Raw genomic sequence first — 56,731 nt, forward strand, 5'->3', positions numbered from 1 at the left:
GCCAACAACATCGCGTGGAGCTGCCGGCTTGAGGAAGCCGGCGTCCACGTCGTCTATGGACTCGTCGGCTGCAAGATCCACGCGAAGATGACGCTCGTGGTGCGCCGTGACGACGACGCCATCCGCCGCTATGTCCATCTCGGCACCGGCAATTACAACCCGACGACGGCGCGCTTCTACACGGATCTCGGGCTGCTGACGTGCCGGCCGGACTTCGGCGAGGACGCGACCAACCTGTTCAACCTGCTCACGGGCGTCTGCCAGTTCCAGGGGATGCGCAAGTTCATCGTCGCGCCGTTCAACCTGCGCGACCGGTTGGCCGGGCTGATTCGGCGCGAGGCGCAGCACGCCGCCCGGGGCCTGCCCGCCCGCATCATCGCCAAGATGAACGCGCTCGTGGATCCTGAGATCATCCGCGAGTTGTATCGCGCGTCGCAGACGGGCGTGAAGATGGACTTGATTGTCCGCGGCACCTGCTGCCTGCGCCCGGGCGTGAAGGGCGTGAGTGACAACATCACCGTGCGCAGCATCGTGGACCGGTTCCTTGAGCACAGCCGTGTGTTCTGGTTTGAGAACGCCTGCCAGCCCGAGGCGTTCATCGCCAGCGCGGACTGGATGCCGCGCAACCTGAACCGCCGCATCGAAGTGATGTTCCCGGTCGAGGATGGCAACCTGCGCGAGCGGGTGAAGAGCGTCCTGCTCGATACCGCGCTTGCGGACAACGTGAAGGCGCGCTTGCTGCAACCCGACGGCTCATGGCGGAAGCCGGCGCTGAAGCGCGGCACAGCGGCCCGGCGCAGCCAGGCGGCGTTTATCCAGATAGCGGTCGCGGAAGCTTCCAAGCCATCCGGTTCCCCGCGTGGGGCCCCGGCCCGGCTTCGCCCGCGCCCGCGCCCCGGGCCCCGGGCGGGCTGAATCGGGTGCCGCCGCGAAGGGAATATCACGCCTTGACTCCTCGTGGTGATCCCACCATATTTCGCGGCTCTTTTTGCCGGGAAGCCGGCGTTTCAGAACGAATGCTATGTCCAAGCCCAAGCGCTCGCCCACGTCGAAGTCCTCCCGCCGCAAGCCCGCCAGGCCCGCAAAGGAACCCCGTCGGAGCACCAAGCAAGCCGCGCCCAATGGTCACGCCGTGGCGCCCGCAGCGCCCGGCGCAAAGGCCGGGCCGGCCAAACGCGCCGCTGCCAGTGCCGCCGTCACCAATGGCGCCGCGTCGCTTGCCGTCGTCGAGACCATCAAGACGCAGTCCGGCCTCGACCTCACGGAGAAGGTCAAGGAACTCGTTCGCCTCGCACAAGAGCAGGGATATCTCACCTACAACGATCTCAACGACGCGCTTCCCGACACCCTCATCACGCCCGAAGATCTGGAGGAAGTCTTCATCCGCCTTCGCAACCTCGACATCGAGATTGTCGATCAGGCCGAGGTGGACCGGGTCAAGCAGCCCGAACCCGAGGAGGAACCCGAGGACAAGACCCGCCTCGACATCCTCGACGACCCGGTGCGGATGTATCTCAAGCAAATGGGGCAGGTGCAGCTCCTCACGCGCGAGCAGGAGGTCGAGATCTCCAAGCGCATCGAGGACGCCGAGAACGAGGTCAAGCGCATCATCTACGGCTTTGGTTTTTCAGGCAAGGAACACATCGCCCTCGCCGAGAAGCTCATCTCCGAGCCGCCCAAGGAGCGCTTCGACCGCGTGATTGTGGACAAGAAAATCGAGGGACGTGACGACCACCTCAAGGCGCTGCGCAAACTCGTCAAGGAAGTCCGTGTCACCGACACGCACATCGACGAGCTCTACGCCGGCTGGCATGCCGCTCCGAACAAGGCCAAGAAAGACAAGGCCCACACGGCCTTGCACAAGGCGGACGAGAAGCTGCAGCGTTCGTTCCCAAAGTTCTTCTACAAGCAGAAGGTCATCGAGGAGATGGCGCTCGTCGCGGACAACATCCACGACAAGGTCCAAGCCAGCCTGCGCACCATCCACGACATGGAGCACCACCGGAAGAGTGCGCACACGCAGGGCATCATCGACTCGGAGCGCAAGAAAATCGGCGCCCTGGAGGCGTTCGTGCGCATGACTTACGAGCGCTACCTCGAGCAATACCAGCAACTCCAGCACTTCGCCAAGAAGGCCCACCAGGCCAAGACCGAGATGGTCGAGGCCAACCTGCGCCTGGTCATCTCCATCGCCAAGAAATACACCAACCGCGGCCTGTCGTTCCTCGACCTCATCCAGGAGGGCAACATGGGCCTGATGAAGGCGGTCGAGAAGTTTGAGTATCGGCGCGGCTACAAGTTTTCCACCTACGCCACGTGGTGGATCCGCCAGGCCATCACGCGTTCCATCGCCGACCAGGCGCGCACCATCCGCATCCCGGTCCACATGATCGAGACGATCAACAAGCTCATGCGCGTGCAGAAGCAGCTCGTGCAAGACTTCGGCCGCGAGGCCACACCGGAGGAGATCGCCGACGAGATGCAGATGCCCGTGGATCGCGTCCGCGCCGTCCTCAAGATGGCGCAGCAGCCCATCTCGTTGCAAAGCCCCGTCGGCGACAGCGAGGACACCAACTTCGGCGACTTTATCGAGGACAAGTCGGCTGAAAACCCCTCTGAGATGACCAGCTACAGCCTGCTCAAGGACAAACTCGGCGACGTGCTCGGCACGCTCACCGAGCGCGAGCGCAAGGTGCTTGAGTTGCGCTTCGGCCTCGGCGATGGCTACAGCCGCACGCTCGAAGAGGTCGGCAAGCAATTCAAAGTCACGCGCGAGCGCATCCGCCAGATCGAGGCCAAGGCACTCCGCAAGATGCGGCACCCGACCCGCCTTCGCGAACTGCAGGGCTTCATTGACACAGAAGAAATGGCGCTGCGCCCCGCGCCCCTGTGAATCCGGGATCAGGCTTCCGGCTCCGCACACCCATTCGTCTCATCCGGCCCGCCGGGCCGCCTGAACTCGCTCGACCCGTTCCCGGCCTCGTGCAAGACTCCCTCCCCATGGCCACCAAGCCAAAGCCGCTCGTCGGCATCATCATGGGCAGCCAGTCCGACTGGGACACGATGCAGCACGCCGCCGCTCAACTCGACGCGTTTGGTGTGCCCTACGAGGCGCGGGTCGTCTCCGCGCACCGCACGCCGGATGCGATGTTCAGCTACGCCACCCGGGCCGCAGCGCGCGGGCTGGAAGTCATTATCGCCGGCGCAGGTGGCGCGGCGCATCTGCCCGGCATGACGGCGTCGAAGTCGTCCCTGCCCGTGCTGGGCGTGCCCGTCGAGTCCAAGGCGCTCAAAGGCCTCGACTCGCTTCTCTCCATCGCGCAGATGCCCGGGGGCGTGCCCGTCGGCACGCTTGCGATCGGCAAGGCCGGCGCGATCAATGCCGCGTTGCTCGCCACGGCGATCCTTGGCAACAAGCGCGCAAAGTTTCGGCGCGCCTACGCAGCCTTCCGCGCCAGGCAGACCGCCACCGTGCTCGCGAACGCCACGGTGAAGCGCGGCTGAACCCGCGCCGATCATGCCCGGCTACTCCGGCACGCCGCTGGTTCAGAAACTTGGCCTCAAGGAAGACTTCCGAATCCGGCTTGTCAACGCCCCCGACGACCTGCCCGCGGGACTCGGCCCGGTTCCCGCTGACATTGTGCGGGCAAGGGACGGACGCGCGCCGGTTGATGTGGTCCTGTTCTTTGCGCCGTCGCGGGTGGCGCTCGAAGAACCCTTCGGCAAGCTCGCGGCGCCACTGAAGCCCGCGGGCATGTTGTGGATCGGATGGCCCAAGAAAAGTTCCGGCGTCGTCACAGACATCACCGAGTCGCTCGTCCGCGAAACGGGGCTGATGGCCGGCCTGGTGGACGTGAAAGTCTGTGCCATCACAAACGTCTGGTCCGGCCTCCAGTGTGTCCGCCGCGTCAAGGACCGCTAACGCGCCCGGGCTCGCGCCTTCACCCACCAGCCCCGGCGGACAGTAGCACCCGGGCAACCGGCTGTCACGACAGTCCACCAAAGTTCGGTGGCGCCGCACCGCGCCGTCCTGATAGCATCCGCCCAACGACCCGATGAACGCCGAGACCCGATTCGACCTCGGCCTCAACTACGGCCAGCTCCTGGGCGGCGCGCTGTTGTGGACGCTTGGCGGGCTCGTCGTCGCCGTGCTCGCAGCCGTGCTCTGCCACTGGGCCGGGCACAAGCTTGGCTGGTTCCGCCTCAAGCGCGTCGATGAGCCGCGCAAAGTGCTCTGGTCCGTCGCCATCCTCGGCGCGCTGCTGTGCGCGGTCATTGGCGGCTGGACCGGCTTCAAGCTCGGCATCGTGCGTGCCGCGGTGTCCGCGGTGACCACTGCCGGGCCGAGACTGCTGCACGCGGGCATCGAAGAGGGATTGCGCGCTGCCGGGCTGACCAACGCCGCGGGCGTCGAGGTAAAGAAACTTCACGAACTGCTCGACCAAGCCGGGAAACTGGAACTCGTCCCGCCCAACCTCCCCGAGGCCGAAAAGTGGCGGCCTTACATCGAGACGTATCGCCCGCAGATCGAAAAGATTCGCCAAGAGCTCCTTGCTGGTGCGCGCGGAATCCTCGACCGCCACGTCAAGGGCGACACCTTCACCGTGCCCGACTTGGTGAATGCGCTGATGCCGATGCTCACGGGCGAGTTGGTGAAATGGACGCGCGGCTTCACGCAGTGGGAGATTTTCACGGGTTTCCTTTGGATTGCGGGAATTGAGGGATTCCTCGCGCTGATGTGTTTCATCGTGCGCTGTTTCAGCGCGAAGCCTGCACCGGGCGCTCCGTCCAATCCGCTGAAACCGGTCCCGCCCGAGGGGCCACCTCGCGTCCCGCCCGCGCTGCCCGCTGTGTGAAGAGCGGGGTCTGGATCAGCGGCGAGCACGCACCGCGCGCCCAACCGGCCGCGCAATCCGCCTTTCAATCAATGATGTGTGGCGCCGGCGAGCGCAGCGGCGATCGGATCGAGCAGCAGGTCCGGCGCGCAGCCGAGCAGCACCACGCCGGCTGCGATCAGGCCCAATGCGATCGTTGAGGCGGGCGGGACGGCGATCGGCGGCGCGTCTTCCGGGGCTTCCTCGACGAACGCCTGCTTGAGCACGAGCAGGTAGTAATAGAGCGACACCGCGCTCATCGCGATGGCGGCGATGACGAGCCAGAGCAAGCCGAGGTTTTTCGCCGCGCCCGCCGCGGCGACGAACACGTAAAACTTGCCGAAGAACCCCGCGAGCGGCGGGATGCCCGCGAGTGAAAGCAGGAAGATCATCATGCACACCGCGAGCATCGGCGAGCGGCGGCGCAGACCGGCGAAGTCCGCGAGGGTGGCGTCGCCGCCGCGCTCCATCACGCCCACCACGCCGAGCGCGCCGACCACCGTCAATCCGTAGGTCGCCACGTAGTAGAGCAGCGCGGAGACGCCGCGGTCGCCGTCGCCGAGGATGCCCAGCAGCGCGTAGCCCGCGTGCGCGACGGCGGACCACGCGAGCAGGCGCTTGACGCTCGTCTGCGCGATGGCGGCGAGGTTGCCAAGGATCATCGAGAGCAGCGCCACGGTGCAGAGCAATGGCGTCCAGCCCGCGGCCGCGTTGCGCCATGCGCCGCTGCCTTCCGCGCCCGCGAAGCCGGCCGTCAGGACCTTCGCCAGGAGCAGAAAGCTCGCGACCTTCGACCCGCCCGCGATGAGCGCGGCGGCGGGCGTGGGCGCGCCTTGATACGCGTCCGGCGCCCACAGGTGGAACGGCACCGCGGCGATCTTGAACCCGAAGCCCATGAGAGTGAGCACGAGCGCGACGGCGAGCATCGGGTCGAACGCGCGCGCGTGCATCGCCCGCGCGATTTGCACGAGGTCGATCGAACCCGTGAGCCCGTAGAGGAGGCTGAGGCCGAAGAGCATGAAGGCCGCAGCCATGCCGCCGAAGAGGAAATACTTGAGGGCGGCCTCGGCTGAGCGGGGGTTGCGTTTGTTGAAGGCGGCGAGCGTGTAGAGCGACAGGCTCGCGAGTTCGAGCGACACGAAGATCATCAGCAGGTTCTCCGTGCTCACCATGAACATCATCCCCACGGTCGCGAGCAGCACGAGCGCGACGAACTCGCCCGCGTGATCCGTGAAGTCCGCGTCCACCGCCAGCAGCAGGGTGAACGCCGCGAGCGCGAGCAGCACGAACTTGGTCACGCGCCCGAGCGGCTCGACCACAAGCATGCCTTCCGCAACGCGCCCGTGCGCGCCCGACTCGGCCATGAAGAACCCCGCCGCGAAGAAGCCGAGGAACGCGAAGAGGCCGGCGACGAGCATTCGGTTGCGGACCGGTTCTCCGCGCATGACGGTGAGGTCGATCGCCAGCACGGCCAGCGCGGCGAGCACCACGAGCGTCTCGGGCGCGGCGAGCTTGAGCAGGGCGAGGTAGTCCGCACTCATTGCAGGCCTCCCTTCCGCAACGCGTCGAAGAGCGGCGAGGCGAAGCTCGGCACGATCAAGTCGAGCAGCAGCCGGGGGTGCAGGCCGATGAGCACGGTCGTGCCCAGCAGCAGCGCGGCTCCAAGCCGCTCGGGGATGGTGATGGGTTCGAACGGGTGGCTGTGGCCGTCCTCTTGGTTGGGCGTGGTGCCCGCTTCATCCGAAAAGAACGCCCTTTGCAAGGCGCGCAGCGTGTAGGCGACACCGATCACGATGCCCACGCCCGATGCAACCGCGAAGCCCGGCAGCGACTGCCACGCGCCGATGAGCACTTGCAGTTCGGCGATGAATCCGCTGAATCCCGGCAGGCCCATGCTCGCCACCGCGGCGACGGCGAACGTGACCGCGGCAAATGGCAGCGCCTTGAGCAGGCCCATGCCTTCGAGCACGGTCAGTTCGCGCGTGTGCGTGCGGTCATAGACCATCCGGCCCACGACGCCGAACAGCAGCCCCGCGATGATGCCGTGCGAGAACATCTGCAGCACCGCGCCCGACAGGCCGATGGTGTTGAGCGTCACCAACCCGAGCAGCACGAAGCCCATGTGGCTCACGCTCGAGTAGCCGATGACGAATTTGAAATCCTTCTGTGTGAGCGCGACCATCGCCCCGCCCACGATGCCGATGACGGCGAGCAGCGCGAGTTCGTGCTGCCACGCCTTCAGGCCGAGCGGGAAAAGCGTCATCGCCACGCGCAGGCAGCCGTAGGCGCCAAGCTTCATCACCACGCCCGCCAGCAGCATCGAGGCGGCGGTCGGCGCGGCCACGTGGCCCGTGGGCGCCCACGTGTGAAATGGCCACAGGCCCGCGAGAATGGCGAACCCCACGAACACAAGCGGGAACGCCCACACTTGGAATGACTCGGGGAACGGAAACTTCGCCATCTCGACCAGGTCAAACGTCTTCGCGCCGGACACGATGAACGCCGCGACGAGCCCGACGAGCACCATCGCGCTGCCCACGAACGAGTAGAGCGCGAGCTTCATCGCGCCGTATTCCTTGCGCGTCGAGCCCCACACGGCGATGAGGAAGTATTTCGGGATGATCGCCAGCTCGTAGAACACAAACAGCGTGAACAGGTCGAAGCTCAGGAACACGCCATACACGCCGCCAATCAGCGCGAGGAAGAACGCGAAGAACTCCTTCGCGCGATGCTCAACGTTCCATGAGAAGAGGATGCCCGACACCGCCGCGAGGCCCGTGAGCAGCACGAGCACGAGGCTGATGCCATCGGCGGCGAGGTGATACCCGATGCCGAGCGACCTCACCCACGGGACCTTCGTGATGGTGACGATGCCCTCCGGCGCGCCGACCACTCCCGCGAGCGCGCACAAGAGCCCGCCAATCGCCGACATGAGCGCGACCGCCCGCGCCGCGCGCGCGTCACCCGCCGGCAGGAGCATCAGCACCAGCACGCCGAGGAAGGAGAGGTAGATGGTCCAGGCGAGAATCATCGGCGCTAGAACTTCAAGTGCTCCACCAGTCGCGTCACGGTCGCGCTCGTCAGCGCGGTGATGAATTGCGGGTAAACACCGAGCGCGAACATCAGCAGCACGGCGGGCACGACCACCAGGCGTTCCGCGGCCGTGAGGTCGGGAAGCGATTTCCAGCGCTCATTGAGCGGGCCATTGAAGACGCGCTGCAACACCGTCAGCAAGAAGATGGCGGTGACGAGCAGCCCGACCATCGAGACCGCGGCCGACCAGCCCGACAGCGCAAACGCACCTTTGAAAATGAGGAACTCGCCGACAAATCCGCTCAAGCCCGGCAATCCGAGCGACGCGAAGAGCGAGATGCCCATCAGCCCGCAAAAGACCGGCACCACCTGGCGCAACCCGCCGAAGTCGTCCAGCCCGCGCAGGCCGCCGCTGCGTTCCTCGAGGAACGCCACGAAGCAGAACAGCGCCGCCGCGGCAAGCCCGTGGCTGAACATTTGCAGCAGCACGCCGCTGAGCGCCGCGGCTTGTTCGACCGCCGCGCCGCCGGACTTCACCACCACGAAGCACCCGAGCAGGCAGTAGCCGAGGTGGTTGATGGACGAGTAGGCAAGCACGCGCTTGAGGTCGCGCTGCGCGAACGCCGCGAACGCGCTGAACACGATGGTCGCGACGGCGAGCCACAGCAGCGGCGTCAGCACGGAGCGCATTGGCTCGGGAAAAATCGGCAGCAGGATGCGCAGCAGGCCATACACGCCCATCTTCGACATCACGCCCGTGAGCAGCATCGTGACGCTCGACGGCGCCTCGGCATACGCCGCAGGCAGCCACGTGTGGAATGGCATCAACGGCACCTTCACCGCGAAGCCGAGCAGCGCGCCGACGAAGAGCAGCAGTGCGAGCTGTTGCCCGGTCAGCCCGCCCCACGCGAGCGTCTCGCCGAGGAGGGGGACGAGCTTGCCCGTGCGCGCGAGCGCGGCGAGTTCGAGGAAGTCGAACGTGCGCGCGGCCTGGAACAGCGCCAGGAACGCCAGCAGCAGCGCCACGCTGCCGACCATCGTGTAGATGAAGAACTGCGTCGCCGCCGCGCCTCGTTGCGGTCCGCCCCAGAGCTTCACGAGGAAAAACGCCGGCACCAGCGCCAGTTCGTAGAACAGGAACCAGTGGAAGAAGTTCATCGCCGTGAACGTGCCCATCAGGCCCGCCTCAAGGAGCAGCACGAGCGCGAAGAACAGCGGCACGCGCTCCTGGATGCCACGCGATGCGAGGATGGCCATCGGCGTGACGAGCGCGGTGAGCGCGACCATGAGCAGGCTCAAACCGTCCATGCCGAGCTTGTATTCGATGCCGAGCGTGGGAATCCACGTGTGCTTCTCGATGAACTGCAGTCCCGCCGCGGCGTTGTCGAAGGCGAACCACAGCGCGAGCGTGAGCGCGAGCGTGAGCAGCGAGACGGTGATCGCGAGGCCGCGGGCGAGCCGCTGTTGCGGGCGTTCAAGCCCGAGCAGCACCGCGCCGCCGAGCAAGGGCAGGAGCGTGAGAAGGGTGAGGATGGGAAGGCTCTTCATTTCCCCAACCCCCAAGTCACGAGCAGCACGAGTGCGGCGAGCGCGAGTCCGAGCACGCGAAGGTAGTTCTGCACCTTGCCGTCCTGCGTGCGCGACGCGGCATCCGAGCCGGCGCGCACGCCGCGGCAGCCTTCGTCGAAGCCGAAGTTGATCACGTATTCGTCGAAGAACCGCCCGATCCACGACACGCCAAGCGTGAGCAGCGAAACAAACATCACCACGCCGCCCCACACGAAGCGGTCGAACACATCACTCGCCGCCGACGCGAGCGCGTTCCAGCGGATGACCGTGGCCTCGTAAAGTTCATCCACGCGGAACTTGTCGCGAAGCAGCGCGAACAGGGCGGGCTGCTTCGTTTCGAGCGGGTCGGGGTCATCCGCGGACGCGGCGGGCTTGCGGCCGTAGATCATCCAGCCTGCGGTGATTCCAGCGAGCGCGACAAGGGTTGAGACGACCATCAGCGGCACCGCGCCAGAGGCCGGTGAGCCGTCGTGCCCCGCGCCGAGGTATTGCTGGAAGGCCGGCCACCACGGCGTGCCGACGAAGCCGAGCAACGCCGCAAACACGGCGAGAATCACGAGCGGCACGGTCATCACGGTGGGTGACTCGTGCGGTTCGCCGTGCGGGTGCGCGTGGTGCTTGCCGAAGAACACGTAAGTGACCTGCCGCGTCATGTAGAACGCCGTGAGCAGCGCGCCGAACAGGCCGAGATAGAAGGGGCCGGACGAAACCCAACCGTGAGCCGAGTGGAGGATCTCGTCCTTGCTCCAGAATCCCGCGAGCGGGAACACGCCCGCCAGCGCCATCATGCCGACGGCGTAGGTCGCGAACGTCACCGGCATGTATTTCTTCACGCCGCCCATGCGACGGATGTCCTGCTCCTCGTGGCAGCCGTGGATCACCGAGCCGGCGCCGAGGAAGAGCAGCGCCTTGAAGAACGCGTGCGTGATGAGATGGAACATCCCGGCCGCCACGCCGCCGACACCGAGGCCCATCATCATGAAGCCGAGTTGGGAAACGGTGGAGTAGGCGAGGATGCGCTTGATGTCCGTCTGCGCGACCGCGATGAGCGACGCGAAGACGGCCGTAAGCGCGCCGACCCAGGTGACGACTTGAAGCGCCGTCGTCCCGCCGACTGGCGCAAGCCCGGTGCTCATGAGTGGAAAGACGCGCGCCACGAGGAACACGCCCGCCGCCACCATCGTCGCCGCGTGGATGAGCGCGCTCACGGGCGTGGGGCCTTCCATCGCGTCCGGCAGCCAGACGTGCAACGGAAGCTGGCCGGACTTGCCGGCGGCGCCGCAGAAGATAAGCAGCGCGATGACGGTGCTCACGGCCATGCCACCCGCGAGGCTTGCGCCGACGAGTTTCGCCAGCGCGGACTGTTCCATGCACCCGAGGCCGTTGTCGTAGAAGAGCAGCGTGCCGGTTTCCTTGTAGAGCCACACGAGGCCGAGGAAGAAGCCGATGTCGCCGATGCGCGTGGTGATGAAGGCCTTCTTCGCCGCCGCCGCCGCGCTGGGCTTGTGGAACCAGAAGCCGATGAGCAGATACGACGCGAGGCCCACCAGCTCCCAGCAGATGAACAGCAGCAGCAGGCTGTTCGCGATGACCACGCCGAGCATCGCCGCGGCGAACAGCGAAAGGAACGTGAAGAAGCGCGTGAAGTTCTCGTCGCGCGCCATGTAGCCGACGCTGTAGATGAAGATGAGCAGGCCGACGAAGCTCACCATCACGAGCATCACCGCCGCGAGCGGGTCGAGAACGAAGCCGAGCCGCACGAGGTCGCCCGGGGAGTCGCCGAATTGAAACCACGCAAAGTTGCTTTCTTCGCGGAACACGCCCTCGCCCGTGTGCTGGAGCGTGGCCGCGAACGCAATGAGCGAGAGCGCGAGCGAGCCGGCCATCGAGCCGATGGCGAGCGCGGCCGAGAGCGTCCGTTGCGGACGCTTGCATAGCGCGCTCAATCCCGCCGCCACGAGCGGCAGCAGCGGGATAAGCCAGACGTAGTTGGGGATCCAGGTCATCTTGGTTTCGAAACCACGAAGGCACGAAGGACACAAAGCGGCGCTTCCGCGTTCGTGACCTTCGCGGCTTCGTGGTTCAAGTCGGTGTTCATCCCTTCATCGAGTCAATCTTCCCGAGGTCGGTCGTCTTGAAGTGCCGGTAAATCGCGAGGATGAGCGCGAGGCCGACGGCGGCTTCGGCGGCGGCGATGGCGATGCTGAAGATGGCGAACATCACGCCGGTGGCTGCCTCGGGGTTCGGGCTGAAGCGCCAGAAGGCGATGAAGTTCAGGTTCGCCGCGTTGAGCATCAGCTCAATGCCGATGAGCACGAGGATGGCGTTGCGCCGTGTGAGCGCGCCCGCAAGCCCGATGCTGAAGAGCAGGGCGGAGACGATGAGGTAGGCGGGAAGAGGAGTCATGGCGTTGAGCAGGGGGGCGGGGGTGAAAAGGGTCGGGGGAGATTTCTCGCATGCTCCCTTTCGCCCGCTCTCCGCTGCGTTGAGTCTTGTGCGCCCATCATCGGATTACTTCGTTGCCGCGCCACTGGCCTTCTCGTGCATCGCGATGATCACCGCGCCGATCAAGGCGGCGGTGAGCAGCAGGGCGATGACTTCGAGCGGCAGCACGTAGTCGTTCATGAGCTTCGCGCCGATGTGCTTCACGGCCACAGCTTGTCTCGCAACGGCGTCGGACTTGGGCGCCCACGATCGTTCCGAGGTCCACGACAGGAGGGCCGTCGAGAGCGTCACGAACACGACCACGGCGACCAGCGGCCCGAACAGCCACGCGCGCGAGGGCGCGCCTTGTGCCGCCGGGTCGTCGCCGCGCGTGAGCAGGATGGCGAACACAATGAGGATGGCCACCGCGCCGATGTAAACGAGGACCTGCGTGAAGCCGACGAACTCGGCGTCGAGCGTGAGGAACAGCCCGGCGAGGCCCGCGAGCGTGACGGCGAGGCAAAGCGCGCAGTGCACGAGGTTGCGCAGGCTCATCGCGGCGACGGCCGAGACGAGCGTGACGAGCGCGAGGATGAGGAAGGCGGGGGTCACGGGGAATGGCCGGTGGCCGATGGCTGATGGCCGATGGTCGGAGTGTTGATCATTCCGCGAAGGTGTATTTGCGCCTGATCAGGTGGCCGGATTCTGTCAGCGCGCGGCCGAGCATCACGTAGGGGATGGCGAGCATCGCGGCGCAGAGCAGCCAGCGGGCGGGGCCGGGCGTCATGAAGCGCCACGCGCCCGCGACAAGGATGTTCAGCAGCGCAAGCGGCAGCATGAACTTCCACGCCAGCCCCATGAGCTGGTCAGCCCGCAGCCTCGGCACGGTGCCGCGAATCCAGATGAACAACACGATGAGCGCGCCGAGCTTCGCGAAGAACCACGCCCACGACGGCACGAATTCCAGCCCCGCACAGGGCGCGTGCCAGCCGCCGAGAAACAGCGTGATGCCCAGCCCGCTCATCGCGAACAGGCCGAGGTATTCGCCGAGGAAGAAGAGCGCGAACTTGAACCCGCTGTATTCGGTGAAATAGCCCGCGATGAGCTCGGACTCCGCCTCGGGCATGTCGAACGGCGAGCGGTTCGCCTCCGCGGTCGCCGCCGTGAGGAAAAGCAGGAAGCCCGCGAAGCCCCAGGGTGTGAAGAGAAACCAGTTCGCCAGTCCCCACGACGTGAAGCCCGCCTGCGCCTCGACTATGCGCGTGGGCGTGAGCGAACCGGCGATCATCACGGCGGTGAGGGTCGAGAGCAGCAGCGGCACTTCATAGCTGACCATTTGCGCGATCGCCCGGATCGCTCCGAGCAGCGAGTATTTGTTGCGGCTCGACCAGCCCGCCATGAACACGCACAGCTCCGTGCTCGCGCCGACCGCGAAGAAGAACAGCAGCCCGCACTCGAGGTCCAGCGGCGCCATGTTGCGGCCGTAGGGAATCACGGCGAAGGCGAGCAGCGCGGGGATCATGATGACCACGGGCGCGAGGAAGTGAACGACGCGGTCGGCGGCGCGCGGGACGATGTCCTCCTTGGCGATCATCTTCATCCCGTCGGCGATGAACTGGCCGAAGCCGAACAGCCGGATGTCGGTGAACGGGATGCCCACGCGGTTCGGCCCGTAGCGGTTCTGGATGCGGCCGAGTCCCTTGCGCTCGATGACCGTCGTGAGGCCGAACAGCAGCGGGAACACCGCGAGAATGGCCGTGATGGAGACGAGGATGGAGACGAGCGCCTGCTGTTCCGCCGGGAACAGCGCGACAATCAGTTGCTTGATCGCGATGGGGAGGGATTCGAGGGAGTCCATCAGGCGGAATGCGGGGTGCAGAGTGCGGAAAGCCGCATCGCCAACGGAAGCGCGCGGCGACAACGGAAGTTCCCCATCGTAATCCTTCGGCGGCGGAGGGGGAGACTCGGATTGCGTGGGGGCAACGCACGCAGGGCAACCCGCGTGCTTCGGGGATGCGTTTCGACCGGACTGCTCATGGCTTGGCGGCCTCCTTTGTTGGAGCCGCGGCGGGCGTTGCGGGGGCAGCAGGCTGCGCCACGGTGGAACCAACGGGAGCTGTTGCCGATGCGGGCGCTGCGGCTTTCGCCGCGGCTGCAGCGGCGGCGGCTTTCGCCTTCGCCTCAGCGTCGGCCTTTGCCTTTGCGACTTCGGCGACGCGCTTGGCGTCGATCTCCGAGGCGTCCGTCGGATGCAGATGCTGGAAGTGCGAGTTGGGCTTGGCGAGCTTCTCCTTGTCCAGCAGCAGGCCGCCGAAGCGGTCGGTGGTCGAGAGCTCAAATTCCTGGTCCATCTTGATCGCCTCGAACGGGCAGACTTCGACGCAAATCTGGCAGCTCATGCACACGGAGATGTCGATGTCGAAGACTGCCGGGTAAAGCTGCGGCTTGCCGACATGGTCGGGTTTCTTGTCCTTCGACTTCTCGATGTAGATGCACTGCGGCGGGCATTCCTTCTCACAAATCTGGCACGCGACGCAGCGCAAACCCTTCTGCCAGTCGTCGCCGTCATAGACGAGGAACGGAAACTGCCGCGTGTTTTCCTTCGGCGTGTCGCGCTCCTCGGGATATTGCAACGTGGTAAGCCGCTCGTCGGACACGTAGCTGCCGGCGAAGTTCCTCGCCGTTTCGACCATGCCTTTGATGAGTCCGGTGCCGAGCATGGGTGTGGTCAGTTTTGACGCGGCGGCGCAAGGGCGCAAAGGTTCGGGGAACTCTGGGTCTCGTCGAAGAACGTGTGCCACCAGTTGCAACTGCCGGCGAGCGCGCTCACGAGACGGCCGCGCACGGCGGTCACACGCACGGGCGAGAGATGCACCGCGGGGTCGGGCGCCGGATGGAATTCGCACACGGTCACGTCGCCGAGCGTGCGCTGCCACGCGGGCTTGTGCGCGGCGAGAAGCTTGTCGAGCGGGTCGCCCTGCCGGAACGCGCCGGATTCGAACTCGCGCCACACGGGATGACACTCCTTCGCGAGCAGGCGGAGCGTTTCGGAGCGCGCCGAGGAGCGCAAGGCGGCAGTGACAGCCCAGAGGGCGCATGCGACCAACAGGGCGCTTGCGCCGGCGCGGGCGAGCTTTCGTGCGACGTTGGTGCGGGTGAAGTTCATTCGCGCGCGTGATGCTAGCGGTCCACTTCCCCGAGGACAATATCCACGCTGCCGAGAATGATCACCACGTCGGCGACGGTCTGGCCGAGGCACATGTCCTCGAGCACGGTGAGATTCACGAAGCTCGGCGGCCGCACGCGGTAGCGATACGGATTCGGCGAGCCGTCGCTGATGAGATAGAAGCCCAGCTCGCCCTTCGGCCCCTCGATGCGGCCGTAAGCCTCGCCCGCCTTCGGGCGGAAGCCGCGCAGCTTCGCCTTCGGGTCCACGATGGGGCCGGCGGGAATGTCCGCGAGCGCCCTGCGGAGAATCTTCAGTGACTCGCGCATTTCAAGCAGCCGGATCATGTAGCGGTCAAACACGTCGCCGTGCGCGCCGAGCGGCACTTTGAACTCGAAGCGGTCGTAAATGCCGTAACGGTCCACCTTGCGAATATCGTAGTTCACGCCGCTCGCGCGCAGCATCGGGCCCGTGATGCCGGCGCTCACGGCGAGTTCCTTCGGCAGCACGCCCACGCCCTGCGTGCGCGCGATGAGGATTTCATTCTCCGACAGCAGCGCCTCGAACTCGTCGAGGAATCCCGGATGCCCCTCGACGACGGCCTTCGCCTGCTCGATCCAGCCCGCGGGCAGGTCGCACCGGCAGCCGCCGAAGCGCATGTAGTTGCACATCATCCGCGCGCCGGTGAGCGACTCGATAAGGTCGAGCGCCTTTTCGCGCTCGCGGAATGCATACATCAGCGGCGTGCCGAGCGCGCCCATGTCCTGCAGGAGAAAGCCGATGAGGCAGGTGTGATTGACGAGGCGCGTGAGTTCGGCGGTGATGACCCGGATGTATTCCGCGCGCTCGGGCACGGCGAGGCCGGCGAGCTTTTCGACCGCGAGCGCGTAGGCCCAGTTGTTCGTGAGCGAGCAGAAGTAATCGAGCCGGTCCGTGTAGGGCATCGAGCCGAGGTAGCTCGTGTTCTCGGCTATCTTCTCGTGGTTGCGGTGGAGGTAGCCGAAGACAGGCTTGAGCTTCACCACGCGCTCGCCGTCGAGCACCACGTCCATGCGGAACACGCCGTGCGTGGACGGATGCTGCGGGCCCATCGAGACCTCGAGCAAATCGCCTTCGAGCGCCGAGCCGTCGGGCGCGGTCTTGGGGAGGACGGAGTAGGCCCTTGAAGGAGCCGGTTCAACCGTGGTGCTCATGGAAGTCGCCGGTCCGTGTGTGCGTCGCGTCGTTCAACGCGGCGGACTTTAGCGGTGTTCCATGCCCGCGCAAGGATTCGTGTGGCGAACTCACGCCGCGCAGCAGGCGGCGCCCGCTTCGAGGACTTCCGCGCAGCGGTTGCACAGACCCTCGGCTGCGCACCAATCCGGAAACTCTGTCGTGATGCGCGCGCGGGTTGCGGCGGACAACGTGTCGCCATCCGACCAAGCAAACGTCGGGAACCCGCACAGCGGACACAACGCACCGGGCAACGGCTGGCGCGATTGGGCGAGGCAACGCGGATCGGTCGCCGTGCGGGCGAGGTCTGCGTGGCTCGGCCGGGGCGAAGACCACAGCGTCTCGAACGCCGCGCGACGTGCCGGCTCGTCCCAAAAACCGAACGCGTGGTCGAACGCCGCCTCGTGCTGTGCGCGGGAAGTGGGCGTTGTGTGACCCGCGTTCGCGAGCCGGCCGTCTATCGTGACGTCCCACAGCAGCCGGTAGCGGTCGCGAGCGAGACGGAGTTGATTGGGATTCGGCACGCGCAAGTCCGGCAAGTAACCAAACGCCGGGTCGAGCATGTCATGCAGATGCGTGAACTCATGTCGTAGGAATACCGAAAGCGTGGCGGCGGCTGCGAGACGCGCCGGCTGCAGCGCAACGACGGCATTACGGCTCGCGGGTTTGACAAACAGTTCAGCGCCTTCGTCGTGGCGGCCTGCGGCCTTGCGGAACGCCAGCAGCCCGAGCGACTGTGAGATCAACGGAAACTCCGCGACGAGGTCGAGCAACCGCCGCTCGAACCCCCATTGCCGAAACCAGCCTGCGTTCAGCCGGAAGAACGCGTCTTCGCGCTCGTCGGGATTCGCGATTCCGTAGAGAGCCTCGCGTTCGCGGTGGAACCGCCGCGCGCCCGGCGCGGGCACTGCGCAGCGCGGGCCGCCCGCGTGGAGGAACACGACGGCTTCGAGCAGATCGGCATCGTATCGGAGGCGCATTGGATTCAAGTGGCCGCCAGCGCGCCGGGCGGCAGCGACTGAAGGCCGCAGTTCGCGCAGAGCCGCTCGGCCTCGTCGTCCACGGGGCGCAACCGCACATCTTCGCCGCCCGCGGGAACACCGAAGTTCACACACTCGAGCTCGATGAACATGACGAGGAACGTTCCGAGCGAACCAAGCGCGCCATCCCCGACCGCGCCTTGCAGCCGGCGGCCGAACGCCGGCGCCCAGCGGCCGAGATGTTCGCGCAGGAAATCACGCTGCGCCTCGCGGCAGACGCTGCGTTCTTCGTCGAGTTGGTGCTCGAGCGCCAGGGCTTCCTTCACCGCCAGCACGGACATGAACTCCAGTTCGATGGACACGTGATCTTGCCGTTCGCTGGCGTCGTCGCCGACTTCGAGTCCGAAGGCGCGATAGAACGCCGCGAGATCGGCCAGCCGATGCGGCTGGATGAGCGGGTCGGCGCGAAGCTCGCCGTATTCGATTTCGTTCAACGGGCAGCCGCCGCGCGCCGCGTGACCAAAGGCGGCAAGGTAGTCGTCGGTGAATGCTCCAAGTGAACCGGGCGTGAGCTGGCGGAAAAAGCCGAGGGCGGTGGCTTCGAGGGAAGGTGACTTAAAAGCCCGGATCGCCGACCCAAAGGCTGCGCGAGTCTCTGTCGCTCCGAGCCAACGCCAACCATCCTCAGTGGGATCAGCGAACGCGCAGGCGAGAAGGCGGTGGAGGAAGGAGCGAGCGAGCGCGAGGTCAATCGAGTCCTGCAGGAGCGATGTGGACGCTTGGGATTGAAGCAAGCGCTCTCCCTCACCCCTGCCCTCTCCCGCTGGGAGAGGGAGAATCGTCGGCAGCGGCTCGGCTGGTTCGGACGCGAATGCGTGCTCGATCCGCCGTGCCGCGAAGTTTTCGAAGACCGAGCGCCGCGCCGTGGTCGGCACTGGTTCGTCAAACTTCGGGTTTGGTGTTTCTTTCGTCATTCGGATTTCGTCATTCGAGATTCAGCGAGAGCCTCCCCACGTCCGCCCTCCGCAGGGCCACGGAGGACGGGGCGGCTTCGGACATTAGATCGAGTTCGCATGTTTTGCGTTGCGGACGTGGAAGGGCTCTTCCACGGTCGTCTCGATGATCTTCGTCCCGTCCTTCGCGTAGCCGATGATGGTGTCGTTGTAGAGCGCGAACTTCTTGCCGCGGATTTCGTTCTCGAAAACCTTCGTGCCTTCCTTGATCTCGTAGCGGAAGCAGATGCGCTGGTCCTTGCCGAAGAGCTGGAGCACGGCGAGCAATTCGCGGTCGGGATTCGCGTAGCGCTCGATCGCAGCGTCCACGCCGGGGCCGAACATCTGCTTGAGATACGGGCGCGGCACCCAGCGCGGTGGGATGTAGTAGCCGTTGGGCTCGGTGCCGAATTGCGGATAGAGCGGCAGCGCGACCTTTGCGACGTGAATGAGATAGTAGAGCGGATTGTAACGATCCTCCTTCCATGTGCCGTCCTTGTTGATCTGCACGAGGCCTTGCATCCGAATCTGCCCGATGCACGCGGACATGCAGCGCGTCTGCATCGGCAGGCCGCCGCCGGCCTGGTCGCGGCCTTCGACGCGCGGGAAGCACCCGATGCACTTCTCGCTCGTGCGCGTGGTCGGCCGGTAATAGGTCTTCTTGTAAGGGCACGCTTCCATGCACTTGCGGTAGCCGCGGCAGCGCTCCTGGTCCACGAGCACGATGCCGTCCTCGGGCCGTTTGTAGATGGCGTTGCGCGGGCACGCGGCGAGGCACGCCGGGTAGCTGCAGTGATTGCAAATGCGCGCGAGGTAGAAGAACCACGTCTTGTGCTGCGGCAGCGCCTCGCCGCCGGAGAAGTATCGGCCTTTCGAGCCCTTCTGCGAACCGGTGGGGTTGTCTTCGAAGCGGTTCGGCGCGGTCCACTCCTCGTCGGTGGGCAGGTAGCCAAGCACACGGTTCGCGCCCTCGGCGCCGATATGCGTCATACCCGCCTCGAAGACGGTCTTGCCCTTGAACTGTCCGTAAGGTGCGCGCACGTCCGTCGCCTCACCGGCCCAAGTCTGGCCGCCGGGATTGGATTGCTCGAGAAGGTCGAGTGTCTTGACATCCCAGCCGTGCGGATAACCGCCGTAGGGTTTCGTCTCGACATTGTTCCACCACATCGCTTCCTGGCCTTTCGAAAAGGTCCATGTGGACTTGCACGCCATCGTGCAGGTCTGGCAGCCGATGCAGCGGTTGAGGTTGAAGACGAACGCGAACTGCTGGTCGGGAAACGCGGCGTCGTAGGGGAATTCCATCTCGCGGCCGAGCTGCCAGTTGAAGACGTTGCTCATGTTCGTTACAGCGTTGAATCGTTACAGCGTGAGATCGGGTGCGGGATTGCCGAGTGGGTCGAGGGGAGCGGCAGGAACAGACCGTGAATCACACGGCCCGTCGCTGCCGCATGCGCAGGCACTCGCGATGGACTGTCGGAAGTGAATCGGCTCCCAACGTGCTTGGGGAGCGCACGCCTCTGGCGTGCTCGACGCGGCGTCCCGCCGCGTTGTCGGCGATTCGTCCGGTTCCTGCGAGTTCGCCGAGGTTGTCGGCGCGACGCCGACAACGGCACGCGAGACGCGTGCGCTCCCCGGCAGCGCAATCGGCGTCTTCCACTCCACCCACTTTCCCCACCGCGCGAAGGCGTCGCTGATCTGATCGCGCACGAACTGCTCGCCCTTGTTCTGAAGCACCATGTTCATGCCGAGGTAGGCCGGGTTCTGGAACAGCGCGAGGATTTGCTTGTGGTTCCAGCCCATGCGCAGGAACTCCTCGATGAAGCACTCGCATATCGCGCCCGAGGTGTCCTCGTCGGTGAGCAGCGCCACGCCGTTCAATTCCAGCGGGTCGTCAAAATCGAATTCGTCTTTGGGCATCTCTGGATTTGGTTGTTTGGACGCGGGTGAAACGCGCCATCCGTGGTTCACTCAAAACTCGCCCCGCCGCCGCCCGTCGCGAAGCCTCCGGCGAGATACTTGTTCATCTTGTCGTTCTCGCCACCTGGCGAAGTTCCTTCGGTTCCCGGTTTCCACGGGCCGCGCGCGTTGAGGCCGCCGTCCTCGGCTTTCGTCACGCGAACCAGACATTCCTTCGGCACCGTGTTCACCGCGTGGTTGTCCGCTTCGCCGCCGAAAATGAAGCTCATGTTCACCTTCGCCTTGTGGAAAAGCGTGTCGGTCTGGTGCATCGGCATGTGCCAGTTGCGGGTGATGCTTTGCTGCGAGCCGAAGCGGAAGTTCGAGATGTAGCCCTCGTCGGTGAGCGAAAGCCCGTCGGGCCTCGTCTGCTGCGCCTTCACGGTCTTCTCGGTCGCGATGAAGCTGCCATGCTTCATCATCACCACATGATACGGGTAGGCCGCGTTGAAGGTGAGGCGCAACATGCAGCGGCTCACCTTGTAGAACGGGTCGCTCGGCGTCGCGCCGAGATACGGGCGGTCGGCGGGATTGGCGTCCACATACACGTAGTCGCCGTCCTTGAGGCCGAGGTCGCGCGCCGCCTGCGGGTTCATGTGAAGCTGGTGCTCGCCGACGTTGGGCAGGCGCTTGTCGAGACGGTAAGGGTCGCCGAAGTTTGAGTTCCAGATGAGGTGCCAGTCCACGTTAGCCCACGACGAATGCACCGAGTGCCGAGACTTCGGCGTGAGGCAGTAAAACTGAAATCCCTTTTCCCACAGGAAATTTTTCGATTGCTGCGCCTGCGCCCACGGCAGCTTCACGTTGCGCACGGTGCGTTCGTCCCAATGTTCCGCATCGAGCGGGATGCCAAAGTCATTCGGGCGCACGAAGGGATTTGAGCTGATGATGACATTCGGCAGATACGGCGTTGCCTCCGGCCCTTCGCGGTGCACGATGAAGTTCTCGCCACATGCGAGCGCGGTCGGGTCGTCGGTGTAGGAGTTGAGACGGCCCGTCTCCGTGTAGAACGGGTAGCTGTCGTGCACCTGCTCGTAAAACGGCACCCGCGGGTAGCTGCGGAAGAGCATCAGCGCGCCGCCCGGCGGGCCGAACTTGCCGGCCATGATGTCGTCGAGGTGGTAGCCGGCGGTCGTCGTGCACGTGTCGAGCAGGCGCTGGATGTAAACGCGGCGCCGGCCTGTGTGCTCAAACTTGAAGTGATCGAAAAAGCGTTTGTCGCCCGTGACTTTCCCGAGCGCGGCGGCGATGCCCGCGAGAATCGCAAGGTCATCCTTCGAGTCGTAAAGCGGCTTGATGCCGCCTTTCCAGATTTGCAGGAAGGGATTCGAGCAGCTCGCCGTCATCTCCAAATCCTGGAACTCGACCCACGTGTTCGCGGGCAGGCCGAAGTCGGAATACTCCACGCTCGCCGTCATCTGAGTCTCGAGTGTGACGATGAGCTCGACGTTCGGGTTGACGTTCTTGATGACGCCGTAAGCCCACTTGGCGTTGTTGATGAGGTTGACGTTCGTCGTGAAGATCGCCTTCGTCGGCGACGGCATGTGCGTCTTGCCGGTGAACACTTTGCGGCCTTCCTTCGGCGTGTGGACGATGAGCGGGCGGTCGCCGTGGCTCCAATAAGCCGGCTCTTCATCCTTCGTGTAAGCGTGCGCGTGAACGTCGCGGCCGTGTGCCTTCGGGTCGAGGTTCTGCTTGAATGGGTCCTCGCCAATCCAGCCCTTGAAACCCGGCCCGGTGAGCTTCGAGCCTTGGAACAGCGCGGCCTTGTAGTTGCCCGCCCAGCCATGGCAGCCCGCGCCAGGCTTGCCGAGGTTGCCCGTGAGCATGATCGGCAGATACGCCGCGCGGTTTGCCTCGGTCGCATGGAACCAGTGGTTGATGCCTTCGCCCTGATGAATCGAGCACGGCTTGATGGTCGCGATGTCCTTCGCGAGTTGCTCGATCAACTCCTTCGGCGCGCTCGTGATTTCGCTGACCGTGTCGAGGTCGTAGTCCTTGAGGTGGATTTGATAAAGATTCCATGAAGTCGCGACCTCGACCTCGCTGCCGTCAGCGAGTTTCACGCGGCCTTTGAACTCGAGCTGCGGATCAATGCCCGTCTTTGCGAACGCTTCGCCGACCAGGTCGCGATGAACCGCCTTCGGCGAATGGGTCCTGGCATCCCACACCACGAAATCGCCGAGGTTCCTGTGCTGTTCGTCAGTGATGCCCTGGACCCTCTTGCTCGGACCGTCGGGCGATAGCGTGTTGGCGTAGTTCGGAAAAACTTCCGCCGCGCGCAAACGCTTGAGGTTGTCCGTGCGGATGAGCATCGGGAAATCGGTGAACCGCTTCACGAATGTCTCGTCATACCACTTGTTCTCCATCATCAGGCGCGTGACGCCGAGCCACAGCGCCGCGTCGGTGGCGGGGCGGACGGGAATCCAGTAGTCGGCCTTGGTCGAGGGCGCGCCGTATTCGGGCGCAATGACGACGATTTTCGCGCCGCGCTCCATGCACTCGATGAACCAGTGGGCGTCGGCCATTTTGTTTTCCACGAGGTTCTTGCCGTTCATGATGATGAGCTTCGAATTGCGGAGGTCGTTGAAGTCCGTCTCCGAATTCTGCAAGCCATGCACCCACGGATGGCCCGGCGCCTGGTCGCCGTGCCAGGTGTAGTTCGACCACGTGCGGCCGGCCTTCGCTTCCCCGGGCTTCACGCCGCGCACGTGGACATCGAGCAACGCGAGCGAGTTGCACAGGCGATACATCCCGTATTTGCCCATCACGCCCAGCAAGCCCATGCCGCCGCGCATCTTGATGGTGCGCGTGCCGGCGCCGCCCATGTCGTCAATCATCTCCTGCGGATAACCCTGCGCTTCGAGCAGCTTCGCGCCGGATTCGCCGGAGTAACGCTTCGCGACCGCGACCGTGCCGCGGGCGATGTAGTCGAACGCCTGCTCCCACGAGAGCCGGTCAAACTTGTCCGTGCCGCGGGAGTCGAACTTGTATTTCGTGCGCAGCTCCTTTGTCAGTTCAGGGAAACCGTCATCGGCCCAGCGCCGCCACCCGCGTCGAACGATGGGATGTTTCAGCCGGTAAGGTCCGTAGAGAATGCGGTGGAACGTGTAGCCCTTGGCGCAATGGCGGTTGCCCCAATTGGCCGAAGCCTTGTTGCCATAGAGGTCCGAGTAGGTGTGGATGTCATACTGCTCGCCGAGGCGGACGATGACGCCGTTGCGGACGTGCGCGGTGATGCGGCAGTTGTGCGTGTCGTTCGGCGCGCAGACCCACGAAAAGGCGCGGTCGTAGGCGTATTGATCGCGGTAGAGTTGCTCCCAGCCACGGTTCGGATAAGTCGAGAGCGGATTGCCGCCGACTTCCTGCGCTTGGAGAAACCGCAACGGCAGCATCTGCGCCGCCGCGATGCCCGCGCCCGCGAGGCCGCTGCGCTGGATGAAGTCGCGACGAGAAAGGAAACCGGTGCTCATGGTTCGAGGAGGAGTTGATACCAGTTGCTGATGACTTTGCGTCCATTGCGATCTCCCTGCTCACCATTCCACACCGCGAAGGACACGGGCACGGGCTGCTTCAGCCGGAGCTTCACATCCTCCGCGTCGGGTGAATTCAGTTCGCGCGTGAACAGGACGCTCCAATGCGCATCGCGCCAGATGCCTTTGCCCCGCACGTTCTGGCGCGCCAACGACTGCGACTTGAGCGTGCCGAAGCCGCGCGCGTTCGCGTCCTCGACCGGCGATGTGTGCGGAAGCGCGATGAGATTCTTCGCGGCTTCAGCCGTGTGGATGAGCGTGTTGGTTTGTGTGTAGAGGTCCACGTGCATCGAGGGATACTGCTCGCGAAGACCGTGCGGCCGGCCGTCGGCCTCCTGCTGCCAGCCCGCGCGCCAGAACCACAGATTCACCGGGTTGTCTTTGTCGCCCATGCCGAGGAACGGCGTCGTGCCGTTCATCGAAAACTGCAGCGCGATGCCGTCCTGGAAATCCTGCACACGCACCGGCGCTCCGTTGGCGATGTCGTCCCGCCACTGGCAAAGGATCGCGAGCCGACGGCCGTCGTGAAGCGCGGTCACGGCGACGGCGTAAATCGGCTTCGGCTCGGGCCAGAGCGGGTTGAGCGGGATGCGCACCGGGTCGAAGCGTTCCCACTGCGTGTCCGCCGGGTCGGTCGGCAGCTTCTTCACACGGCGCGCGCGGATGAAGGCGTCCTCGAGCTTGAGGATGTCGCGCACCTCGGCATCAGGCCGGCGCAGCGATCGGATGTAATGCACGAGCGCCCAGCGCTCTTCGGGCGACATGAGTTCGGGCCCGAACGGCGGCATCGGCGTGCCGGCCATGCCCGTGAGGATGCGCAGGTAAATGTCGCGGCCCGAGTGCCCGCCGCGGAACGGCGCGGTGTTGAAGTCACGAGGCAGCAGGGGAAACCCCTGCGAATCCTTTAGCGTCGCCGCGGTCGGCCCATCGCCCGCACCCGAATCGCCATGGCACGCGTTGCACGCGAACTTGATGAACAGGTCGCGCCCCGTCGCGACGGCGTTCGCGTCGGCGGGCGGTTCCGCGGGCACGACGGAGCGCGGCTTGAGCTCGCCCCTGCGCGCGGCCTCCTCGAAGCGGTTCACGCGCCGGCCCGCGGAGTCCGTAAACGCCGTGAGGTGTTTGATGCGGGCGACGAGCGCGTGGCGGTCGGCCTCGGGCAGGTGCGCGAAGCCCGGCATCGACGTGCCGGGCACGCCGCGCGTGATGGACTCGAGCAAGTCTTCATCCGTCGGTAGCGAGCCGTTCGGCGTGGACTGGATCTTGAACTGCCCCGCGCTGAAATCGCGTGGTCGCGGGAAGAGCCACACACTCGCAAGCCCTTTGCCGTCGCCGGTCGCGCCGTGACACGCCGCGCAATGAAGGTCGTAGGCGGCCTTGCCGCGATCAGGCGCGTTGTCAGGAGTGGCGCCGGAGCCACCCGCAGCAATCCCCAACATTGCGAGGGAGATGGGTGCGATTCCGGTGCGGACGCAGTGTCCGAAGCGCAGCGCCTTCATACGACGCCGCCATCAAGCCACGGACGCGCGGCGTGCGCTTATCCTCTCTTGCGCTTCCGTCGGCAGTTTTTGTCCGGCGGCTCAATTCGGCACGGGCGCGGGCGTCGGGTGGTGGCGCTTCGCTTTTTCCGCCACGTCGTCGTGCGGGGTGGGCTCGTATTCGTAGTCGTCGGGTTCGACGTAGTCCTTGCGCATCGGGTGGTCCTTGAACTCGTCCCACATCAGGATGCGCCGCAGGTCGGGATGGCCCTCGAACACGATGCCGTAGAGGTCGAAAATCTCGCGCTCCTGAAAGTCGCACGCGCGCCACAGCGGCGCGAGCGACGGCAGGCGCACATCGGCGCGATTCGCGGTGCGGACGCGCAGGATGAGTGGCCCGTGCTTGAGCGACATCGAGTAAAGGTGATACACGGACTCAAGGTAGCCGGGGATGGTCTTGTCGGTCGTCTCCTCGACCTCCTTCTCGACGCCATCCACGAGCTTCTTCACCTTGGTCTTGGTCTTCTCGACGCGGTCGAGCCAGTCCACGCCGGTGACGTTGGAGCAGTAATCGAGGCGCAACCGCTGGTCGTCGCGGAGGAACTGCGCGACGGCAAAGGCGTGTGCCGTGTCCACGAGCAACGAATGCTGCGCGCACGGGCTGTCGTTCCTCACGATGGACACCTGCGCGCCGGGCACGGCGGCTTCGATGCAGGTCTTGATTTGTTCGAGCGTCTCCATCAGCCGCGCGCCAACACCGCCGGTTTCCACACGCTGGAATTCATCGACGGCACGAGGTCGTGTTCGCCGAACTGCGGCACGGGAAATTCGCTGGGCGCGGCGGCGTCGGTGTGCCGGGCGCGGCCTTCGCCGGTGAGTTTCTGGACGTCGATCTTCCGCTGCAAGGTCATGAACGCGTGGATGAGCGCCTCGGGGCGCGGGGGGCAGCCGGGGATGTGGACGTCCACCGGGATGTAGCGGTCCACGCCCTTGAGGACGTTGTAGCCCTGCTTGAACGGCCCGCCTGAGATGGCGCACGCGCCCATGGCGATGACGTATTTGGGCTCGGGCATCTGGTTGTAGAGGCGCACGACCTGCGGGGCCATCTTCTTGGTGACGGTGCCGGCGACAATCATGAGGTCGGCCTGCCGCGGCGAGGGGCGGAACACCTCCGCGCCGAAGCGCGCAAGGTCATAGCGCGCCATGCTCGCGGCCATCATCTCAATGGCGCAGCACGCGAGCCCGAAGCCGAGCGGCCACACGGAGTTGCTGCGGCTCCAGTTGTGGAGCTCCTGCAGCGTCACGGTGAAGACGCCCTGCTTCTGCAATTCACTTCGGAGCCCGGAGTCCATCTTGTTTCAAGGCCTGCTCCTGATCTCCATCTCTCACTTCCACGTCAGCACGCCCTTCGCCCAGGCCCACACGAGCCCTTCGGCGAGCAGCAGCACGAACAGCATCATCGCCGCGAACGCGCCCACGCCGAGGTCGAGGAACGCCACCGCGAACGGCAGCAGGAACACCACCTCGACGTCGAACACGAGGAACACAATCGCGTAGAGGTAAAACTCCGAGCGGAACCGGATCCACGGGTCGCCCTTCGAGGCGAGGCCGCACTCGTAAGTGTCGTTCTTGTCGGGGCCGGGCTTCTGCGGCGAAAACGTCAGCGCCCAAAGCCGGGCAAGCGCGAGCGGCAGCAGCGGGAAGACGATCGCCACGACGAGAAAGACCGCGATGAACAGATACGGGCTCTGCAAGGTGGTGGCGGTGTTCATCAGCGGCCGCGACGCTAACGACCGTGCGGCGCGCCGTCAAGGAAGGCGGCCTTGAATTGGGGCGAACTCACTCCGGCTGGTGCCGGCGCAATCCGACGGACTGTGCGATGTCGTCGAACTCCTCGCGGCTCACTTCGCAAAGCTGCTTGCCGCGGCCGCGGAGCTTCTCGTTGATCTTGATGGCCTTTTCGGTCATGACTTCGTGCGTTTCCTTCGAGCCGCCGATCAAGGCGAAGTTCTCGCCCGTCGTGATGCGCTTGTGGCCGTCGGAGTCGAGCCCCACCCCGAGCATGAGAGCCTTGGGCGGTTGCGGTCGTTTCTTCTTGGGCGCGCCTGCCATGGGGGAAGCCTAGAGCGGGCGGACTGAACTGCAAGGCGCAACCGCCGGGGTCCTGCGGCGGTTCGCTTGCGTTGGTGTCCCGGCTGCGACTACGCTCGCGCGATGCGACTGCTCGACCGCTATCTGCTGCGCGAGTTGCTCGTTCCCCTCGGCCAGTGCCTGCTTGGGTTCTACATCTTCTGGGTCGCCTTCATGCTGTTCACGGAGATGGGGCAATTCCAGTCGCGCAAGACCGGGGCGGCAGACGTCGCGGCCTATTATGTGTTCAAGACGCCGGAGATGCTGCTCACGGTCGTGCCCGTCGCGCTCTTGCTCGCCGTGCTGCTGGCGCTGACGAACCACGCGCGTCACCACGAACTCGTGGCGATGCGCGCCGCGGGCATCGGCATCTGGCGGCTTGCCGCGCCCTGCCTCGGCACGGGCGCGGTGTTGAGCGCGGGGTTGCTCGCGTTGAGTGAATGGGTGGCGCCGCGGGCCGATGAACTGGCCGCGGAAATTTTCACGCCCGGTCAGGCCGGGCCGGCCGAGTCGCAATGGCATCCCCATCTTCACTTCGTCAACGAGCGCGAGGGCCGCACGTGGCGGGCGCGCAACTACAACAAGCTCTCGCACGAGATGCTTCATCCCGACGTCGAGTGGGCCCAGGCCGACGGCACGCGGCGCCAGCTTTTTGCCGAGCGCGCGTGGCGGACCAACGACGCGTGGGTCTTCGAGAACGTCCAGTTGTTCATCTGGACCACCGCGCAGCCGGACGTGCCGGCGCGCGCGCTCACAAACCGGCTCGTCGTGCGCGAGTTCGCCGAGTCGCCGCGCCTGATCCTGAGCGAGATCAAGATCGGCGCGATGGACAGTTATCGCATCTCGAAGAAGATCCGCTTCACGCTCGCGGAAATCGCGGACTACCAGCGGCTGCACCCGGAGCTTCGCGAGCCGAAACGGTCCGAACTGGCCACGCAATTCCACGCCCGGCTCGCCGCGCCGTGGACGTGCCTGGTCGTGGTGCTCGTCGCCCTGCCGTTTGGCGCGATGACCGGCCGGCGGAATGTGTTCGTCGGCGTGGCGGCGAGTGTGTTCATCGTGTTCGCGTTTTACATCCTCTCGCGGCTCGGGATGGCTGCGGGCACCGCGGGCCATGTGCCGCCCGTGCTTGCCGCGTGGGGTCCGCTTGTGCTCTTCGGCACGGTCGGCGCGTGGATGACGGCGCGCGTTCGTTGAGATTCAAATGCCTGGCAGCAGGTCGCGCGGACGGGTCGTTGCCCGATTGCGGGCCACTTTGAACCTTGAACTTTGAACCTTGAACTTTGAACGTCGGCTTTGATGAACGACGAGTTGTCCGCGTTGAGATTGCAGGTGGAGCGGCTCTCGCTGCTTCACCAAGTCAGCAACGTCATCCACTCGACGCTCGACTCGCGCGAGGCGCTCGGGCTGTTGCTGCGCGAGGCGGTGAGCCTCACGCGCGCCACGAGCGGCTCGGTCGTGCTGCTCAATCCCACCACGGGGCTGATGGAAATCGAGGCGTCGCACGGACTGCCGGCAGACGCGGCGGGGCTGCGCTTTCGCATCGGCATGGGGCTCACCGGATGGGTCGCCCGCACGGGCCAGCCGGTGCGCGTCGGTGATGTCGGGCGCGACCCGCGGTATTTGCGGGTGGACTCGCGCGCGCGCTCGGAACTGGCGGTGCCGCTGCCCAGCGCGGGCGATGCGCGGGGCGTGCTCAACCTCGAGTCGGACAGGCCCGACGCGTTCTCAGCCGGCGACCAGGCGTTGCTCGAGGAGCTCGCCACCCAGGCGGCGCGTGTCATTCACAACACGTGGCTTTACGAGCAGCTCCGGCTCAAGGCGCGGCTCTTCGAAGGGCTGTTCAGCGTCGGCCAGGCGATCAACTCCACGCTCGACCTCGACGAGGCGCTCGGCACGATCACGCGCGAGGCCGCCACGCTCATGGACGCGCGCGTGTGCTCGCTTCATCTGCTCGATGAGTCCCGGCAATGGCTCGACCTGCGCGCGAGCCACGGTGCGGGCCGCGCCTATTTGCGCAAACCCCGCCTGTCCGCCGAGGAAAGCCTGCCCGGCGTCGTGGTCCGCCGCAAGAAACCGCAGCAGATCGGGGACGTGCAGGTGTCGGCGCGTTACCAGCACGCGGACGCCGCGCGGCGCGAGGGCCTCGTCTCCCTGCTGAGCGTGCCGCTGCTGTTCAGCGGGCACGCGACGGGATCGCTGAGCGTTTACAAGGACCGGCCGCACACGTTTTCCAACGAGGAGGTGCGCATCCTTTCCGCGCTCGCGGACCTCTCGGCCATCGCCATCGAGAAGGCACGGCTTTACGAGCGCATCGTGGACGTCGAGGAGCAGCTCCGGCAGAACGAGAAATTCTCCGCGCTCGGGCTGCTTGCCGCCGAGGTCGCTCACGAGATTCGGAATCCGCTCACGGTGATGAAGATGCTCTATCACTCGCTGGACCTGCGCTTCGAGGCGGCGGACCCGCGCGCCGAGGACGTCCGCATCATGGGCGCGAAGATGGAGCACCTGAACCGCATCGTGGAGCAGGTGCTGGACTTCGCGCGCAGCACCGAGCCGCAGCTTGCGCCCGTGGATGTAAACCAGTTGCTCGACGACCTCGGCCTGCTCACGCGCCACAAACTCGCGCATCAAGGCATCGTGCTTGTTCGAAAGCTCGGCCCGGCGCTGCCGCCCGTCCCCGCGGACGCCACGCAACTTGAGCAGGCCTTCCTGAACCTCACGCTCAACGCGGTCGAGGCCATGCCCACGGGCGGCCGGCTCACGCTCACGACGCGACTGGCCCGCACACCGCGCTCGCACGATCCGCCCGCGCACGTCGAGATCGAGTTCAAGGACACGGGCGGAGGGATGAACGAGGAACAACGGAAGCGCGCGTTCAGCTCGTTGCTCAACACCACGAAAGCGCGCGGCACGGGACTCGGACTCGCCATCGTGCGCCGCGTCGTCGAGACGCATCGCGGCAAGGTGCACATCGCATCCCGCGCCGGGCGTGGCACGACGATCACGGTGTTGCTGCCGTTGTGAGAGGAGGACGACTGGATCGGCGGACGGCGCTACGCCTTGTTCAGCGCCTTCAGGTGGGTGATGCGGAAGCGTGCGCCGCGGGGTTCGTTGGCGAGGCATTCGATGCTCCAGCCGTGCGCGGACACGATCTGCTGCACGACGGCGAGGCCGAGGCCGGTGCCTTCCTTGTGCGAGGTGAAGTAGGGCTTGAAGATTTCGGCGCGGTTCTGCAGGGGGACGCCGGGGCCGTTGTCGACCACTTCGAGCCACGCGCCGCCGTTTTCACGGCCCACCAACACCTCGATTCGTCCGCCGGCGTCCGCAGCCTGAATGGCGTTGAGCAGGAGGTTGAAGAGCGCCTGACGCAGAAGTTGTTCGTCGGCCTCGATGACAATCGAGTCGTCGGGGACAGCGAGATCGATGCGTTTCTCGTCGGTGTCGATGGAGAGGGCGCGCGCGACCTCGGCGGCGACGTGACCGACCGCGACCGGCGAGCGGCGGATGTCGCGCGGGCGCGAGTAGTTGATGAATTCGTTGAGCTGCGCGGTGACGCGGTCCGCCTCGTCCACGATGGCGCGCGAGCGGTCGCGGATGTCGGCGGGCGCGGCGGGTTCCTTGGAAATGAGCTGCGCCATGCCGCGGATGAGGTTGAGCGGGTTGCGCGTCTCGTGCGCGAGGCCGGCGGCGGCGAGGTTGAGTTCCTTGAGGTGTGCGTTCATCTCGCTGGCTTTCACGAGGCGGATTTGAAGCTCGGAGGATTTTACAAGGTTGCGCCAGCCGAAGGCCATGGCCGACGCGGCCACGGTGGCCAGCACGGCGACGAGCAAACGCAGCACAACGTCCCGACGGCCGGATTCGATCACGCTCGCGGTGGACATCACGATGAGGAAGCTGTGAACGCCCTGCTTGGTGATGAGCAACTGGAATTCGTCCGGGTTCATCCAGTTGGGCCGCACGAACGGGCCGCGGGGCGGGCGCGGGCCGCGCAAACCGGCGGCGGTGTTGGTGGAACCGGTGGCGTCATTCGTCCCGGCGGGGGGCGGTTGCGTGAACACCACGGGGTTTTCGGTCGCGCCGGTCGGGACTTCGGTCTGGTCCGCCGGCGGCGGGCGGTCACGGGGCGGGCGGCTGCCGGCTGGCGGGCGGTTGGTCTCGAACGTGAGGAAGATTTCCTCGCGTGGCATGATGATCGGCGGCGGCGGCGGGCGCGGGGGGGTGATGTCGGACTCGTTGGTGAGGTTGGCGCCGAGGTCCACGAGGTTCATCAGCGTGACCGTCTGTTCGGTCCAGACTTCGCCGGGACGGAACACGCTCGCGGGCTTGAATTCGATGCGCTCGCCGGCGGTGGCGACGACCTCGCCGGAGGCGCTGAGCAGTGCGATTGAGTTGACCTCGTTGGTGCGGATGAGCGCGGAGAGCGCGGACTCCATGCGCTCGCGAGAGACGATGCCGCCGAAGCGCCGCTGCGAGCGGACGACGATGCCGAGGGTGGAAGTGATGTCGCGCCCGCGGTGGCGCAAGAGCTCGCGGGCGGCCTCGTTTACGCGCCGGTGCTCGGCGGCCTGCCACGCGAGCACCACCGCCCATGCGACGGTCAGCGTGAGGTAAACGAGGAGGCTTCGCCGGCTCACGGAGTCAGACGCCGGACGGCGCGTTTATTTGCGCGGCGGAAGCGACGGCGAGACCGTCGCGGGTTTGCGCGCGGGTGGTTCGGGCGCGCCGGCAACGGGCGCGGCGGCGGCACCGGGTTGCGTGGCGGACTGGGGCTTCGCGCCGTTCGCGGGTGGCTTGGCGCCGTTCGCGGGTGGCTTCGCGCCGTTGGCCGGCGGCTTGGCGCTATTCGGGGGCGCGGTCGTGTCCACGTCGAACGCGCGGTTGAGTTCCTGTTCGCTGAAAGCCTTGCGCGGCATCTCAAGTTTGTTGGCCTCGCGCGCACTGGCCTCGATGAGGTCGCCCGGCTTGTGGATGACCTCGGGCGTGAGGAAAATGATGAGCTCGGTCTTCACGTCCTTTTTCTCGGTGCGCTTGAAAGCCGCGCCGAGGAGCGGGATGTCGCCGAGGAGCGGCACTTTCGTCTTGGTTTCGCGCTTGTCGGTCTTGATGAGCCCGCCAATGACGACGGTCTTGCCGCTCTCGGTCACGACGACGGTGTCCGCGGAAATCTTGTCGATGGCGTTGACGGTGAGGTTGGTGGAGATGGCGACGGTCTGCGCGCCGACCTTGGAGATTTCCGGCGCGACGATCATCTCGACGAGTCCCTCGGAGCTGATGAACGGGGTGACGCGCAGGATGATGCCGATGTCCTGATATTGCACGGTGTTGATCTGGCCGCCGTTCTGGTCGAAGCGCGTGTTGGTGATGAACGGATAGGACTGGCCCACGACGATGTTGGCCTGCTGGTTGTTGCGGGCGAGGATGGTCGGGCGCGAGAGCACCTCGGTCTTTGCAAGCTGGCTCAGCGCGTTGATGGTCAGTTCCACGTTTGCGCCGACGGGCAGGATCTTGTAGAAGAGGCCGCGGTCGGTCCCCGTGCCGCCGGGCACGCCGAGCAGGCTGAAGATTTCCCCGCCCTGTTTGTTGTTCACGTCGTGCTTGAGCTTGCCCTGCACGCCGAGGTTGAAGTCGTCGGTGTAGGTCACCTCGACGAACACGACGCGGATGAGCACCTGCGGCTTGGGCCGGTCGAGGTTTTGGATCACGGTCTTGAGGTGCTCGTTGGTTTCGTCGTCGGTGATGACAATGATCTGGCGCGTCTCGGGATCGATCGTGATGAGCGCCTCGCCGACGCGGGTGTTGCTCGGGTAGGTGCCGGTGTTCGCGCGCCCGCCGCCGCCCCCAAAGCCGCCGCCCCCAAGGCCGCCGCCGCCAAAGCCGCCAAAGCCGCCAAAGCCGCCAAAGCCGCCGCCGCCCGGGCGCTGCTGTGCCGGTGCGTTCATGGGGGTGAGTGCGATTGCCGAGAGGAGCGCGACTGCCATCGCGCAACGGTTGGTCCAGGACTGTTTTTTGTTCATGGTGTGAATCTTTCGTGCCCGAGGGTTGGCGGAAGTGATACGGCTTACCGGAAGCCGCCGGATCCACCGAAGCCGCTGCCGCCGCCGAAGCCGCCGCCGCCGCCGCCAAAGCCGCTTTGGGTGCCGCCTGTGCCGCGACTCTGTGAGTTGTTGTTCTGCCGGTTGGCAAGCGCGTCGGTCGTGCGCTGGCTGTTTTGCGACGACCGCGTGTTCTGGCCTTCGAACAGGCCGCGCAGCACGTTTTGCACGGTGTTTACGTCCGCGTTCTCGAGCGAATAGGTGAAGACCTTCTGCTTGCGCGCCGGGCTCGAATCGAGCTGTAACACCATGTCGGCGATCTGATCCATCATGTCCTTGGCCGCGGTCACAATGACGGACGAGGTGCGCGCGTCGGGCACGGCGAGGACGCGCTGCTGCTTGCGCGCGCGTTCGCTGTCGCCGGTGGCCGTCGTTCCCGTGCGCCCGCCTGTCGAACCGCCGGGACCGCCGCGGCCGAAGATGCCGCCCGGACCTCCGCCAAACGCGCCGCCGAATTGCAGGCCGCGGCTCCGGTCGCTGTTGCCGGAGCGCGTCGGGTCGGGGAAGAGCGACGCGAGGAGCGACGCCATCTCCGTGGGGTCGGAGTTCTTGAGGTGGAACACGCGCAGCTCGGTCACGTCCTGCGTGGCGGTGTCGAGTTGCTTGATGAGATCCTCGATGGTGACCATGAGGTGCTCGGGCGCGTTGATGATGACGGCGTTGCTCTGCTCGTCGGCGACGGCCACAACGCGGGCGTTGGAAACCGGACCTCCGCCGGTGCGTCCGCCGGTGCGTCCGCCGAATCCGCCCGTGCCGCTGCTGCCGAATCCGCCTAAGCTCCCTCCGCCGAGTCCGCCGAGTCCGCCGAATCCGCCGAATCCGCCGAATCCGCCGAATCCACTGCTGCTGCGACCGCCGCCCGGGCTACCCTGGCCGAAGCCACCTTGTTGAGTGCCCGTGGCGGGTGTGAACAGGTCCTTGATGATCGTCGCCAGGGCCTTCGCGTCTCCGTATCGGAGTGCGAAGACCTTGATGCCCGTGGTGCCGGTTTGCGAGAGGTCGAGGGCCTGCACAAGTTCGGTGAGGCGCCGGATGTTGCGCTTGGTGTCGGTGATGACGATGGAATTGGCGCCGTCGTTCGCGGTCACGGTCTGGTTGCCCGGGAGAATGGGCGCGAGGTCGGAGAGGATTTGACGCGCGCCCACGAACTTGAGCGGGATGACCTGCGTGACGATCTCGTCGGTTTTGACCATGTCCTTCGGGTCGCTGCCGGTGACGATGGGGATGTCGTCGAACTTCGCGTCTTCGAGCCGCTTCACGGTGAGCGTCTTGCCGTTCACGATGGCGGCGTAGTTGTTCTTCCGGAGGACCTGGTTGAGCAGGTCGAGCGCCTCGCTCTTGGTGACGGGGTGGTTGCTCCACACGTCCACCGTGCCACGCACCTGGGTCTCGAGCACGATGGTGAAGCCGGCGGCCTCGCTCAAGTAAGTGAGCACCTGGTCGATGCCGACGCCGCGGAAGTTGAGGCGCAGGTTGGCCTCCTCGCCGGTCTTCGGGTCCACGGTCTTGGTGGTGGCGCGCGGCGCGAAGGGATTCTTGGAATCCTTCCCCGCAGGCGGCGTGGTCGCGGGTGGCGTGGTCGCGGGTGGCGGCGTCGTGGGCGTGGCGGGTGGCGTCTGGTTCTGCGCGGCGACGCGGCTGGCGAGCGCGAGGGCGAGCCCGAGCGTGGCGAGTGTGGTTCGTGAGGCGTTCATTGTTTGTTCTCCTGTTGGCGGCGCTCCATGAGGCGCTTCAAAATCTCACTTTCGTTGGCGGGCGGCGTGGTGCTCGCGGGCGGGGGCGGCGAGGAGGGTGACTGGGACGGACCGGGGCCGCCGCCGCCGAAAGTGCTGTTTCCGCTCGAGCCACCGCCATATCGTGCGGTGTAGTAGGCGGTGTATTCCGCGGCGTCGACGAATCCGTTGCCGTCCTTGTCGATCTCGCGGAAGCGGTCGCGCAGTCCGCGGTCGGCCTCCTGCTGCGAAACCCTGCCGTCGCCGTCGCGGTCCTGCTCGCGGATGCGCCGTTGCGCGGAGTCGGCGGCGCTGTTGCTCCCGCTGCTGCTCCCGAAACTACCCCCGCCAAACCGGCTGCGGTCGAAGCCGCCGCCCTGCATGCGGGCTTCCATCATGCGGCGGATCAAGTCGATGTCGCCGCTGCTGCCGAACGAGGAACTTCCGAAGGACGAGGATCCCGACGACAAATACGGGCTGCGATATGGTTCCTCGGGCACGGGCCGGAGGCTGGCGAGCCACGCGCCTTCATCCTCGCGGCGGAGTTGGTAGCCGACCTTGAGTTCCACTTCCTTCTCGTCTTTGAGCAGTTTGACCTGGTCCGTCGCGATGGCGGTAAGCTTGTGCCCTGCGATGACGTCGCCGGGCTTGGCGGTCTTGCGATACGCGGAATTCTCGCTCTCAAAGAACGCGAAGTCTCCCTTCTCGTAGCTCATCGTGCCGACGAGCGCGAAGCTCTCGACCTTGGGCGAGCGGCGGACGGGTTGCTCGGTCTGTTGCGGGCGGCCATTGCGGTTGGGGTTGAAGATGTTCTTGTCGGCAATCGGGCGGAACGCGGCGAAGCCCTCGGCGGGGGACGCGGAACCGGACTTCGACGGCGACGAACCGGACTTGCCGGAGCCGGACTTCGAGTCAACGGGCGGATTCCTCGAGCCGCGCGAGCGAGAGTCGCGCCCAGAGCCTGACCTCGGGTCGGTGGACTTCGGGTCGGTGGTCGCCGTGCCCGGCGTTGAGGTTGTCGTCGGAGCCGTGGCGGGCGGGGCCGTGGGCGTCGTTGCCGCCGGGGCCGTGGGCGGGGCGGCGGGTGTCTTGGCGTCCTGCGCGGCGGCGAGGCTCGCGGTGAACGCCGCAAGAATGAGCGGGAAAGTCTTCATGGCGATGTCTCAAAAGTTACCAGATGGCGGTTGGGTTGTCTTGAAGCAATTCATTTGGCTTCCAGTGGCGAGAGGCGCAGCCCGCTGACAAGCAGGCCGAGCGCGAGTTGAGAGCCGGAGGTGTCGCGGGTGCTGAGTTCGACGGCCTCGATCTTGAGCGCCATGGGGTCCTGTTCGAGCTCGTAGAGGAACCGGCTGAGCGACGAGAGGCTGCCCGAGGCGTCCACGCGGCATTCGAGGAGTGAATGGTCGTCGGTCGCGCCGCGCTTCCACTGCGGCTTGACGGAGCTGACGCTGATTCGCGCCTCGCGGGACCATTTGTCGAAGGCGCTCAACAGTTGCTGCTCGGCGGCGGAACGGTCCTTGGGAAGCGTGCCCTTGCGCATGGTGTTCCAGCGGTCGCGCATGGCGCGGTCGCGGTCGAGCAGGGCGGAGCCGGCGCGGACGTCCTTCTCGAGTTTCGCGATGCGGGCCTGCCGGGCCTTCCACGACGCGGTGAGCGGCTGGACGACGAGCTTGTCGCCCGCGAAGAGCGCGACCACGCTGATGGCGAGGAGCGCGAGGAGATGCTGGCGTTTCTGGGCTTCAGTTTTCATTTCGCCTGGGGGTTCCCCAGTTGAAGCGGAATGTGAACTGCATCGCGGGCGCCTTGCCCTTCATGGAGTCCACCTTGATGTCGGAGACGTTGCCCACGGCGCGCAGCCGGTCCAGCGCCTTGAGCAGCGACGGGCTGTCGCGCATCGTGCCGGAGCAGGACACGCTGGCGAGGTTGCGTATCTCGAAGCTCTTCGCCGCGACCGAGCCGTCCTCGGGGAAGGACTCGGTGACGCGCTGGAGCACGCTCAGGCTCGTGTGCGACTCGTCGAACCACGGGCGATACTTGCGAACCTGCTTCTGGATGTCCTCCAGTTCGCTGACGGGTTTCTTCATCGCGCTCCACTGGCCGTTGAGGCCGTTGAGGCGGAATTGCTGCCAGCCGAATAGCCCGATGACCGACGCCGCGACCAGACCCGCGGCCACGCCCGCCCACGCGAGCTTGCCGGAGGAATAGCGCTCGGAGAACTGCTTCCACAGGCTCGGCTTCGGCGGCAGGAACTCGAACGGCTTGCGCCCGGAAAGATACTGCGCCGCCAGCGCGAGCGCGCACGAGACGGGCGTGTTGTCCGGCACCTTGAGCCCGCCGGCCTCGCTGCCGAAGTTCGGCACGTGCTCGGTGAGCAGCCCCATCGAGGCGGCGCGCGGCCGCAGTTCGATCATCAACTGCTCGGCGAACCGGCTCGCGCCGAAAATCTTGAACTCGCGCACGCCGCCGCGCACCTCGGGGGGCATCTGCCCGAGCGTGATCCGCAGGTCGCGCGCGACGTGCTCGGACTGCAGCCGGCGGTCGCCGCCCTCGGTGTCGAACGCGCCCTCGATCGAGCGCAGCGCGACCACGCCGCCGCCGCTGGTCACCAGCAAATCCACCGCTGACTCGCCGACGACGGCAGCGATCTGCCCGTTCGGGCGGGCCGCAAGGACGCCGGGCAGCGCGGTGAGGCCGGGGGAGAATCCGTGCGGTTTGAGCCCTGCGGCCTCGAGCACTTCATCCAGCCTCGCGAGGTGCTCCCGCGTGACGGCCAGTTGCGTCGCGAAGCGCGCCCCCGACGGCGCGGCGTATCGCGACACGCACACCCGCAAGTCCTCCATCCCGTTTGGAAAGCCGCGCTCGGCCTCGATCTCGAGGAAGCCCGGCACATCCTCCTCGGGCATCTCCGGAATCCCGGCGTGAACCGACAGCACCCACGCGGTGGGCACGCAGGCGACGCAGCGTTTCTCGCGGATGCCCGCGGCGTCGAGCGCGTCGCGCAGTTCCTTGCCGACGAGTTCGACCTCGTCTTTGAACAGGTCGAGCGCGAGCGTCGCGGTCGCGGTCTTTTGGATCGTGACCGAGCCGTTGGTCCGGCGCAGCACGACGGCCTCGAGCCGGCTGCCGTCGAGCGCGAGGGCAAGCAGCGTGGTGGGGGTCTTGTCCTTGGAGAGCATGGTCATCGGAGTTCCTTTGCGAGGCGCGCCTGCTCGCGGATGGCCGGGCCGAGGGCCCAGCCGAAGTGCGTGAGGTCCTGGCGGTGGACGATCCGCGGCGTGCCGGAGCTGGTGTCGAAGATGAACTTTACGCGCTGGTAGCCTCGGGCGTGATGGCCGAGCGCCACGATGTCCGCGCTGAACTGGTAGCTTTGCGCGGTGAGGAACGGCCCGGCGCGGACGGCGTCCTCGCGCTCGAGGACCTCGGACACCCACGCGATGGAGTCGAGCCGCGAGGGGTTGGCCTGGCGGAAGCTCACCAGCGAGCCCGCGTTGTCCGCGCCGATGCCGGGGATGCACTTGAGCACGGCCTCGCTGGCGGTGTTCACGTTGACGCGCCCTTCGATGGATGTGGCGTTGGTCGTGGTGAGGTCCGAGTGGATTTGCGCAAACTCATCGGCGGTCATCTGGCTCACGAGGTAGAACTCCAGCAGGCTGCCAAAGTTGGCGCCGGGCCCGCTGATGCGCGGCATGATTTCTTGCGCGCGGGTTTCGCCGAACTTCTCGTTCAAGAGTCCCTGCAATCGCGCGCCGCCCCCTTGCTGCTGGCCGCCCTGGGTGGGATTGACGTTGATGCGCTGCGAGCCGTCGCTGCGGGTGTTGGGCTCGCGGCTGTGGACGGTCACGTATTCGAGCACGCCCAGGTCGAGCACGCCGTTGCGGTCGTCGCCGGGCAGCGAGTTGTCGCCGTCGTTCTCGTTCGGGTCGAGCACGCCGTTCATGTTCACGTCCTCGCCGTAAAGGATCGCCAGCGTCGCGCCGTAAACGAGGCGCAGTTCCTCGATGGACTCGAAGCGCCCGTTCTTGCAGCGATACGCGGGATTGAGGCGGCCGTAGATTTCGTCCTCGGCGCCGCCCTCGGTCACGGTGCTGTCCTCGTCGCGCCAGTCCACGGTGGCCGCCGAGAACTCCGCGGTGGTCTTCGGCAGCGCCTGCAGCATCTCGAGCGTGGCCGTGTTGAGGTTGAGCTTGGACGCCTCGTCCACAAGCCCGAAGACCGGCCGGTCGGGCGAAACCTGGTCGTCCCCGCGGCCGAGTATCCAAAAGGTCGCGTCGCCGATGGGAACGGCCTCCGATTCGTAGCTCTGCGGATCCGGCCGGAAGCCGTTCGTCTCCTGGTTGGCGAGGATGTAGTTCACGTAGCGCGCCGCGCCCGCGATGGCCTGCCCCGCCTCGACGGTGGCGGTGCGGTTGTCGGCGGCGCGCAACTCGAGCGTGCTCGACTGTGCGAAGTAGAGCGCAAGCGTCACGAGCCCGAACGCGATCCACAGCACGATCACGAGCACGGACGCGCGCTCGGCGCGGTGCGTCCGGGTCGGGGCCGGGTTGACAGCGCGCAGCTTCATTGGCCGGCCTCCGCGGACGCGGTGGCATTGGTCGTTCCCTGCACGAGGATCGGCACCACGATTTCAATCGGCGCGCGCGCCGGGGAATCGGCGGACTCGCGGACGCGTTCAAGGATCATCTTGACGCCCGCGGGCAGCGGCGGGCTGGCGACGGTCGAGTCCCACACGTCGGTCCACGCCGTGCCGTCGAAGAACTCGAAGTGGAAGTTCTCGATGCCGGCCATGAGGAATTGCGGCTCTTCCTCGGCGACGTTGATCGGCAGCAGATTCCGCGTGAGCACGCGCACGAGGTCCTTGCCGGCGGCGTTGTTCGTCGGGAGCACGAGCACGTAGGAAACGCGCTGGATTTCGGACCACGGGGAGTTGTTGTCCACCATGCCGGTGGTCGTGGTGAAGGTGACGGACGCCACGCCGGCGATCAAAAGGACGTTGGTCGAGGCGCCGGTGGTGCCGGGCGTCGCGAGCGGTCCGAGGAGTTGATTGGTGCCGGGCACCACGATGCCCTCGAGGTCGCGCTTGATGATCGCGACGGCCTGGTGCACGGGCACGGCCTGCTCGATGGCCGCGGTGGTCTTGTTGCGCAGGCGCACTGCGCTGAAGAACACCGTGCCGATGGACGCAAGCACGATGGAGAACACCGCCACGGCGAGCAGCAGTTCCATGAGCGTGAACGCGGCGCCGGGGCGCGCGTGTGGCTGGATGAGTTGGCGCGCCGTCCTCATGGCTGGCTGGTGCCTCCCGGGGTGACGGTGAGCGCCGGGTCCTCGGCGATCGTGCTCAGCTTGACGGAATATTCCTGGCCCTGCACCGGGAACTTGACCTCCACGGTCACGAGCAGCAGCGCCTCCACCTCCCAACCCTCGGAGCTGAGCGTCCACTCAAACTCGAACGGGCCGTCCTGCACCGTGCCGCCGCGGCCGGACTCGTTGAACTGCCCGGTGACCAGCGCCTCGTTGAGCATCTGCTCGGCGATGCGGATGGCAACGGTCTTGCGCTCGCCGACGGCGCCCGCGCGCGCGGCCACCCGCACGCCCTCGACGGCAACGGGGATGACGATGGCCATGAAGAGCAGCGCCGCGAGGACTTCCGCGAGAGTGAAGCCCGCCTGCGAGCGCCGGCGACCACGCATGCACGCGGATGCACGCGGATGAGACGCGGCCATGTGCGGCCCGCCTGCCAATCCGTGTTCGTGTCCCTTCGTGTTCATTCGTGGTTTTCCCCGGTCATCTCGCGCCCTGCGGCAGGCCGTTGGTGGAGATTTCGTATTGCAGTTTCGTGCGGCTCTGCACGATGGCGACTTTGCTGCCCTCGTTGGCCGGGTTGCTCTCCGCATCGCCTTCCTTGAGGACGACCCAGTCGGGGCTGCTCGGCGTGATGAAGCCGTCGGTCTGGAACCGGATGATCGGGAGGTTTTGGTAGCTGCCGAGCTTGGCGCGCTGGGCCATGCCCACACCCTGGTTCGCGCCCTCGGGCACCTGGATGGAGAGCGTCTTTGCCAGCGCGTATTCCACGGCCTTCTCGTCCGCGCGCTCGTCGTAGCCGGGCTCCATTTCAAGGCCGTATTTGCCCTCCTGCGCGTCCACCCACAACAGCATCGGCACGCCCTCGGTCACTGCGCGGCTTTGCGCGTAACGCGTGAGCGTGAGGAACCGCCGCGCCTCCGAATCCAGCGCGCGGCCCTTGAAGAAATTCGAGAGCGACGGCGACGCGAGCGCCGCGACGATGGACAGCAGGGCCATCACGAGGATCAACTCGATCATCGTGAACGCGCGGAGCGCCTCGCGTTGCGGGCGGGACTCCAGCCGGGACGTTGTCGGGCTCGGGCTCATCGGTGTTTCGCGTCGGGCTCGCGCCGGCTACGGCCGCCGCGCGTTGCCCGTGCTCCAGTTGGTGATGTCGTCATCGCCGCCGTCGCGTCCGTCGGGGCCGGTGGACATGATGTCGTAGGAGGTCTGGTTGTAGCGGCCCGGGCACTCGTAGATGTAGGGGTTGCCCCACGGGTCGATCGGGATTTCGCCCTTGAGATACGGGCCCTTCCAGCTCGTCGCATCGCGCGGCGCGGACACGAGGTCCTGCAGGCCGTCCTTGCCCTTCGGGTAGTAGCCGTTGTCCACCTCGAAGGCGTCGAGCGCGGTGCCGAACGTGGCGATCTGCGTCTGCGCGGCGGTGATGCGCGCCTGCTCGGTGCGGCCGGAGAACTTCGGCACGACGATCGCCGCGAGCACGCCGAGGATGACGAGCACAAGCAGCAGTTCGATGAGCGTGAAGCCGCGCGAGGCGCGGCGGCGGGTTTCGAGGTTCGGGTTTCGAGCCGGGCGTGCGATGCGGGTTTTCATGTTGGATGGGTTGTGGAGAGTTACTTGATGTGGTCCTGCAAGCTGAAGATCGGGATGACCATGCCGATGAAGATGGTCCCGATGAATCCGGCGATGAAGAAGAGCATGAGCGGCTCGGCCAGCGCCACGGCGGCCTTGAGTTCGCGGTCCAGATCGCCCTCGGTCACGTTGGCGATGCGCACCAGCTCGGCGTCGAGCTTGCCGCTCTCCTCGGCGACGGAAATCATCTCGATGGTCGAGCCGGAAAAAAGCGTGCGGCAATCGCCGAGGCTCGGCCCGAGCGGCTTGCCTTCCTTCACGCGGTCGATGGAGTTGGACACGGCGTCCACGAGGATCTGGTTGCCGATGGAGCGGCGGGCGACGTTCAAGCCGTTGATGAGCGGCACGCCCGCGCCGAGCAGCGTGCCGAGCATCCGGCAGAAGCGCGACATGGCAAACTCCGCCACGAGCGGTCCCACAAGCGGCGCGCGGAGGATGAAGCCCTCCCACACGCGCCGGCCAGCCTCGGAGGCGAACCAGTTCCTCACTATGAAGCCGCCGATCGCCAGGCCCAGCAGCGCGAGCAGCCCGTAGCTGCGCATGAAATCGCTCGTCGAGACGATGAGTTGCGTGAGCGCCGGCAGCTTCGCGCCGAACCCGGCGAACACGAGCTGGAAGCGCGGAATGAAGAACACGAGCAGGAACACCACCACCGCCATCGCGAGGCAGAACAGGATGATCGGGTAGAGCAGCGCGGTCATCACCTTGCCCTTCATTTCCTTTTCGCGCGCCTGGAAGTCCGCGATCTGCGCGAGCACCACGTCGAGAAACCCGCCCGTCTCGCCCGCCTCGACCATCGCCACATACACGCGCGGGAAAACCTCCGGCGACTTGGCCATCGCGTCGGCGAGCGTCATGCCGTCCACCACCAGGTCGTGCACTTCCTTCCACTTCGCCTTCGCGGTCGGGCTCGGCGCTTCCTTTTGAAGAATCACGAGCGCGCGGCTGAGCGGGACGCCGGCGGCCAGCAGGTTGGAAAGCAGGCGGGTGAAGTTCTCGAGCTCGCGCGCGGAGATGCGGTTCCCGCCGAGGTCGAGGCTGGGCGCGGCGGGGGATTCGGGCTGCGCGGCATCGTTTTTTGAGGCGGTCGCGCGGGCCGGCGGGCGTTCGTCGCGCTTCGAGTTCGACTTCGAGGAACCGTTCGCGCCGTTGCGCTCGGCGAGCTTGATGGGCCGCAGGCCGAGGCTTTCCATCTGTTTGAAGGCGTCCGAGCGCCCGCCGGCTTCGAGCTCGCCGACGGCGATCTTGCCGTCGGTCTTGAGCGCTTTGTAGGCGAAGGTCGGCATGGGCATCAGTGGCGCGCCACGGCGATGCTCGCCAGGCTCGCGGTGTCTTCACCGTCGCTTTTGCTGTCCATTGTCGTGCGCGAGACTTCCTTGGCGGTCGTCACGCTCAGCACTTCCTCGACGGTGGTCACGCCCGCGCGCACGAGCCGCCAGCCGTCCTGCGCGAGCGTGCGCATGCCGTCGCGCAGTGCCGCGTCGCGAATCTGGTCGGTCGAGGCGCTGGCGAGGATGAGCTGCCGGATTTCGTTGCTCGAATCCATCCACTCGAAGATCGCGCGGCGGCCGTGGAACCCGGTGTTGCGGCACTCGCGGCAACCGACGGATTTGAAGATGGTGATGTCGGCCGGGATGCCGACCTTGGCCTTGAACGCGGCGGCGGTCGGCGAGGCGTCGGGCTGCGTGCAGTGTTTGCACAGCACCCGGACGAGGCGTTGCGCGAGCACGGCTTCGAGCGACGAGGCGACGAGATACGGCTCGACGCCCATGTCCACGAGCCGTGTGCACGCGCCGGGCGCGTCGTTCGTGTGCAGCGTGGAGAAGACGAGGTGACCGGTCAGCGACGCCTGCACCGCAATCTGCGCGGTCTCGGCATCTCGGATTTCGCCGATGAGCACGACATCCGGGTCGTGGCGGAGGATGGAGCGCAGCCCGCGCGCGAAGGTGAGGCCGGACTTTTCGTTGACCTGAATCTGGTTGATGCCCTTGAGCTGATACTCGATCGGGTCCTCGATGGTGATGATCTTGCGCTCCAGGTCGTTGATCTCATTGAGCGCGGTGTAAAGCGTGGAGGTCTTGCCGCTGCCCGTCGGGCCGGTCACGAGGATGATGCCGTGCGGCATCTGCAGGACGTGGTTGAAGCACTTGAGCTCGCGCAGATCGAGCCCGAGATCCTTCATTCCGCGCAACGTGGAGTTCTGGCGAAGGAGACGCATGACGACCGCCTCGCCGTGCAACATCGGAATGACGCTGACGCGGATGTCGATCTCGGCGTCGTCGAGGCGAATCTTGATGCGGCCGTCCTGCGGGAGACGCTTCTCGGCGATGTTGAGGTGGGCGAGAATCTTGACGCGCGAAACGATCGCGGGCTGGAAGCGCTTGATCTGCGGCGGCACCGGGACTTCCTGCAACACGCCGTCAATGCGGTAGCGGATGCGCAACTCGTCCTCGAACGGTTCGAGGTGGATGTCCGACGCGCGCAGTTCCACCGCGTCGCGGAGGAACTGGTTGACGAAGCGGATGATCGAGGCGTCTTCGGCGGCGGAATCGAGGTCGGTGTCGTCGTGGACGTCCTCGACGACTTGCAAACCGGATTCCTCGGCAAGCGTGCCGAGCGTGTCGGCGCCGACGCCGAGGCGTTTCTTCATCTCGCGCTGGATGATTTCGCTTGGCGCGAGAACGGGCTTGAGCTTGAGGCCGGTGACGGTCTTGAGGGCGTCGAGCCCCTGCGTGGCAAAGAGGCGGCTCGTGGCCACCTCGACGGAGCCATTCGTGCGGCGGAGCGGGAGGATTTCCTCCTTCAACAGCAGCCGCGCGGGGAACAGGGAGAGGACCTGCTTGTCGGGCTCGATGTCTTCGAGCGAGGTGAATGCGACGCCGTATTCTTTCGCGAGCCAGCGCAGGACGGCTTCCTCGGAAACCGAGGAGCCGCCTGCGCCGGACTTTGCGAAGTTGAGGGCGTCCGATGCGGAAAGCTGCCGGGCGGCGATCATCCGCTCCAGCAACTCCTGGGACTGGGCGTCCGGAATCGGGATGGGGCTCATGAGTGATGCACTGGCCATCCGCGAACGCGCGTTCAGCGAACCAGCCCGAACAGGTAAGCCTGCGCCTCCTGCCGGTCGGTCAACACGGCCTTCAAATCGTCCTGGGCCTTCTCGACCTTGGCGTCGGCGGACTTGCGCGCGTCGCGAACCTTCGCGAGCATGGACTTGAGTTCCGCGGAGGGAGCCTTCTCCTCGACGGCCTTGCGGAGCGCCTCGATGTCGGGATTCGGCGTGAAACCAAACGGGTTGGTGCCGCCGCCCTGCGGGCGACCGCCGCCCCCCTTGTCGCCACCGCCGCCCGGACCGCGGCCGCCGAAGCCACTCATCGCGAGGCCACCTAAGCCACCGATCGCGAATGCGCGGGCTTCGCGCTGCGCTTCCGACACCTTTTCGATGCGGGCGGCGAGGACCTTCCATTCGTCGTCGTTCTTCACGTCGAACGCTTCGCGCATGCGTTCCATCGCGCGGGCGCGGAACTCCTCGGCGCGGGCGCGGAACTCCTCGATGTTGAAATTGCCCTTGCCTTGGGCGCTGGCAGTGGGTGCGCCGGCGGATAACGCGACGAGCGCGCCGGCGAACACGATGGTCTTGGCGATCGGATACATGGTTGCTTGGTTGGGTTGGGGTTGGCTGTCATGAGCCCGCCAGCATGAGTGCCAGGAGCTCGTTTTGATACTTGACGCAATCCCTGTGCCACGCCGGGCCGACTGTGTTTTCACGGGATTCGCGCTCTCGCCACCAATAAGTCGCGCAATCCATGCCCACCCAGCCCGGGGCTGGGCAAAACTTGCGCGCACACCCGGTGTCGGGTGTTTCCGATATCATGAAGATCCCGACCGCCCGGGCCGTGTTCCGGCGCCGTCCGGTGCATGCATGTCCCGAGCCATCCGGTTTCAACTGCCTTCGCATGAACTCCGCAGTCTCCATCGCATCGCGCGTCGCGCGGGTGTGCTGTCTCGCTGGCTTCGCGCCTCCTTCGGCAAGCGCGGCGGATGGACCCGCTTGGACTCGCGCTCGAGAACTTCAACGCGCTCGGCATGGGGCGGATATCGAGCGCGGGAAGCCCGTGGATGAAGGCGACCGCGGCCGCCCGCTCACGCCTTGTAAACCACCACCACGCCGTAGTCGGTCACCGCCGCGCCTTCCTTCGGCGTGGGGGTGTATTGGATGGTGTGCACCCCGATGAGGTTTTCCTCGCCGGTGTTGCTGAGAAAGTTCGCGACGGTTTCGTCGAAGCTGTCCTTCCCGTCCTTGACGAAGTCGAGGTGGCGAAAGGTCTTGAAGCGGACTTTGCGGATGGCCTTGGCGGCGATGTCCAGCGGCTTGGGGGCCTTTAAGATTTTGGTCTCGCCCCGGCTTGTCGGCGGAAGCGGCACCGAATGCCCGCCGCCCTCAGCCTCGCTGGCGTGGCGCGGCGTGGGTTCGGTGGGTTCGGGCGTGGGGATGATCAGCACCTCGCCGCACTTCGGGCAGGGGATCTCGGCGCCCACGCCCGATTCATCAATCGTCAGGTGCTGGTTGCAGAGAGGGCAGTTGAAACTGATTTCCATATCCTTTGCGCGCCAGAGTTCGCGGACAAGCTAGGTCGCGCCGGGGGCCAATGCCAGCCCAAAAATCCCGCGGCGAGTCCCGGCCCGCGCCGCCGGGCGCTTTTTCCTTCATCACCATTCCGCGCCTCGTTAGCCTTCGCGGCCGATGCAAGTCCTCGTCCTCGCCGCCGGTTACGCCACGCGCCTCTATCCGCTCACGCTCACCCGCCCCAAGCCGCTGCTGCCCGTCGCCGGCAAGCCGATGATCGACCACGTGATGGACAATCTCGCGCCCATCGGCGGCATTGACCGCGTCCATGTCGTCACCAACGCGAAGTTCGCCGGGCAGTTTCAGGATTGGGCCGACGGCTATTCCGCGCGCGCGAGGCTCCCCTTCACCATTATCAACGACGGCTCGACCGACGACTCCAACAAGCTCGGCGCCATCGGCGACCTGCACCTGGTGTTGCGGCAGGAGAAGGTTGATGACGACCTCATCGTCGTCGCCGGCGACAACCTCTTCAGCGAGCCGCTCAACGGCTTCGGCGACCTCATCCGCGCGCGCCGCGCGCCCGTGCTCGGCATCCGCGACGTGGGCAGCCTCGAGCAGGCGAAGAAATACGGCGTGGTCGCGGTGGACGGCGCGGGCGTGATCACACAGTTTGTCGAGAAGCCGGAGAAGCCGCCGAGCACGCTCATCAGCGTCGCGCTCTATTATTATCCGCGCGCGGTGCTGCCGCTCATCCACCAATACGTCGCGGACGGCAACAACCCCGACCAGCCGGGACGCCTGGTGCAATGGCTGTATCCGCGCCAGCCGGTTTACACGTGGCCGGTGCCGGGGCTGTGGTTCGACATCGGGTCGAAGGAAACCCTCGAGGAAGCGGACCGCGTGTTCTCGCTGCGGTAAACGCCGGACGGATCCCGGATAGAGACGCTACTTCTTCGCGTCGTCCTTCTTCGGCTCTTCTTTCTTCGCGGCGGCCTTCGGGCGCGCGCCGCCCTTCGGGTCGAGGTTCGCCATCATGTCTTCCTCGGTGACTTTGGATTCGACGCCGTTGGCGGGCACTTCGACCTTCGCGAGCCAGAGGATGGCGTTGAGCACAAGCTTGCGCTGGTCGTCGTTGCGCCAGCCGAGGTGGTTGTGGCCGCCGGTGAAGCCGAAGCCCCGCCCGCCGTCGGGCCGCGTGGCGGCCCACATCACGTGCTGCGGCGCACCATTCTTCACGGCCTCGCGCACGGCGGGATTGCCGCTGTGCGTGCCGTCGGTGCGGTTCATCGTGGTCGCCGGTGCGAGGGCGGTGAGGATGGGCGTCACGTCTTTCATCCCCTCGCGGAACCGCATGTGGAAATACCACTCGTCATTCGTCTTGAACGGCTTCACGCCGCGGGTGACGGGATGCCTCGGCAGCTCCTTGAAGTCCGCGTCCCAGTGCGGGTTCACGCTCCAGTGGGCCTCGAACGCGCCGCCGATCCAGTCGAGCCATTCCTTCTGGCCCTTCTCGCGCGTGGGCTCGACGGCGTAGTGGATGCAGCCGAAGCCGACGCCCTTCTGCATGAGCGCGCCAATCTTTTCGAGGCGGTTGTCGCGCAGGAACGGCAGCCCGCCGCCGCCGCTGCTGTAGAGCACGATGGCCGCGGCGTTCTCGAAGGCCTTTTCATCCTGCACCCAGCCGTTGGTGTGGAGTTCGGTCACGATGCCCGCCGTGGTCGCGAGGCATTTCTGGAAGAGCATGAACCCCGCGCGGTGCTCGTGTTGCAGCACGCCGTGGCTGGGAGAGCCGGAGATGAACAGGACCTTCGCGGGCGCGGCGGTGAGCGCGGAGGGCAGCGCGAGGGCGAGGGCGAGAAGTGACGGCAGTGTGTTCATTGGGAGGCCGGACGCCGGAGGCGGCTATTTGCGCTTGTAGGTGAGGAAGACCACGCCGCTGTCGGCCTCGGACTTGAATCCGGTCGGGCGCTCGCCCTTGGTGGCGTAACAGATGCGCAGCGTGTCGCCGTCCAGTTCGTAGATGGCGGGAATCACACGGTCGGCGCTGTTTCCGGGGCGCACGTCCATCGCCTTCGGGGACTTCGTGTCGTCCACGGTGAACGTCCCGGTCTCCACCTCGCTACCGTGCGTGATGCGATACGCCTTGCCCTCGACGGTGACGGTCACGTTGTCCACGAAATCCTGCGGGGCGGGCTGCCCGTCAATCGTGCCGGACACGACTCTCCACGTGCCGTCGAGTCCGGCGGTTTTTGCAAGTTCCTTTAGTCGGATGTTGCGGAATTGAACGGTCATCGGCGGGCCTGCGTGAAGCTGCAGCGCAAGGATGCCGTCCTTTGCGGCCTTCGAGGGCTGCTCGTCCACCACGTCCACCGTTTGCACGCCGTTGATGAAGTGCTGGAGGTGATTGCCCTTCGCGATGACCACGTAATCGTTCCAATCCTCGTCCTTGATTTTGGCCTGGATCTCGTCGGACTTGCCGACCGTGCCGGCGGCCTCGACCTTGTGCTTGCCATCCACTTCCTTGATCACAGTCTTCTGCCCGCGTTGCGCGAGGATGCCCCGGCCGCGCTCCTCGTAAAGAATCCCGCTGTAAGTCTTGCCCGCCTCGAAATCTGCCTGATACCCGCCGACGACGAACGCCTTCTCGTCCGTCACCTTGCTGCGATACTGGATGCCCGAGTTCGCCTGCTTCCGCTCGTTGTTGCCGACAATCTTGTAACTGAGGCGCAGCTCGAAATCGCCCACGGTCCCGCCGCGCCAGACGAGAAAAGTGTTCCCGCGCGTCGGGTTTTCGGCCGTGGTCTGGCCGGTGATGGCGCCGTCCTTGACGGACCAAAACTGCGGCAAGCCCTCCCACCCGGCGAGGTCCTTGCCGTTGAAGAGCGGCTTGAAGCCCACCTCGGCGGCGGTGGCGGCGGTGGCGATGACGAGGCTGGTGGCGAGAAGGGCGAGCGTGCGTTTCATGGTCGTGTCGTCGATTGGAATCAGCGGATGTGCGGGCCATTCATCACGCGCCCGCGCAGGCTGTCAACGCCGAAACCCGGCGGCGCCTCGAAACCCTGAGCGACCCGGAGTCGCCGGATGCCGGACGTATCTCCTCACTTCACGTCGGTCTGAATCTCGATCCACAGCGTGCCGATTTGAAGTTTGTTGCCGCCCTGCAGGGTGTGCGTGGAGTTCGTCAGCTTGTTTTCCATTTCCACCTTGCCCCCGCGGAACGTCACCACGGCGGTCACTTCGGGGAAGCCTTTCTCCCGCGGCAGATACACGTGCGCCTCGGGCGAGCTGCCGAGGATGACCGGGTCGTGGCCGAGGTTGATGACGGTGCGCTCGTTCTCATGCCAGTGGACGACGAGCGCGGCCTCGCGCGACTTGAGCAGGGGTTCACCCGCAAGCCAGCCCCCCAGGCAGCCCAGCGCGCCGAGGGCTGCGAAGAACAGCGGCTTGGGCAGCAGATGAATGAGACGGCTCATGTGAGGCGCGGCCAATGCGAACCGGCCGTGCTTGCAGCACGCGGCTCCGGGCCGGCAAAGGCCAAAGCTCCCGCGGCCAAATCCTTTGACGCAGCCCGCGCGCGCCGCTAGCTTCGCACCATGCCACCGGGCTCGCGCCACGTTCATTCGCCGGCGCACGCGTTCAGCTTTTTCCAGCCTCGCGTGCGCGAAGGGCTCGTGGTGCACAGCCGCCGCAGCGTGCTCAAGGCCGGCCTTGCGGGACTCGCCGGGCTTTCATTGCCCGGATTGCTCCGCGCGCGCGGCGCGGCGGCGAATGCAGGCAAATCCATCGGCAGCCACAAGTCCGTCATCCTCCTCTGGATGGCCGGCGGGCCCAGCCACATTGACACGTGGGATGTGAAGCCCGACATGCCGCGCGAGATTCGCGGGCCGTTCAAGGACATCGCGACCCGGCTGCCGGGCGTCCACCTCTGCGAGTTTCTGCCGAAGCAGGCCGCGATGCTCGACAAGATGACGATCATCCGCTCGGTGGACTGCCGGCACAGCAATCACCAGCCGAACACGGTGATGCAGACCGCCAACCTCGAGGCCGAGCCGCGCCTCAACCCGCGCGCGCCGATGTATCCCGGCCACGCCGCGGTCGTGGCGAAGTTTCGCGGCGCGAACCAGCCCGGCATGCCGCCCGCGGTTCACCTGAACGTGCGCGACAAGACGCACTTCGCGTGGAGCGGTTATCTTGGCAAGCAATTTGAGCCCTTCATCGGCGACAACGTGAGCCGGCTCTTCCAGCTTCCGGGCGAGCTTTCGATGGACCGATTGAAGTCCCGGCAGACGCTCTCGCAGCAGATGGACCGCCTGCGGCGCGACCTCGACGCGTCGGGCTCCATCGAGGCGCTCGACCGCTACGGGCAGCAGGCGTTCGACCTCGTCGCCGGACAGCGCGCGCAGGAGGCCTTTGACATCGCGCGCGAACCGCAGCGCGTGCTCGACCGCTACGGCGAACACGACTGGTCAAAGAAAGCGCTGCTTGCGCGCCGGCTCGTCGAGGCGGGCGTGAGCTTCGTGACGCTCGACTTGAGCAACCACTCCGCGTCCGGCACGTGGGACACCCACGGCGACAACATCCCGCCCTACGGCGGCATCTGGAACGGGCTGCGCCCGCTGCTGCCGGTGTTCGACCACTTGCTCACGACACTCGTGAGCGACCTCGAGGAGCGCGGGTTGCTGGACGAAGTGCTCGTGATCGCGATGGGCGAGTTCGGCCGCACGCCGCAACTCGGCACGCAGGACAGCACCGATGGCCGCAACCACTGGCCCGTGGTGATGTCCATGACGCTCGCGGGCGGCGGCTTCCGGCACGGGCAGGTGATCGGCTCGACCGAGCGCGACGGCGGGCAGATTGCCACGCGGCCCGTCACGCCCGGCGACCTCGCGGCAACAGTTTACCACCACATGGGCGTGCCGCTGGACTCGACGTATCTCGACCACCAGCAACGCCCCGTGCGCTTCATCGAGAACGGCGAGCCAATCCGGGAGTTGATTTGAGGCGGCTGGCGCCGCCTTTCGAGCCGCGCAACCGTGCGTTCCTGCCGCCCGCCGTGGCCCTCCGGGAAACTCATGTCTTCCCGCCACACTCCGCCTGTGCTTCACTCCCGCGCATGAAATCACTCCTCGCCAAGTCCGCGCTGCTGTCAGCCGCGTTCGCCTCCGCCACGTTGTTCGTCCTCGCCGCCGAGCAGGACAACTGGAAACCCGAGCCCGGTTACACCGTGCTTTACAACGGCAGGGACCTCACCGGCTGGGGATATCGCGACAAGGAATTCAAACCGTCCGAGACGTTCGATGGCAAGACCGAGGCGTCCGACAAGCGCTACACGGCCAAGCCCGGCATCCTCACCGTCAACCCGCACGTCGAGGGCATGGCGCGCTTCCGCCAGCTCTACACGGTCAAGGAGTTCCCGAAGGACTTCCACCTCAAGCTCGAGTTCCGCGCCGCGGTGAACGCCGACAGCGGCATTTACCTGCGCCGTCCGCAGCTGCAGTGCCGCGACTACCTCGTGGCCGGCCCTTACAAGGACCTCAAGAAATACAAGGCGCAGGATTGGAACGAAATCGAGGTGACGGTGAAGGGCGACGTGGCCACGTGCACGTGCAACGGCGAGGCGCTGGCCTTCACAAACAAACTGCCCGCCACCGGCCCCATCGGCCTGGAGGCCGACCGCGGCACGATGGAATACCGCCGCATCCGCATCAAGGAACTGCCATGAGAACCACCATCGTCAGCGCCGTCGCATTCGCGGTCGCCGCCAGCTTCGCAATCCCCGGCTCCCGCGCCGCGGCCCAGGTCGCAACGGGCTTCCAAAACCGTGTGCTCCTCGAGGCCGACGGCACGAAGCGGCCGTTCGTCGTCTTCGTGCCGGCGAAGTATCAGCCCGGCTCCAAGCCGCCGGTGATGCTGTTCCTGCACGGCTCGGGCGAGCGCGGCGACAACAACATTGACCCGATCATGGTCGGCCTCGGCCCGGCCATCTGGAAGCGCAAGGCCGCGTTCCCGTTCGTCACCGTCCTCCCGCAGTGCGCGACGAATTCCAACTGGCTCGCCGACGGCCCCGATGCGACGCGCGCGCTCGCGATGCTCAGGCAGACGCAGGCGGAGTTCGGCACGGACCCCGACCGCGTCTATCTCACGGGCCTCTCGATGGGCGGCAGCGGCACGTGGAGCATCGCGGCGAAGGACCCGTCCGCGTGGGCGGCCATCGTGCCGATGTGCTCGCGGAACGACGTGGCCAACGCGAAGAAGTTCGCCGACGCGCGCCTGCCCATCTGGGATTTCTGCGGCGACAAGGACCGCGCCGAGACGGTGAAATTCAGCCGGGACATGAGCGCCGCGCTCGCGCAACTCAAGGCGCCCGCCAGGTACACCGAGTATCCCGGCGTGGGCCACAATTGCTGGGACAACGCCTACGGCTCGGGCGAGCTTTACACGTGGCTCCTCGAGCAGTCGCGCAGCAGGAACGCGGCGAAGTGATCAGAGATCCACGGCCCGCGGCGGGCACGGGTGATCCTCCTTCGCGTTCGCCTTCCGCCTTGCACTTCCTTCCTCCCGGCGCATCCTTTCCGCGATGAGTTTTGAGCCTGACTCGCGGGTGGAAGCGCTGTGGGAGGAATACGGCAAGTCGTTCAAGGACTTCGACGACCTCACGCTTGCGCGCTGGCTCGCGCAGACACTCGGGCAGCTCAACGGCCGCGTGTGGCGCTATTCGCATCCGCTCGTGGGCTGCTACCGGCTCGCGGCGCAACTCGGCCACGACCGCCAGATCTGGCTCAAGCGGCTTGCCACCGCGCCGCATGATTATCCGGAGAGCCCGTGCTGCCGCGCGCCGCTGCTGCCGTTGATCACGCGCGACGTGCTCGAGAGCGGGTTGATCTGCCTCCACTGCAACGCCACGGCCATCGCGCTGGAGGACGTCCCGTCCGACGTGCGGGCGCCGCTGGAGAAGTGGGCGCAGCAATACGCGAAGGTCCACGCGACCGCGCACTGGGACGACCGCCAGCGCAAGCGCGTGCCGGACTACGACGACGCGTTCGAGCAGGCCGCGCAGGATGCCGAGAAGCTGCTGTCCCACGCCGGGAGCAACCTCGCGACCAAGCTCGCCGAGTTCTATCCGGCGGTCGTGTGGGAAGACCAGGACGAGTGCCTCGAAGTGCGCCCCGAAGACGTGCTGCTCTGAGGCGCGCCAATCCGGCGCCGCCTTCTTCCGCGGTGGCTCAATCGAACGCGTGCCCCGCGCAGCAGAGGACGTCGCGCACCTTGTGGCGCACGAGTTCCTTCACCTTGGCGCGGGCGGGGGCGAGATACTTGCGCGGGTCGAACTCCTTCGGGTTCTCGGCGAACACCTTGCGGATCGCGGCGGTCATCGCGAGGCGCAGGTCGGTGTCGATGTTCACCTTGGTGCAGCCCACGCGGCGCGCGACCTCGATGTCCGCCTCGGGCACGCCCTTGGTCTTCTCGCCGAGCTTGCCGCCGAAACGGTTGATCTCGTCGGCCAGGTCCTTCGGCACGCTCGACGCGCCGTGCAGGACGAGCGGGTAATCGCCCATGCCCGCATCGAGCAGCGCCTTCTTGATGGCCTTGAGGCGTTCGAGGTCGAGGTGTTGCTCGCCCTCGAACTTGTAGGCGCCGTGTGAATTGCCGATGGCCACGGCGAGCGAGTCCACGCCGGAGCGCTTCACGAATTCCACCGCCTCGTCCGGGTGCGTGTAACAGCCGCCCTTGGAATAGCCGCCGCCCTCCTCGCCGTCGTCGTGCTGCGCCCCGACAAGCATGCCGAGTTCGCCCTCGACGACGCAGTTGTGCCGGTGCGCGTAGTCGACGACCGAGCGGCAGATTTCGATGTTCTTGTCGAAGGTCTCGTGGCTCGCGTCGATCATCACGCTGGTGAAACCCTCGTCGATGCACTGCTTGCACAACTCGAAGCTGTCACCGTGGTCGAGATGCACCGCGATGGGGATGGTCGAGAGGCTGACTGCCGCCTCGATGAGTTTCTTGAGATAGACCGGGTGCGCGTATTGGCGCGCGCCCTTGGAAATCTGGAGCATCACCGGGGCCTTTTCCTCCTCGCAGGCCTCGATGATGGCCTGGAGCAGTTCCATGTTGTTCACGTTGAAGGCGCCGAGGGCGTATCTGCCCTTCAGGGCCTTGGCGAAGAGGTCGCGGGTGTGTGTCAGTGGCATGTTTCGTGGGGTTCATGCGCCGCCCGGGGACGGCAACAGCGGGGCAAGGTAGGGAAGTGCGCGGTGGAAGGGAAACAGTTTTTCTGGCGGACGGAGCGCACGCGCGGGGCGTTCGGCGCAGTGCTGTGAAAGGCAATACCGGCCACTCGACACTTGCAATCGCGCGCCCCGTGCATTCCCTTCACCGCAACCACTGATGCGACTCTCCGCGAAGCTGTTCCTGTGGGGCGCGGTGTTTGCCGTGCTCGGCGTGCTGGCGTTGTGGATCGAGCACGCGCGCGCCGCGGCCCGCACTCGCGCCTTCAAGGCGCAGCTCGAGGCGAAGGGCGAGCGGCTGTCCTACACGAACCACGTCCCGCCCATGCCGCCCATGGCGTCCAACGGCGCGACGGCCTTCGCCGGCGCCGCGAACGCGCTCACCACGCTTAATCCATCTTTCGTGCCACAGCCGATGCGCCTCGTCGCGCCCGGCCGCGCGAGGGTTGCGTGGCGTCTGCCCGCGCTGCCGGAGCCAAAGGAGGCGGACGTCTGGCCCGCCGTGGCCGCGCACATCGAGGAGAACCGCGACGTGCTTGCGGAGCTGCACGCCGCGGTCGAACTGCCCGTGATGGTCCACAAGCTCGCATACGAGAAGACGTTCTCGATGCTCCTGCCGCACTTGCAGAAATTGAAGGGCGCGGTCGGTTCGCTGAGCTGGGCCGCGCTCTACGACATGCGCGAGGGCAACCGCGAAGCGGCCTTCACGAACCTGCTCGCGGGCATCCGCGCGGGCAGCCGGCTCAAGGAGCCCGTGGTGATCTCACAACTCATTCGCGTCTCGTGCGGCAGCATCATGTTCGGGACGACGTGGGAGGCGATGCAGTTCCCCGGATGGACGGACCGTGAGCTGGCGGCGCTCCAGCAGGCTTGGGAGGAGTTCGACACTCTTGAAGGCTATATGAGCGCGCTGAACATGGAACGCGCGATGGGCGTCGCCATCACCGCCGAGTGTCGGACGAACTGGCGGGCACTTTCGGGCACTAGACTTGGAGGGTCGTCCGGCCCAGGCAATGTTGGCGACTACGTTTCAGAGGTCTGGTCCGTCGTGACGTGGCACGCATGGACCTCGTATGCCGACGAGCGCTGGCTGCTGGAGCGGCACCAGATCTCGCTCGACGGGGCGAGGCTCGCGCTCGCGACCAATTGCTTCGCGCCCGTGAAGTCACAAGTCGCCGCCGCCACCACCGCACTGGGCGAACCCGATTTCAACTATCTTGTTTCGAAGGCGACCGTTCCTGCCATGGACCGGTTCTTCTTGAGGATCGCGAGGCACGAGACGACCCGGCGTCTGGCCGCGGCGGCCATCGCACTCGAACGCCACAAGTTGCGGCATGGCCGGTATCCGGAAGCCCTCGCCGCGCTCGTGCCTGAGTTCATGGCGACGCTTCCGCACGATTTCATGGACGGCAACCCGCTGCGCTACCGGTTGCTGCCGGAGGGCACGTTCCTGCTGTGGTCCATCGGCGACGACCTGGTGGACGACGGCGGCGATGGCTCGACCCCACCGGCCGCCACGCCCGGCGAGAGGCTTTGGATCAATGGCCGAGACCTGGTGTGGCCTTTGCCGGGAACCGCGCGGGAGGTCGAGGATGACCGCGCCGCGATGGAGTCGCGGCGGCCTGGGAGGTAGGGCGGCGCGAAGGCCGTGGACTACTTCCGCGAGAGCAGAAACGAAATCACGTCCCGGAAATCCTGCACGGTCATCCCCTGCTCCAACCCCTCGGGCATCAGCGCGAGCCTCGATTGCGTTCGCGACTTGACCTGCGGTCCGGGAATCACGAGGCCCTTGCCGTCGGCGGTGAGCAGCGTGACCGTGCCGTCGGGGCTGGAGCTTTCGAGCAGCCCC

At 66.1% G+C, this 56,731-nt stretch carries 53 protein-coding genes (2 of these 53 running past the window's edge); 13 read left to right on the forward strand and 40 right to left on the reverse strand.

The features are described 5' to 3' along the window. The 5 genes from ppk1 to FJ386_00515 all read left to right on the forward strand — a co-directional run. Window positions 1–915: the 3' portion of a polyphosphate kinase 1 gene (gene ppk1, locus FJ386_00495; protein MBM3875188.1), read on the forward strand. It extends 1,236 nt beyond the left edge of the window; 915 of the gene's 2,151 nt are visible here — the last part of the coding sequence; the start codon falls outside the window, past its left edge; its stop codon occupies window positions 913–915. 106 nt (window positions 916–1,021) lie between these two features. Beyond that, window positions 1,022–2,893: an RNA polymerase sigma factor RpoD gene (gene rpoD, locus FJ386_00500; protein ID MBM3875189.1), complete on the forward strand. Its 1,872-nt coding sequence runs from the start codon at window positions 1,022–1,024 to the stop codon at window positions 2,891–2,893. A 107-nt stretch (window positions 2,894–3,000) separates the two neighbouring features. Continuing rightward, on the forward strand, window positions 3,001–3,504 hold the full coding sequence (gene purE, locus FJ386_00505) for a 5-(carboxyamino)imidazole ribonucleotide mutase (protein ID MBM3875190.1): 504 nt from the start codon (window positions 3,001–3,003) through the stop codon (window positions 3,502–3,504). Between the two features lie 13 nt (window positions 3,505–3,517). Then, a complete protein-coding gene (locus FJ386_00510) occupies window positions 3,518–3,922 on the forward strand; it encodes a DUF3052 domain-containing protein (protein ID MBM3875191.1) in 405 nt (134 codons plus the stop codon). Between the two features lie 133 nt (window positions 3,923–4,055). After that, window positions 4,056–4,856 (forward strand): hypothetical protein, encoded by an 801-nt coding sequence (locus FJ386_00515; protein ID MBM3875192.1) that lies wholly within the window; start codon window positions 4,056–4,058, stop codon window positions 4,854–4,856. Between the two features lie 68 nt (window positions 4,857–4,924). On the opposite strand, the gene FJ386_00520 is transcribed toward FJ386_00515, so the two are convergent. From FJ386_00520 to FJ386_00615, 20 genes are all read right to left on the reverse strand, one after another. Continuing rightward, window positions 4,925–6,415 carry an NADH-quinone oxidoreductase subunit N gene (locus tag FJ386_00520; protein ID MBM3875193.1) on the reverse strand — a complete coding sequence of 497 codons (1,491 nt, stop codon included), beginning with the start codon at window positions 6,413–6,415 and terminating at the stop codon, window positions 4,925–4,927. Continuing rightward, complete coding sequence (locus FJ386_00525; protein MBM3875194.1) at window positions 6,412–7,905, reverse strand: NADH-quinone oxidoreductase subunit M; 1,494 nt, start codon at window positions 7,903–7,905, stop codon at window positions 6,412–6,414. Before FJ386_00525 ends, FJ386_00520 begins: the two co-directional genes overlap by 4 nt. Before the next feature lie 5 nt (window positions 7,906–7,910). Further along, window positions 7,911–9,455, reverse strand: coding sequence for an NADH-quinone oxidoreductase subunit M (locus FJ386_00530; protein MBM3875195.1), 1,545 nt, complete (start codon window positions 9,453–9,455; stop codon window positions 7,911–7,913). After that, window positions 9,452–11,482, reverse strand: a complete 2,031-nt coding sequence (gene nuoL, locus FJ386_00535) for an NADH-quinone oxidoreductase subunit L (protein ID MBM3875196.1) — start codon at window positions 11,480–11,482, stop codon at window positions 9,452–9,454. Before nuoL ends, FJ386_00530 begins: the two co-directional genes overlap by 4 nt. Window positions 11,483–11,570: 88 nt before the next feature. Continuing rightward, a complete protein-coding gene (gene nuoK, locus FJ386_00540; protein MBM3875197.1) occupies window positions 11,571–11,882 on the reverse strand; it encodes an NADH-quinone oxidoreductase subunit NuoK in 312 nt (103 codons plus the stop codon). A gap of 105 nt (window positions 11,883–11,987) precedes the next feature. Next, complete coding sequence (locus FJ386_00545; GenBank protein ID MBM3875198.1) at window positions 11,988–12,512, reverse strand: NADH-quinone oxidoreductase subunit J; 525 nt, start codon at window positions 12,510–12,512, stop codon at window positions 11,988–11,990. Window positions 12,513–12,561: 49 nt separating this feature from the next. Continuing rightward, a complete protein-coding gene (gene nuoH / locus FJ386_00550; GenBank protein MBM3875199.1) occupies window positions 12,562–13,758 on the reverse strand; it encodes an NADH-quinone oxidoreductase subunit NuoH in 1,197 nt (398 codons plus the stop codon). 175 nt (window positions 13,759–13,933) lie between these two features. Beyond that, window positions 13,934–14,620 (reverse strand): 4Fe-4S dicluster domain-containing protein, encoded by a 687-nt coding sequence (locus FJ386_00555; protein ID MBM3875200.1) that lies wholly within the window; start codon window positions 14,618–14,620, stop codon window positions 13,934–13,936. Between the two features lie 8 nt (window positions 14,621–14,628). Then, window positions 14,629–15,066 carry a hypothetical protein gene (locus FJ386_00560; GenBank protein ID MBM3875201.1) on the reverse strand — a complete coding sequence of 146 codons (438 nt, stop codon included), beginning with the start codon at window positions 15,064–15,066 and terminating at the stop codon, window positions 14,629–14,631. Between the two features lie 14 nt (window positions 15,067–15,080). Continuing rightward, window positions 15,081–16,259, reverse strand: a complete 1,179-nt coding sequence (locus FJ386_00565) for an NADH-quinone oxidoreductase subunit D (protein MBM3875202.1) — start codon at window positions 16,257–16,259, stop codon at window positions 15,081–15,083. A gap of 90 nt (window positions 16,260–16,349) precedes the next feature. Next, window positions 16,350–17,258, reverse strand: a complete 909-nt coding sequence (locus FJ386_00570) for a hypothetical protein (protein MBM3875203.1) — start codon at window positions 17,256–17,258, stop codon at window positions 16,350–16,352. A gap of 5 nt (window positions 17,259–17,263) precedes the next feature. Next, window positions 17,264–18,232: a hypothetical protein gene (locus FJ386_00575; protein MBM3875204.1), complete on the reverse strand. Its 969-nt coding sequence runs from the start codon at window positions 18,230–18,232 to the stop codon at window positions 17,264–17,266. Window positions 18,233–18,316: 84 nt separating this feature from the next. Next, entirely contained in the window at window positions 18,317–19,588 is a 1,272-nt protein-coding gene (locus FJ386_00580) for a 4Fe-4S dicluster domain-containing protein (GenBank protein ID MBM3875205.1), read from the reverse strand. Window positions 19,589–19,609: 21 nt separating this feature from the next. Beyond that, window positions 19,610–20,167, reverse strand: a complete 558-nt coding sequence (locus FJ386_00585) for a hypothetical protein (GenBank protein ID MBM3875206.1) — start codon at window positions 20,165–20,167, stop codon at window positions 19,610–19,612. A 47-nt stretch (window positions 20,168–20,214) separates the two neighbouring features. Next, window positions 20,215–23,679, reverse strand: coding sequence for a twin-arginine translocation signal domain-containing protein (locus FJ386_00590; GenBank protein ID MBM3875207.1), 3,465 nt, complete (start codon window positions 23,677–23,679; stop codon window positions 20,215–20,217). Beyond that, the gene (locus FJ386_00595) at window positions 23,676–25,238 is read right to left on the reverse strand and encodes a c-type cytochrome (protein ID MBM3875208.1); all 1,563 of its coding nucleotides are present in this window, start codon (window positions 25,236–25,238) and stop codon (window positions 23,676–23,678) included. Before FJ386_00595 ends, FJ386_00590 begins: the two co-directional genes overlap by 4 nt. 81 nt (window positions 25,239–25,319) lie before the next feature. After that, window positions 25,320–25,958 (reverse strand): NADH-quinone oxidoreductase subunit C, encoded by a 639-nt coding sequence (locus FJ386_00600; GenBank protein MBM3875209.1) that lies wholly within the window; start codon window positions 25,956–25,958, stop codon window positions 25,320–25,322. After that, window positions 25,958–26,569 carry an NADH-quinone oxidoreductase subunit B gene (locus tag FJ386_00605; GenBank protein ID MBM3875210.1) on the reverse strand — a complete coding sequence of 204 codons (612 nt, stop codon included), beginning with the start codon at window positions 26,567–26,569 and terminating at the stop codon, window positions 25,958–25,960. Before FJ386_00605 ends, FJ386_00600 begins: the two co-directional genes overlap by 1 nt. A gap of 33 nt (window positions 26,570–26,602) precedes the next feature. Further along, the gene (locus tag FJ386_00610) at window positions 26,603–26,989 is read right to left on the reverse strand and encodes an NADH-quinone oxidoreductase subunit A (protein MBM3875211.1); all 387 of its coding nucleotides are present in this window, start codon (window positions 26,987–26,989) and stop codon (window positions 26,603–26,605) included. A 67-nt stretch (window positions 26,990–27,056) separates the two neighbouring features. Then, on the reverse strand, window positions 27,057–27,329 hold the full coding sequence (locus tag FJ386_00615) for a hypothetical protein (GenBank protein MBM3875212.1): 273 nt from the start codon (window positions 27,327–27,329) through the stop codon (window positions 27,057–27,059). A gap of 102 nt (window positions 27,330–27,431) precedes the next feature. Between FJ386_00615 and FJ386_00620 the strand changes: the two genes are divergently transcribed. Further along, window positions 27,432–28,544: a YjgP/YjgQ family permease gene (locus FJ386_00620; GenBank protein ID MBM3875213.1), complete on the forward strand. Its 1,113-nt coding sequence runs from the start codon at window positions 27,432–27,434 to the stop codon at window positions 28,542–28,544. A gap of 102 nt (window positions 28,545–28,646) precedes the next feature. Further along, a complete protein-coding gene (locus FJ386_00625) occupies window positions 28,647–30,374 on the forward strand; it encodes a GAF domain-containing protein (GenBank protein ID MBM3875214.1) in 1,728 nt (575 codons plus the stop codon). Window positions 30,375–30,403: 29 nt separating this feature from the next. Here FJ386_00625 and FJ386_00630 read toward each other — a convergent pair whose 3' ends face one another. The 15 genes from FJ386_00630 to FJ386_00700 form a co-directional block, all read right to left on the reverse strand. Next, window positions 30,404–31,984 carry a HAMP domain-containing histidine kinase gene (locus FJ386_00630; protein MBM3875215.1) on the reverse strand — a complete coding sequence of 527 codons (1,581 nt, stop codon included), beginning with the start codon at window positions 31,982–31,984 and terminating at the stop codon, window positions 30,404–30,406. A 24-nt stretch (window positions 31,985–32,008) separates the two neighbouring features. Further along, on the reverse strand, window positions 32,009–33,289 hold the full coding sequence (locus FJ386_00635) for a type II secretion system protein GspD (GenBank protein ID MBM3875216.1): 1,281 nt from the start codon (window positions 33,287–33,289) through the stop codon (window positions 32,009–32,011). A 119-nt stretch (window positions 33,290–33,408) separates the two neighbouring features. Next, complete coding sequence (locus FJ386_00640) at window positions 33,409–35,136, reverse strand: hypothetical protein (protein MBM3875217.1); 1,728 nt, start codon at window positions 35,134–35,136, stop codon at window positions 33,409–33,411. Continuing rightward, a complete protein-coding gene (locus FJ386_00645) occupies window positions 35,133–36,308 on the reverse strand; it encodes a hypothetical protein (GenBank protein ID MBM3875218.1) in 1,176 nt (391 codons plus the stop codon). The genes FJ386_00640 and FJ386_00645 overlap by 4 nt, the downstream gene beginning before the upstream one ends. A 50-nt stretch (window positions 36,309–36,358) precedes the next feature. Continuing rightward, a complete protein-coding gene (locus FJ386_00650) occupies window positions 36,359–36,904 on the reverse strand; it encodes a hypothetical protein (protein MBM3875219.1) in 546 nt (181 codons plus the stop codon). After that, on the reverse strand, window positions 36,894–38,336 hold the full coding sequence (locus FJ386_00655) for a hypothetical protein (GenBank protein ID MBM3875220.1): 1,443 nt from the start codon (window positions 38,334–38,336) through the stop codon (window positions 36,894–36,896). Before FJ386_00655 ends, FJ386_00650 begins: the two co-directional genes overlap by 11 nt. Next, complete coding sequence (locus tag FJ386_00660; protein MBM3875221.1) at window positions 38,333–39,715, reverse strand: hypothetical protein; 1,383 nt, start codon at window positions 39,713–39,715, stop codon at window positions 38,333–38,335. Before FJ386_00660 ends, FJ386_00655 begins: the two co-directional genes overlap by 4 nt. Beyond that, complete coding sequence (locus FJ386_00665; protein MBM3875222.1) at window positions 39,712–40,437, reverse strand: prepilin-type N-terminal cleavage/methylation domain-containing protein; 726 nt, start codon at window positions 40,435–40,437, stop codon at window positions 39,712–39,714. The genes FJ386_00660 and FJ386_00665 overlap by 4 nt, the downstream gene beginning before the upstream one ends. Next, on the reverse strand, window positions 40,434–41,048 hold the full coding sequence (locus FJ386_00670; GenBank protein ID MBM3875223.1) for a hypothetical protein: 615 nt from the start codon (window positions 41,046–41,048) through the stop codon (window positions 40,434–40,436). The genes FJ386_00665 and FJ386_00670 overlap by 4 nt, the downstream gene beginning before the upstream one ends. Continuing rightward, window positions 40,939–41,544, reverse strand: a complete 606-nt coding sequence (gene gspH / locus FJ386_00675; GenBank protein ID MBM3875224.1) for a type II secretion system protein GspH — start codon at window positions 41,542–41,544, stop codon at window positions 40,939–40,941. The genes FJ386_00670 and gspH overlap by 110 nt, the downstream gene beginning before the upstream one ends. Window positions 41,545–41,571: 27 nt before the next feature. Then, on the reverse strand, window positions 41,572–42,051 hold the full coding sequence (gene gspG / locus FJ386_00680; protein ID MBM3875225.1) for a type II secretion system protein GspG: 480 nt from the start codon (window positions 42,049–42,051) through the stop codon (window positions 41,572–41,574). A 20-nt stretch (window positions 42,052–42,071) separates the two neighbouring features. Beyond that, on the reverse strand, window positions 42,072–43,382 hold the full coding sequence (locus tag FJ386_00685) for a type II secretion system F family protein (GenBank protein MBM3875226.1): 1,311 nt from the start codon (window positions 43,380–43,382) through the stop codon (window positions 42,072–42,074). Then, window positions 43,382–45,136, reverse strand: coding sequence for a type II/IV secretion system protein (locus tag FJ386_00690; protein ID MBM3875227.1), 1,755 nt, complete (start codon window positions 45,134–45,136; stop codon window positions 43,382–43,384). Before FJ386_00690 ends, FJ386_00685 begins: the two co-directional genes overlap by 1 nt. 32 nt (window positions 45,137–45,168) lie before the next feature. Beyond that, a complete protein-coding gene (locus tag FJ386_00695; GenBank protein ID MBM3875228.1) occupies window positions 45,169–45,741 on the reverse strand; it encodes a hypothetical protein in 573 nt (190 codons plus the stop codon). A 489-nt stretch (window positions 45,742–46,230) separates the two neighbouring features. Further along, window positions 46,231–46,686, reverse strand: coding sequence for a hypothetical protein (locus FJ386_00700; protein MBM3875229.1), 456 nt, complete (start codon window positions 46,684–46,686; stop codon window positions 46,231–46,233). A 145-nt stretch (window positions 46,687–46,831) separates the two neighbouring features. Here FJ386_00700 and FJ386_00705 point away from each other — a divergent pair, with 145 nt between their 5' ends. Next, window positions 46,832–47,575: a nucleotidyltransferase family protein gene (locus FJ386_00705; GenBank protein MBM3875230.1), complete on the forward strand. Its 744-nt coding sequence runs from the start codon at window positions 46,832–46,834 to the stop codon at window positions 47,573–47,575. A 27-nt stretch (window positions 47,576–47,602) separates the two neighbouring features. Here the strand turns inward: FJ386_00705 and FJ386_00710 are convergent, their stop codons facing one another. The 3 genes from FJ386_00710 to FJ386_00720 all read right to left on the reverse strand — a co-directional run bounded on the left by FJ386_00710 (window position 47,603) and on the right by FJ386_00720 (window position 50,130). Beyond that, window positions 47,603–48,535 (reverse strand): ThuA domain-containing protein, encoded by a 933-nt coding sequence (locus FJ386_00710; GenBank protein MBM3875231.1) that lies wholly within the window; start codon window positions 48,533–48,535, stop codon window positions 47,603–47,605. Window positions 48,536–48,559: 24 nt separating this feature from the next. Then, window positions 48,560–49,621, reverse strand: coding sequence for a DUF1080 domain-containing protein (locus FJ386_00715; GenBank protein MBM3875232.1), 1,062 nt, complete (start codon window positions 49,619–49,621; stop codon window positions 48,560–48,562). 134 nt (window positions 49,622–49,755) lie between these two features. Then, the gene (locus FJ386_00720) at window positions 49,756–50,130 is read right to left on the reverse strand and encodes a hypothetical protein (protein MBM3875233.1); all 375 of its coding nucleotides are present in this window, start codon (window positions 50,128–50,130) and stop codon (window positions 49,756–49,758) included. 120 nt (window positions 50,131–50,250) lie between these two features. Here FJ386_00720 and FJ386_00725 point away from each other — a divergent pair, with 120 nt between their 5' ends. From FJ386_00725 to FJ386_00740, 4 genes are all read left to right on the forward strand, one after another. After that, complete coding sequence (locus FJ386_00725) at window positions 50,251–51,657, forward strand: DUF1501 domain-containing protein (GenBank protein MBM3875234.1); 1,407 nt, start codon at window positions 50,251–50,253, stop codon at window positions 51,655–51,657. A gap of 113 nt (window positions 51,658–51,770) precedes the next feature. Then, the gene (locus FJ386_00730) at window positions 51,771–52,379 is read left to right on the forward strand and encodes a DUF1080 domain-containing protein (GenBank protein ID MBM3875235.1); all 609 of its coding nucleotides are present in this window, start codon (window positions 51,771–51,773) and stop codon (window positions 52,377–52,379) included. Then, entirely contained in the window at window positions 52,376–53,140 is a 765-nt protein-coding gene (locus FJ386_00735) for a hypothetical protein (GenBank protein ID MBM3875236.1), read from the forward strand. Before FJ386_00730 ends, FJ386_00735 begins: the two co-directional genes overlap by 4 nt. Before the next feature lie 94 nt (window positions 53,141–53,234). Further along, on the forward strand, window positions 53,235–53,843 hold the full coding sequence (locus FJ386_00740) for a hypothetical protein (GenBank protein MBM3875237.1): 609 nt from the start codon (window positions 53,235–53,237) through the stop codon (window positions 53,841–53,843). 37 nt (window positions 53,844–53,880) lie between these two features. Here FJ386_00740 and FJ386_00745 read toward each other — a convergent pair whose 3' ends face one another. Next, window positions 53,881–54,846: a ketose-bisphosphate aldolase gene (locus FJ386_00745; GenBank protein ID MBM3875238.1), complete on the reverse strand. Its 966-nt coding sequence runs from the start codon at window positions 54,844–54,846 to the stop codon at window positions 53,881–53,883. 196 nt (window positions 54,847–55,042) lie between these two features. Here FJ386_00745 and FJ386_00750 point away from each other — a divergent pair, with 196 nt between their 5' ends. Continuing rightward, window positions 55,043–56,515: a hypothetical protein gene (locus FJ386_00750; GenBank protein MBM3875239.1), complete on the forward strand. Its 1,473-nt coding sequence runs from the start codon at window positions 55,043–55,045 to the stop codon at window positions 56,513–56,515. Between the two features lie 20 nt (window positions 56,516–56,535). Here the strand turns inward: FJ386_00750 and FJ386_00755 are convergent, their stop codons facing one another. Beyond that, window positions 56,536–56,731, reverse strand: partial view of a hypothetical protein gene (locus FJ386_00755; GenBank protein ID MBM3875240.1) — the 3' portion only. 92 nt of this gene lie beyond the right edge of the window; 196 of the gene's 288 nt are visible here — the last part of the coding sequence; its start codon lies off the right edge, out of view; it ends in the stop codon at window positions 56,536–56,538.

The sequence above is a fragment of the Verrucomicrobiota bacterium genome, assembly GCA_016871675.1.
Classification (GTDB): Bacteria; Verrucomicrobiota; Verrucomicrobiia; order Limisphaerales; family VHCN01; genus VHCN01.

Coding starts and splice junctions, on each gene's coding strand:
- FJ386_00745 (MBM3875238.1), bottom strand. CDS start 54,846: ATGCCACTGACACACACCCGCGACCTCTTCGCCAAGGCCCTGAAGGGC.
- gspG (MBM3875225.1), bottom strand. CDS start 42,051: ATGAAAACCCGCATCGCACGCCCGGCTCGAAACCCGAACCTCGAAACC.
- nuoH (MBM3875199.1), bottom strand. CDS start 13,758: ATGGACTCCCTCGAATCCCTCCCCATCGCGATCAAGCAACTGATTGTC.
- FJ386_00555 (MBM3875200.1), bottom strand. CDS start 14,620: ATGCTCGGCACCGGACTCATCAAAGGCATGGTCGAAACGGCGAGGAAC.
- FJ386_00710 (MBM3875231.1), bottom strand. CDS start 48,535: ATGAACACACTGCCGTCACTTCTCGCCCTCGCCCTCGCGCTGCCCTCC.
- FJ386_00715 (MBM3875232.1), bottom strand. CDS start 49,621: ATGAAACGCACGCTCGCCCTTCTCGCCACCAGCCTCGTCATCGCCACC.
- FJ386_00660 (MBM3875221.1), bottom strand. CDS start 39,715: ATGAAGCTGCGCGCTGTCAACCCGGCCCCGACCCGGACGCACCGCGCC.
- FJ386_00645 (MBM3875218.1), bottom strand. CDS start 36,308: ATGAAGACTTTCCCGCTCATTCTTGCGGCGTTCACCGCGAGCCTCGCC.
- nuoK (MBM3875197.1), bottom strand. CDS start 11,882: ATGACTCCTCTTCCCGCCTACCTCATCGTCTCCGCCCTGCTCTTCAGC.
- FJ386_00525 (MBM3875194.1), bottom strand. CDS start 7,905: ATGATTCTCGCCTGGACCATCTACCTCTCCTTCCTCGGCGTGCTGGTG.
- FJ386_00585 (MBM3875206.1), bottom strand. CDS start 20,167: ATGCCCAAAGACGAATTCGATTTTGACGACCCGCTGGAATTGAACGGC.
- FJ386_00650 (MBM3875219.1), bottom strand. CDS start 36,904: ATGAAAACTGAAGCCCAGAAACGCCAGCATCTCCTCGCGCTCCTCGCC.
- gspH (MBM3875224.1), bottom strand. CDS start 41,544: ATGAGCCCGAGCCCGACAACGTCCCGGCTGGAGTCCCGCCCGCAACGC.
- FJ386_00520 (MBM3875193.1), bottom strand. CDS start 6,415: ATGAGTGCGGACTACCTCGCCCTGCTCAAGCTCGCCGCGCCCGAGACG.
- FJ386_00530 (MBM3875195.1), bottom strand. CDS start 9,455: ATGAAGAGCCTTCCCATCCTCACCCTTCTCACGCTCCTGCCCTTGCTC.
- FJ386_00600 (MBM3875209.1), bottom strand. CDS start 25,958: ATGGAGACGCTCGAACAAATCAAGACCTGCATCGAAGCCGCCGTGCCC.
- FJ386_00635 (MBM3875216.1), bottom strand. CDS start 33,289: ATGAACGCACCGGCACAGCAGCGCCCGGGCGGCGGCGGCTTTGGCGGC.
- FJ386_00625 (MBM3875214.1), top strand. CDS start 28,647: ATGAACGACGAGTTGTCCGCGTTGAGATTGCAGGTGGAGCGGCTCTCG.
- FJ386_00695 (MBM3875228.1), bottom strand. CDS start 45,741: ATGTATCCGATCGCCAAGACCATCGTGTTCGCCGGCGCGCTCGTCGCG.
- FJ386_00515 (MBM3875192.1), top strand. CDS start 4,056: ATGAACGCCGAGACCCGATTCGACCTCGGCCTCAACTACGGCCAGCTC.
- rpoD (MBM3875189.1), top strand. CDS start 1,022: ATGTCCAAGCCCAAGCGCTCGCCCACGTCGAAGTCCTCCCGCCGCAAG.
- FJ386_00640 (MBM3875217.1), bottom strand. CDS start 35,136: ATGAACGCCTCACGAACCACACTCGCCACGCTCGGGCTCGCCCTCGCG.
- FJ386_00690 (MBM3875227.1), bottom strand. CDS start 45,136: ATGAGCCCCATCCCGATTCCGGACGCCCAGTCCCAGGAGTTGCTGGAG.
- FJ386_00570 (MBM3875203.1), bottom strand. CDS start 17,258: ATGCGCCTCCGATACGATGCCGATCTGCTCGAAGCCGTCGTGTTCCTC.
- FJ386_00580 (MBM3875205.1), bottom strand. CDS start 19,588: ATGAGCAACGTCTTCAACTGGCAGCTCGGCCGCGAGATGGAATTCCCC.
- FJ386_00665 (MBM3875222.1), bottom strand. CDS start 40,437: ATGAGGACGGCGCGCCAACTCATCCAGCCACACGCGCGCCCCGGCGCC.
- nuoL (MBM3875196.1), bottom strand. CDS start 11,482: ATGACCTGGATCCCCAACTACGTCTGGCTTATCCCGCTGCTGCCGCTC.
- FJ386_00510 (MBM3875191.1), top strand. CDS start 3,518: ATGCCCGGCTACTCCGGCACGCCGCTGGTTCAGAAACTTGGCCTCAAG.
- FJ386_00615 (MBM3875212.1), bottom strand. CDS start 27,329: ATGGCAGGCGCGCCCAAGAAGAAACGACCGCAACCGCCCAAGGCTCTC.
- FJ386_00575 (MBM3875204.1), bottom strand. CDS start 18,232: ATGACGAAAGAAACACCAAACCCGAAGTTTGACGAACCAGTGCCGACC.
- purE (MBM3875190.1), top strand. CDS start 3,001: ATGGCCACCAAGCCAAAGCCGCTCGTCGGCATCATCATGGGCAGCCAG.
- FJ386_00670 (MBM3875223.1), bottom strand. CDS start 41,048: ATGCGGAGAGCAACCCGGCCAACGAGGGCAGCAAAGTCGCCATCGTGC.
- FJ386_00655 (MBM3875220.1), bottom strand. CDS start 38,336: ATGACCATGCTCTCCAAGGACAAGACCCCCACCACGCTGCTTGCCCTC.
- FJ386_00705 (MBM3875230.1), top strand. CDS start 46,832: ATGCAAGTCCTCGTCCTCGCCGCCGGTTACGCCACGCGCCTCTATCCG.
- FJ386_00720 (MBM3875233.1), bottom strand. CDS start 50,130: ATGAGCCGTCTCATTCATCTGCTGCCCAAGCCGCTGTTCTTCGCAGCC.
- FJ386_00590 (MBM3875207.1), bottom strand. CDS start 23,679: ATGAGCACCGGTTTCCTTTCTCGTCGCGACTTCATCCAGCGCAGCGGC.
- FJ386_00605 (MBM3875210.1), bottom strand. CDS start 26,569: ATGGACTCCGGGCTCCGAAGTGAATTGCAGAAGCAGGGCGTCTTCACC.
- FJ386_00740 (MBM3875237.1), top strand. CDS start 53,235: ATGAGTTTTGAGCCTGACTCGCGGGTGGAAGCGCTGTGGGAGGAATAC.
- FJ386_00620 (MBM3875213.1), top strand. CDS start 27,432: ATGCGACTGCTCGACCGCTATCTGCTGCGCGAGTTGCTCGTTCCCCTC.
- FJ386_00735 (MBM3875236.1), top strand. CDS start 52,376: ATGAGAACCACCATCGTCAGCGCCGTCGCATTCGCGGTCGCCGCCAGC.
- FJ386_00565 (MBM3875202.1), bottom strand. CDS start 16,259: ATGAGCACCACGGTTGAACCGGCTCCTTCAAGGGCCTACTCCGTCCTC.
- FJ386_00685 (MBM3875226.1), bottom strand. CDS start 43,382: ATGCCCATGCCGACCTTCGCCTACAAAGCGCTCAAGACCGACGGCAAG.
- FJ386_00725 (MBM3875234.1), top strand. CDS start 50,251: ATGCCACCGGGCTCGCGCCACGTTCATTCGCCGGCGCACGCGTTCAGC.
- FJ386_00700 (MBM3875229.1), bottom strand. CDS start 46,686: ATGGAAATCAGTTTCAACTGCCCTCTCTGCAACCAGCACCTGACGATT.
- FJ386_00750 (MBM3875239.1), top strand. CDS start 55,043: ATGCGACTCTCCGCGAAGCTGTTCCTGTGGGGCGCGGTGTTTGCCGTG.
- FJ386_00610 (MBM3875211.1), bottom strand. CDS start 26,989: ATGAACACCGCCACCACCTTGCAGAGCCCGTATCTGTTCATCGCGGTC.
- FJ386_00730 (MBM3875235.1), top strand. CDS start 51,771: ATGAAATCACTCCTCGCCAAGTCCGCGCTGCTGTCAGCCGCGTTCGCC.
- FJ386_00595 (MBM3875208.1), bottom strand. CDS start 25,238: ATGAAGGCGCTGCGCTTCGGACACTGCGTCCGCACCGGAATCGCACCC.
- FJ386_00560 (MBM3875201.1), bottom strand. CDS start 15,066: ATGAACTTCACCCGCACCAACGTCGCACGAAAGCTCGCCCGCGCCGGC.